A 57,671-nucleotide genomic window follows, 5' to 3' on the forward strand; every position below is an offset into this window, starting at 1 on the left:
AGATGTGTATAAGAGACAGGAGCGGGGATCGTGGCTTTCAAACAGGCTGAATCATGGGCGGTCTGCCCAATCCATGAGCAACATCTTTAGACGCCTAAAATTTATTCAAGTTACTTGACGGAATTGGTTCCCATCCGGCAGACTTCGAGCCCTGGCCACCGGATCGGTCGATGGGAAGGCTTGCGCGCCTGGCCATCGGTTTGGAGGGAAAATGCTGTTTAGCCGTCGTTTTGTCGCTGCCCTGGCCGTCTCGGCGCTGGGGTTCGGGTTCGCCCTTTCGGCCGCCGAGGCCAAGGAAAAGGTCGGCGTGGTCTTCATCGGGCCGCTGACCGGCGGTAACGCCGCCATCGGAGTGGGGGGCCGCAACGCGGCCGATCTGGCGGTGAAGCTGCGCAATGCCGATCCAAAGGCGAAATACACCTACGAGCTGACGGCGCTGGATGACGAATGCAAGCCCAATGTCGGCGTGCAGGTGGCGACCAAGGCTGCCACCGACAAATCGGTCGTCGCCGCCGTGCCGCATTTCTGTTCCGCCGTGGCGATGGGAACTGTCGACGTCTATCACCAGTTCGGCCTGCCGGTGGTGGTCTGGGGCGCCGTGCTGCCCGACATCACCTACGGCAACGACTACAAGGAAATCCATCGCGTCAACGGCACGATGCTCAATCAGAACGAGACCGCCGCCAAGTTCATGCTGGCCCAGGGCTATAAAAAGTGGGCGATCATTCACGACACCACCGACTATGGCAAAGGCCACAAGGAATATTTCTCCAAGTTCGTCACCGAGGGCGGCGGCACCATCCTGGGTGCGTTCGGCGTTACCGCCGACCAGCAGGACTTCACCGCCGAACTGACCCAGATCAAGGCCCTGAAGCCCGACGTCATCTATTTCGGCGGCCTGACCCCGCTGGGCGTGCGCATCCGGACCCAGATGGACAAGCTGGGCATGGGCGCGGTGCAGTTCGAGGGTACCTCGGGCGTCCTGTCCGACGCCTATATCGAGGGTGTCAGCCCGGCCGTGGCCGAAGGTACCGTGGCTTTCCGCGAAGGCGTGCCGATGGAGAAGCTGCCCGGCGGCAAGTTCTTCGCCGAGAAATATCAGACGGGCGGCTATAGCGAACCCGCCGAAGCCTATGGCCCCTTCGCCTTCGCCGCGATGAACCTGATCCTCGATACGGTCGAGGCGGTCGGGCCGGATCGCAAGAAGGTGCGCGACGCGCTGGGCAAGGTGGTCGATCACGACACCATCCTGGGGCCGGTGACCTTCGACGATCACGGGCAGAACGTTATCGCGGCGGTCAGCAAATATGTGGCTCAGGACGGCAAATGGGTCCTGTGGGAAGACAGCGACTATGCGAGCGGCAAGCGCGCCCTGAGGCATTGATCCCTGAGGCATTGATCATTGTCCGGCGCCGGGGGGCAATGACCTTCCCCGGCGCCGGGTCACCCATCCGCCCCGGCCGTCCGGCGATTATTTTCAGGGAGCTTTCGGAATCATGGATGTAGGCCTTCTCAGCCAATATCTCGCCAATGGCGTGATGCTGGGGCTGATGTATGCCTTGGTCGCCGTCGGTTTCACCTTGTTCTTCGGGGTGCTCGACGTCATCAAATTCTCCCATGGCGATGTGGCGATGGTCGGCGCCTTCGCTGGTTTCGCCACCTACGGCGGCCTGCAGGCCGCGGGCGTCCACAACCCGGTGATTCAGATGCTGGGGGTGGTGCTGGTGTCCGTCGCCGCCATGGCCATCCTTGGGGCGCTGATCGCCCGCTATCTGATCGTGCCGTTGCGTGGAGCTCCGGCGCTCAATACCCTGCTGATCACCCTGATGCTGGGAACCGCCCTGCGCGAATCGGTGCGGCTGTTCTTTCCCGACGGGGCCAATCCCAAACCCTTTCCGCGATTGCTGCCGGCGGGATCGTTGGAGTTCGGCCAGTTCACCTTGCGGGCCGATTCGGCCATCCTGCTTGCTGCGGGGATCGCCGTGATCGCCGCCGTCCATCTGCTGATCAATCGCACCAAGCTGGGCCTGGCCATCCGTGCCGTCGCCCAGGACGAGGAGACGGCGCGCTCGATGGGCATCAATTTCAGTCTGATCGTTCTGGTCACCTTTGCCCTGGGCTCGGGGGTCGGAGCCTTCGCCGGCGTGATGAACGGACTTTATTACAACGAGATCAATTTCGGCATGGGATTGCTGTTGGGCGTCTCCGGGTTCGCCGCCGCCATCGTCGGCGGCCTCGGCAATATCTATGGGGCGATCCTCGGTGGTTTCCTCTTCGCCGGATTGCAGACCATCGGGGCGGTGGCCATGCCTTTCGCCAGCGCCTACAAGGACGTTTTCGCCTTCGGTGCGGTGATCCTGATCATGGCCATCAGGCCGACCGGCCTGATTCCTGAAAAAAACAGCGAGAGGGTATGATGAACGGCTCATTCCCGCGCGCGCTGCTGCCCGGCTTGGCCGCCATCGTCCTCGGTGTGCTGTTTCTCGCCCTGTTGCTGACGTTCGAATCCCAATGGTCGGTCGGCGCCCTGCTGGCCGGTGGGGCGGCGGTGGTATTCATCGCCTCCCGCGCCGGATTGCTGTCACGGGCCGCAACCAGTTTCGACACGCACGAGCCGGTGATGGCCGGCGCCACCATCCTCGCGCTGCTCGTCCTGGCCGCATGGTTCGCCGAGGATCATTTCCCGCTGCTGATGCTCTCGACCGTGCTGCTGATGGTGACGAGCTGCCTGGGGCTGACCGTGCAGTTCGGCTTCGCCGGCATGGTCAATTTCGCCGGCGCCGCCTTTTTCGGCCTGGGCGCCTACACGGCGGCGGTCCTCGTTCGCTACACCCATCTGCCCCATCTCCTGTCGCTTCCGGCCGGCGGGCTGGCGGCGGGTATCCTGGGCTCGGTGCTGATCTGGCCGATGCTGCGGACCAAGGGACACTATTCGGCGGTGGTTACCATCGCCTTCGCCATCCTGTTCAAGACCTTCCTCGAGGTGAACGATACCCTGGGCGGCGCCCAGGGGATGAAGATCCGCAACATCGTGGTCTTCGGCTGGAAGCCCAACCAGGATATCGAGATCGGGTCCCTGGAGCTGTCGCACTATCTGATCTATTTCCTGGCCGCCCTGGCGCTGGCGGCCGTCGCCTTCGTTTTCTGCCGCCGGCTCGAACGCTCGTGGATCGGCTTGTCGATGGATGCCGTGCGCATCGATGAAACGGCCGCCGCCTGCTTCGGCCTCGACGTCCGACGCTGGAAAATCGTCGCCTTCACCTGGGGCAATGTGCTGGCCGGGATGGCGGGCGCCCTTTATGCCCTGATGGTCGGTTATGTGGCGCCCAACAACTTCACCTTCGGCGATTCGCTGATCCTGGTCTCCATCGTCCTCCTGGGCGGCATCGGCAATGTCTGGGGGGTGATGGTGGCCGCCGCGCTGATGATCCTGCTGCCCGAGAAATTGCAGGCCATCCAGGAATATCGGTTTCTCCTCTATGCCGTGCTGGTCATGCTGATCTTGTTGTTCCGGCCGCAAGGCCTGTTGCCGCGCCCCTTGCGGCGCTATCTGCCCGGCGGGGCCGGCCGATGAGCGGGTCCTTGCTCAAGGTGGCCGGCGTGACCCGGCGCTTCGGCGGGCTGACGGCCCTCGACGGCCTCGACCTCGACGTCGGCGCCGGCGAGATCCTGGGTTTGATCGGACCGAACGGGTCGGGCAAGACGACGTTCTTCAACGTCATTACCGGCGTCTTTCCACCCAACGCCGGGAGCATTCATTTTGGCGGCCACGACATCACCGGCTTCGCGCCGCCGGCCATCTACCGGGCGGGCATAGCCCGGACCTTCCAGCGCTCCCGGCTATGCCTCGAACTGTCGGTGCTCGACAACATCCTGATCGGCAATCAGCTGCGCCTGACGCGGGGGTTCATCTTCAATCTGCTGCGCCGCCGCCGGTTCGCCGATCAATATCGGGCCTTCCGCGCCGAGGCGGTGGATCTGCTGGCCACTTTCGACCCTCCGCTGGCCCGGCGCATCGAGGAGCCCGTCGCCGGGATGCCGATGATCCTGCGCCGCCGGATCGAGATCTGCCGGGCGCTGATAAGCCGTCCGCGTCTCTTGCTGCTCGACGAGCCTTCCGCCGGCATGACCCATGACGAAACCCGGCATCTGATGGACGATATCCTGGAGGTGAGGCGGCGTCTGGGCGGCGAATTGGCGATCATCATCATCGAACACGAAATGGGCGTCATCGAACGCATCACCGACCGGTGCGCCGTTTTGAACTTCGGCCAGAAGATCTGCGAGGGCAGCTACCGTGCCGTGGCCGCAGACCCATTGGTCCAGCAGGCTTATCTGGGGGTGGAATGAGCGGCTTCCTGTCCATCGAGGCTCTGGTCGCCGGCTATGACAAGGCCGATGTCCTGACGGGCGTCTCGCTTTCCGCGGAAGCGGGGCGCATCACCTGCCTGCTGGGGGCCAACGGCGCCGGCAAGACCACCCTGGTTCGGGCCATTCTGGGGCTGACGCCGCCGCGCGGCGGCAGCATCCGCCTGGACGGGAGGGAGTTGTCCGGTCTGCCCACTCACAAGATCGTCGCCGCCGGCATCGCCTGCATTCCGGAAGGACGCCGGTTGTTTCCCAAGCTGACGGTCGAGGAAAACCTGCGGCTGGGGTGCTATCTGGTGCCCGGCGAAGCCCTGCTGCGCCGGCGGCTGGAGGAAGTCTACGATCTGTTCCCCCGCCTGCGCGAGCGCCGGACGCAACTGGCCGGTACCATGTCGGGCGGCGAACAGGCGATGGTCTCCATCGGCCGCGGGCTGATGGGGCAACCCAAGATCCTTTTGATCGACGAGCCGTCGTTGGGATTGTCGCCGCTGTTCGTCAAAGAGAACTTCAACATCATCCGGCGGATCAACGAGGGGGGAACCACCGTTCTGCTCGTCGAGCAGAACGTTCACCAGACCCTGGCCATCGCCCATTATGGGTATGTGATGGCGCAAGGCCGCGTGGTGGCGGCTGGCACGCCTGCGGAACTCACCGGAAACGACGAGGTTCGCCAAGCCTATTTCGGCTGAACGCGATCTTCATTTCGAAGATGGAAACTTTCGGTAAACGGCGCCCTGGAGGGGCCTTATGACACTTTCTTCCGCCGCTCGGCTGACCCGGGAACTGGTTCGTCTGGACAGCATCAATCCGCCCGGCAACGAATCCCGCTGTACCGCCATTCTTGCCCGCCTCCTGGCCGATGCCGGCTTCGAGGTGACGGCACGTCCTTTCGGCGACGGGCGGGCCAGTCTGGTCGCCCGCATCGGGCAGGGACCGCGACCGCTAGCCTTCACCGGTCATGTCGATACGGTGCCGCTCGGCAAGCAGGCCTGGACGGTCGATCCTTTCGGCGGGGAGATCGCGGGCGATCGGCTTTATGGCCGGGGCTCCAGTGACATGAAAGCCGGTGTTGCCGCCTTCACCGAGGCTTGCGTGCGAAATGCCGCGATGTTGAGGGATGGGCCCGGCGCCCTGATCGTGGTGACGGCCGCCGAGGAAACCGGTTGCGAGGGGGCTTTCGCCTTGGCGCGCGACGGTGCGCTGCCGCCGGCCGGTGCCCTGGTGGTGGCGGAGCCGACGGCCAATCTGCCCTTTGTCGGACATAAGGGGGCGCTGTGGCTGCGTCTTCTCACCGAGGGCGTGACGGCGCACGGCTCGATGCCCGAATACGGTGTCAACGCCGTGCTCAAGGCCGCCCATGCCGTGGTTCGTCTGGGTGAGTTCGATTTCAATCACAAGCGACACGAGGTCCTGGGGGCACCCACCATGAATGTCGGGACCCTGCATGGCGGCCTCAACATCAATTCCGTTCCCGATCGTGCCGTCATCGAGGTGGATATCCGCACGGTGCCGGGTCAGTCCCACGAGCAGGTGCGCGGGGCGGTGTCCTCCTTTCTGGGACCGGATGTGGCGGCGGCCCCCTTGATGGATGTCGAGGCGGTCTGGACGGATCCCGCTCATCCCTGGATCGGCCGGATTTTCGAGATCATGGACGGCGTGCTGGGCGAACGCCCGGACGTCCGCGGCGCTTCCTATTTCACCGATGCCTCGGTGCTGGCGCCGGCTCTCGGGCATGTGCCGACGATCATCCTGGGACCGGGCCAGCCGGAAATGGCCCATCAGACGGATGAGTATTGTCTGGTATCGAGGATCGATCAGGCGGTGACGGCCTACGACCGTATCATCGCCGATTGGTGTTCGCGATGAGCCGGGCGATTCCGGGTGCCCTGGCGGCGGCCAGGGCCATCGTCGACGGCAGCCTTACCGCCGAAGCCCTGACCAGGGCCTGCCTGGAACGCATCGCGGCCCGCGAACCGGAGATTCATGCCTGGACTTACCTGGGGGGCGAGGCGGCGCTGGCCGAGGCCCGCGCCCTGGATCGTCAATCGGGGGGCGGGCCGCTTAAGGGGCTGCCCATCGCGGTAAAGGATCTGATCGACACGGGGGATATGCCGACCGCCTATGGATCGGCGCTCTATGCGAGGCACCGCCCGGCGCGGGATGCCTCCTGCGTGGCATTGGCGCGCAGCGCCGGGGCGATCGTTCTCGGCAAGACGGTGACCACGGAATTCGCCTATTTCGAACCCGGGCCGACGGGCAACCCCCACAATCCGCGTCATACGCCGGGCGGTTCCTCCTCGGGGTCGGCGGCGGCGGTGGCCGACGGCATGGTCCCCTTGGCCTTCGGCACGCAGACCGCCGGTTCGATCATTCGCCCCGCCGCCTTCTGCGGTTGCGTCGGTTACAAGCCGACCTTCGGGTTGCTCGACGTCACCGGCATCCGACCCTTCGCCGTTTCGTTGGATACCCTGGGGGTATTGGCCGCCGATGTCGCCGACGCGGCCTTTTTCGTCTCGGTTCTGGCCGGGCGGCCGACGCTTCGGGTCGATGATCGGGATTGGGATGTCCCTCGTATCGGCTGTTGCCGTACGCCGGAGTGGCCGGCGGCCGATGCCGCCATGCAGGGATGCCTGCTTGACGCCGCCGACCGGTTGGGTCGGGCGGGGGCCTCGGTGAGCGAAGTCGTATTGCCGGCGCCGTTCGACGCATTGGGACGGGCGCAATGGACGGTCATGGCCTATGAGGCGGCGCGATCCGTTCACCCCGAGATGCGCAGCGATCCGTCAGGCGTCTCGCCAAAAATGCGGGCCTTGGCCGAGGCCGGGGCCGTCATGCCGGCCGAGGACTACATGCAAGCGAAGGAACTGGCCGTTCAGGCCGCGCAGGGGCTGACCGCCGCCATGGCCGGTCTCGATCTGCTGATGGTCCCCGCCGCATGCGGAGAGGCGCCGGAGGGATTGGCTTCCACCGGCGATCCCCTGTTCAATCGGGGATGGACATTGCTTGGCAATCCGGCGGTGGCGGTGCCTTGCGGAACTGGTCCGAAGGGGCTGCCTTTGTCCGTGCAACTGATCGGACGACGGGGCGGCGATTGCCGACTGCTGGCCGCCGCGGCCTGGGTAGAGCGTGCTTTGCGCTCCACCGACGCCTGAGTCCGCCGAAGCCGCATATGCCCGTCGGTGTTGTGATCCCGCAGGATTGGTCACGACACCAGGACCGTGAATCATCCGAATGCTTCTCGGGGATTAGTGGAAGATGACGGGTTGCCGGCCGTGGCCGGGCGAATTTTCCTCGTAAAGCGTATTGCCGAGATCGGGTTCGCGCAGCTCGACATTATAAGCCACGGAGAAGAATTCGTTGGTCAACAGTTCGACGATGCGCTCCGCGTCACAACGTCCTTCGAGCAGGGACGAGGATTCGATCGTCGCCGTTACCGAAACTGTATATCTCGCCATGTCAGATCCTCTTCTCGATCCGGATTCAGTGACCGATCCAGCGGCCCTGGGCCACCGGTTCCACGTTATCGACATGGTGGCCGCACCGCCCGGCGTTCGATATCCTCAAATGAGGACAGCGACAGGATTTGCTTCAGGGGAGGTGGCGTATTGACGAGGTTCTTGTTTGCATAATATCGGAGGTTGAATACATATTTTACTATAATGAATATTTGTCTATTGTTTATTGTTCAAAGAAATAAAAACGATAATTTTTAGTTGAATAATTTTAGTTTCATCAATCATTTTAAATTTTGCGTAGATTATCTAATGTTAAAAAAATCTTATTGTTTTGTGAACGCGGTTTGGCGATAATCAACGCGCTGCGTAAGGGATTTGATTTTTCAAAGGAAACTTTCGGATTCGACGGTAAACTCCTGTTTGATCGGCTATTCCGTGGCTGGTGAAGCGAGGGCGGGGATTAAGGTGTCGGATGTAAAGCCGATGTCGCTTGAAAGGCGGCGCGGTGGGCGAAGTGACTTTCAGGGTGAGTTAAAAATGGCGATCTTCAAGCGCGAAGGTCCGTCGGTTCAGATCGGCGACCGTTTCATCAAGAGGGGTGATAGTCTCGGACAGGAATGGGTGATCATCCGTCTGTGGACCACTGTCGATGGATTGCCGCACGCGCGCATGGAAAGCAGTGGTCGGGGGCAGGAATCCCGGATTATTTCGGTTTCCGCCCTGACGGATCCTTATTTTTTCTCTCCCGTTTCGCATCCCTGACGGCGGGCCGTCCCGTCAGTCGGGCTGGCGCACCGCAGATGCCATTGGCAGCGTGCGCAATTCATCGAGGCGCCGCGCCAATTGTTCGGCGAATTTCGCTTCGGCGATAGGCAGGGCTCGGCCTTTCAATTGACCGAGGACGAGAGGTCCGTGGGCAAGGTCGGCATCATCAATCGGCCGAATGGCGATGCGCGGATCCTTGGCCCAACGCAAGACGCCGATTTCAATTTGAAAGGTGATCGCGTCGGTCTGACGGACGAAATTGCACAGCATATCGAACGAATTGGTTTCGAAGGCCACGTTGAGCCGGGTGCTGCTGCTGGACAAAAGATCGTCGATGATTTTCCGTCCGCCGAAATTGCGATCGGGCAGTGCCACGTTGTAAAGGGCGCAATCGCGGAGCCGCAGCGACGGTTGGGCGGCGAGGGGATGGTCGCTCGACATGACGGCGACCAGTCGCTGGCCGAGGCTCATGATCGGTTGCAACTCCGCGCTGCGCGGGGGGCCGAAGACCAGAACGATATCGGTTTCGTATTTGCTCAGGGCTTTGATCGCCCCACCATGGTCGAGGACGGTAACCGAAAAACTGACCAGCGGATGGCGGGTCCGAAAATCGACGATTTCGTCAAGGAGAAAGCTGTCGGCCACGGCTTGGCTGCAGGCAACCCGCACTTCGCCACGGCGTAATCCCGACAATTCTTCTATTTGCGAATAGACCCGACGCAGATCTGCATCCTGGCTACGGATCCATCTGACGAAAATTTCTCCGACGGCGGTTAGTTGGACCCCCGCCGCCGTGCGCTCGAAAAGCGTCGCGCCGAGATCTGTTTCCACATCCTGAATTCTGCGCAGTACGGCCGACGGTGTGACGTGCAGCCGTTCCGCGGCTTGCCGCACGGAACCGATACGAGCGACTTCGTCTATGTAACGCCAAATTCGCATGTTCCGTAGTGCCATGATCGCTCCTGAAGACTTTTCGGCAACACCAAAGGGAGAATTTAGCATCCCTTCAACGTTGGCGAATTGGGTATCGTTCAACGGAGAAATACACCGCCATGGGCGATGTACAATGTATGGCGAAAGTATATTTTTCATAAATTTATGTCAATATAATAATATACGTAGATAACGATTTGATGAATCGTGTTTTTTTGTGGTGTTGTATGAGCTAATCTCATAATTTATTCTTTATGATCAGTAATTATTTTTAAAAATGGGGTATGGTATGGATTTGTGCTTAAGGGGAAGGGTTTCGATTGTTTCTGGTCCCGCCAAAGGGATGGGGCCTGCAATTGTGAGTGCTTTCGGCGAGGAGGGGTGTCGCCTGGTTCTGGCCGGCAGGGATATGACCGCCATTGATGGCGTGGCCGAGACGCTTCATGGCTCCGGGGTGGAGGTCATCACGGTTCGCTGCGACGTCACGAAGTCCGGAGATTGCGAGGCTCTGGTTGACAAGGCCGTGGCGCATTTCGGCCGCCTGGACATTCTGGTCAATGTCGCCGGTGGTAGCGGGCCGATGGGAAAGACCACCTGGACGACGTCCAGCGAGGAGTTCAAGGACATCGTCGACGTCAATATGGCGGGATGTTTCAACACCATGCGGGCCGTTCTACCCCGCATGGTCGCCCAGCAGTACGGCAAGATCGTCAATGTCGGGGGCACGTTCGGCATGCGGGGCAGGGCCGGCCGCATGGCCTATTCCGCTTCGAAGTGGGGCTTGCGCGGCATTACCAAATCGGCGGCGCTGGAAGCGGGGCCCTACAACATCAATATCAATTCGGTCGCTCCGGGGATGGTCGACGGCGAGCGGTTCCGCGGCAAGGTCATTCCGGAAATGATGCGTAAGCTGGGAATTTCCGAGGACGAGGCGATTGAGCGTCACGCATCGGAGTATGCGATGCGGCGCATCAGTTCCGGCCGGGATGTCGCCAACGCATGTCTGTTTCTAGCCTCCGACGTGTCGCGGCAAATGACCGGCGTCGACCTTCCCGTCGATGGCGGCTGGGCGATGCTTTGATTATCGGAGGCGTCAAATGAGCAGCGAAGGAATGGCGGGGCTCGCCGATCTGGTGATCAACGGAGCGACCGTCGTCACCGACAGAGCCCAATTCTCGGCGTCGATCGCCATCAAGGATGGCAAAATCTGGAGTATCGGCGACGAGGCCGGCATGCCGGCCAGTCTGGAAAGCCTCGATGCGCGTGGACTCTATGTGCTTCCCGGGGCGATCGATGTGCATGTTCATTTCCGCGAGCCCGGGTTCACCCACAAGGAAACCTGGGAGACGGGGACGGCCAGCGCGGCGATGGGCGGGGTCACGACCGTCTTCGAAATGCCCAACACAAAGCCGCCGACCGGAACGCTGCCGGCTCTGCAGCTGAAGCTTCAGGCGGCGAAGAAAGCCTACGTCGATTTCGGCATCTACGGCCTGCTGGCGGAAGACAACATCGACCAGTTGGAGGCCTTGATCGATGGAGGCGTCGCCGCCTTCAAATGCTTCATGGGCAATACTTTCGGCAATCTTCCTTCGCCGCCCACCGGGGCCATGCTGGAAGGATTCGAGATCATCGCCCAGCACGGCTATCGGATCTCCCTGCATGCCGAGACCGCGTCCATCATGGCGCGGCGGGAGAAAAAACTCAAAGAGGCCGGTCGCCATGATCCCCTGGCGCATCTGGCCGCCAGGCCACCCGTCGTGGCGGTGGAGGCGGTCTCGCGGGCGGCTGTGCTGGCGGAGTGGACCGGGGCCAGGATTCATATTCTGCATGTTTCGTCCGCCGATGAGTTGCGGCCGTTGCGGGACGCCAAATTGCGCGGCGTCGACATCACGGCCGAGACGGCGCCGCACTATCTGCTGTTCGACGAGAAGGCCTACAGCGATCACGGTTCGGTCATCCGGGTCAATCCGCCGGTTCGCGAACTGCATCACCAGGAGGCCTTGTGGAGGGCGCTGGCCGATCGGACCATCGACATGATCGCCACCGATCACGCCCCCCATAGCGCGGCCGAGAAGCATGCCGACGATATTTGGTGCGCCGACTGCGGCTTTTCCGGCGTCGAGACGCAGATGCCGCTGATGCTGACGCAGGTGGCCAACGGCCGTCTCTCCATCCAGGACTATGTCAGGCTGACCTCGACCGCGCCGGCGCAGGCCTTCGGCCTCTATCCGCTGAAGGGCGCCCTGCTTCCCGGATCGGACGCCGATATCGTGGTCGTCGATTTGGCCCGCCAGGATGTTGTGCGCTCGGAGCGGTTGCAGTCCATAGGCTCGACCACGCCGTTCGAGGCGACGCCGGTCACCGGCTTGCCCGTTCATACCCTGGTGAGGGGGCGTTTCGTGATGAAAGACCGGACTTTGGTTACCGAAAGCAGAGGGCATGGCCGCTCGGTCCGAAGAATTCAGAATATGCCGCCGGCCTCGCCTCGCAATGTCGAACATACCATCGCGGCCGTCACGCGCTCGGTACCGGCGAAGTCGGGCTGACGCGGATGAACGGTTCCGACCCGCCGGTCCTGTTCGTCGAGCGGATGCTCGCTCAACCGGGGCATGCCCCGGCGTCGGGGCCGGTGGCGATCCGCTGGCGGAATGGGAGGATCGCCTCCATCGAGCCGGTGGGCGAGGTTCCCGCGGAGGCCGCCGGACTGATCGCGCTGCCGGCTCCCGTCAACGCGCACGATCATGGACGGGGGGTGCGGACGCTGTCGTTCGGAGCCGCCGACGAAATGCTCGAAAGCTGGCTGGTGCTTCTTGCGCGGGAACCGAAAGTCGATCCCTATCTGCGGGCTGCCGTGGCCTTCGCGCGCATGGTGGAAGGCGGTGTCTGCGCGGCCAATCATTGCCATAACACGCAAGTCTCGGCGGAGCTTCTGGCCGAGGCCGAAGGGGTGTCGCGCGCGGCCCGCGATGTCGGGCTGCGCGTCGCCTTTGCCGTTCCCTTCATCGGGCGCAATCAGGTCGTTTATGGGGATTGGCAGGCGCTGCTGGACAAGCTGGAACCTGCCGACCGCGAGATGGTGACGGCGCGCCTCGGGAAGGGGCGTTCGCTGGCGGAGGGGTTGGCTTTGACCGAGGCCATCGCCGCTTTCGAACATGAGTTTTTTCAGGTGCAGTACGGTCCCGTCGGGCCTCAATGGGTCGACGACGCCACATTGAGCGCCATCGCCCGGGCGTCGGCGAGGACCGGGCGCCGCGTTCATATGCATTTGCTGGAGACCCGCTACCAACGGGAATGGGCTGATCATGCCTATCCCGCCGGTTTGATAGCCCATCTCGACGCTCTGGGTTTGCTTTCGCCGCGTCTTACGCTTGCCCATGGCGTGTGGCTCACCCGCGACGAAAGCGCGGTGCTGGCCAGGCGCGGCGTCTGCCTGTCGGTCAACACGTCATCCAATTTGCGTCTGCGCTCGGGGAGGGCCCCGGTCGAGGATTTCTGCGGCGTCGGCTTGGATTTTGGTCTGGGGCTGGACGGGATGAGCTTTGACGACGACGAGGACATGCTGCGGGAGATGCGCCTGTTCTGGCATTTGCAGCAGGGTGTTTGCGATGCCGAGATACTCGATCCCGCCCATCTGTTCGACGCCGCCGCCGTCGTCGGACGCAGGTCGGTCGTCGGTCAGGACGGGGGCGGATATCTGGCCGAAGGCGCTCCGGCCGACCTCATCGTGCTGGACATGGCCGACATGGCCGGGGACAGCCTCGTCCGGGACGGCGACCCTCTGGCTTTTCTGCTGACCCGGATGAGCAAGCGCCACATTCGGCGACTGATCGTCGGTGGGCGGACCGTGGTGCGCGACGGGCGTTGCGTAAGCGTCGATCGAGCGCAACTCGAGCATGCCCTTCGTGCCTCCGCCTTGGAATCCACGGCCTTCGCCGAGGGCGGCCTGAGCAGGCTGCAGGAGGGGGTGCGGGCGTTTTATCGATGCGGATGTCACGGGGGTGTCGGAATGACGCCTTCTCCGTCGACGCGGTAATGGTCTGAAACGAAGGGAAAATCGCCATGATGACGACCCAGCAGAACACGCTGGTGACACGGACGGGCGCGGATACGCCGGCCGGAAAGATGATGCGGATGTATTGGCAGCCCGCCGCCTTGGCGGAAGAACTCGCCGATCGGCCGATCAAGGGACTGCGTCTCCTGGGGCAGGATCTGGTGCTCTTTCGCGACGCGGCGGGCAAGCTCGCCCTGCTTGACCGCCATTGCCGGCATCGGGGCGCCGATTTGGCTTTCGGGCGTCTGGAGGACGGCGGGCTGCGATGCCTTTTCCACGGCTGGCTGTTCGATGGAGAGGGGCGGTGTCTTGAGCGCCCGGCCGAACCGCCCGGAGACCGTCTGTGCGGCAAGGCCATTCAGAAATCATACCCCGTGATTGAACTCGGCGGAATCATCTTTGCCTATCTGGGCGAGGGGGAGCCGCCCGCTTTCCCCGCCTTCGACTGTTTCATCGCGCCCGACAGCCATACCTTCGCCTTCAAGGGACTTTTCGAGTGCAACTGGCTGCAGGCCTTGGAGGTGGGAATCGATCCCGCTCACGCCTCCTACCTGCATCGCTTTTTTCAAGATGAGGATCCGACCCTTTCCTATGGCCGGCAATTCCGCGGGACTTCGGCCGGAACCAACATCCCGATGACGAAAATCCTGCGGGAATTCGAGCGCCCGACGATCGAGGTCGAGGCGACGGATTATGGTCTGCGGATCGCCGCGTTGCGTGAAATAGACGACCGGCGCTCGCATGTGCGCGTGACCAATCTGGTTTTTCCCCAGGCCTTCGTCATTCCGATGAGCGCCGAAATGACCATCACGCAATGGCACGTCCCGGTGGATGACCACTCTTGTTACTGGTACGCGATCTTCACCAGCTTCGGCGAGGCTGTCGACCGGGAAGCGATGAGGCGGCAACGCCTGGAGCTTTATACCCTGCCTGACTACCGGTCGCGTCGGGGCAAAAGCAACGATTACGGCTATGACGCGGATGAGCAGCGCGATCAGACCTATACGGGGATGGGCTTCGACATCAACGTCCACGATCAATGGGCGGTCGAATCGCAAGGGGTGATCCAAGACCGCACGCGCGAATTGCTTGGGCGCTCGGACAAGGCGATCGTCGCCTATCGGCGTCTCCTGTTGGCCGAGATACAGCGGGCCGCCGAGGGACAACGCCCCCTGATGGCTTTAAGTCCCGAGGCATCGTTGGAGATGCGCGGACCTGCCACGGTCGACGGCATTGGAGAAACACTGCACTGGCGGGACTACTGGCAATCCGTCGACCGGGAGCGTCGCGCCCAGGCGGCATGGGGAGGATCCGTCCATGCCCGATGACGTTTCCCCGGCGGCGGACAGCTTCGTGGAGCGTCACGGGCTGAATACGCCCGAGCGCCGGGCCGCGATCGACGATATCGGGTTGCGGATGGAGCGCGACGGCATCGACGTCGTCCGCCTGGTCTTCGTCGACCAGCATGGCCTGTTGCGCGGCAAGACGGTGGTCGCCGCCGAATTGCCCCGCGTCTGCAGCGAGGGATGCGGTGCCCCGTCTTCCCTGTTGCTGAAGGACACCTCGAACAGAACGGTCTTCGCCACCTTTTCAGCCGGCGCCGGTATCGGCTTCGAGGAGATGCAGGGGGCGGCCGACATGCTGATGGTGCCGGACCCGCAAACCTTCAGAGTCCTGCCGTGGGCGCCGCACAGCGGATGGCTTCTGTGCGACCTTTGGTTCACCAACGGACGGCAGATTCCTTTTTCGACGCGAAGTCTATTCCGCGCGACCCTCGATCGCCTGGCCGAGCGCGGCTACGAATTCGTCGCGGGCGCGGAACTGGAATTTCATCTTTTTCGCCTGTCGGACGATCGGTTGCGTCCCGACGACGCCGGCCAGCCGGGAACCGCTCCCGAGGTGACGCTTACCACGCAAGGCTATCAGTATCTTTCCGAACTTCGGTACGACGAGTTGGACCCTCTTTATGAATCCTTGCGCAAAGGGTTGCAGGGATTGGGCTTGCCGCTTTGCTCCCTGGAAGTGGAATTCGGGCCCAGCCAATGCGAAATCACCTTCCGTCCGGCGGTCGGCGTCGATGCTGCCGATCTGGTGGTGTTGGCCCGTAGCGCGGTGAAGCAGATTGCCCGCCGGCTCGGCTATCATGCGACCTTCATGTGCCGGCCGCGCATTCCCAACGTCGTTTCCAGCGGTTGGCATCTCCATCAGTCGTTGCGTCACCGCGGCACGACGGCGAACGCCTTCCAATCGTCCGACCCTTCTGAAATCCTCTCGCCGCTCGGACGATCCTATCTCAGCGGTCTGCTCGACCATGCCCGCGCCGCCGCCGCGTTCAGCACGCCGACGATCAACGGCTACAAACGGTACCGACCCTACTCCCTGGCGCCCGATCGGGCTATTTGGGGGCGGGACAACCGGGGCGCCATGGTCCGGGTGGTCGGTGATTCCGGCAGTTCCGCGACGCGACTGGAGAACCGTATCGGCGAGCCGGCGGCCAACCCCTATCTCTATATGGCGAGCCAGATCGTCACGGGATTCGACGGTGTCGATCGCGAACTCGAGTTGGGGCCGTCGGCCGATACGCCTTACGAGACGCACGCGGCCCGATTGCCGGGCTCCCTGGAGGAGGCTCTGGCGGCGCTGGATGACGACATCTGTCTGCGGACGGGTTTCGGCCAGCCTTTCATCAGTTACTGGACCCACTTGAAACGCGCCGAATTGGCGCGGTTTCACGCTCAAGTCAGCGATTGGGAACAGCAGGAATATTTTTCGATGTTCTGAGCCGCCGAAACCGGTCCGGTCGGCGGCGAGGGGAGGGCTTCCTTGCCGTAGACTCTCCTGCAACATCCGGTCACGAAAAAAGCACCCCTGTTACAGCGTGATCATATGTAATGATTGTGAAATGGGAAGATGATTAAGGGGTGTATGGGCCATGGACGGTATAAAGTCAAAGAATAATCATAGTTATAATGGGGGTAATATTAAGAATTCCCCCATTTTCCGTGAAATTTTTTATAATAAAAAAGTTGCATTAGGGGGGTGTCGTCTTTCTTCTTCTTGTTTTTCGAGAGGGGGCGTGTCGATGCCGGTGGAATTCTGTGCGGGGACTCATAAAAGAGGAAAACTGATTTCGGCATTTGGTGCGCTGTTGATGGCGGGAACCGCCTTGACATCGCCTCTTCATGCGCAGGAAGCCGTTTCGACCACGAAGCAGCCCACGGACGTGGGCAATGTCGAGGCGACCGGCGGGGCCGGCGGTACCGACAATGGCCAGACGGCGCTGGGCGTCACGCGAACCGAAGTCGGCGGCGGTCTCATGGTCGATGAGGATGTGCCGAAGGCGAAGAGTTCGGTCACCAAGGATTTCATCCAGAAACAGGCGCCCGCCGCCGACGTTTTCCAGGTGTTGAAATTAGTCCCCGGCGCGAATACCGCCGCCGCCGACGCTTATGGCTTCAATCCCGGCATCATGGCCGTGCGCGGTCTCGACGCGACCCAAATGGGGTTCAATTTCGAAGGCATGCCGCTGAGTGACATGGCCAACTGGTCGGTCTATCCCGGCCAGTGGATCGATACCGAAAATATGGATGTGGTGACCCTCAATCAGGGGTCCGCCGATCTTGCCTCGCCGCAAATCAATGCGACGGGCGGTGTCGTCGATCTTTATCTGCATGACCCGGCGAAGACTCCGGGTGGCCTGATCGACTTGTCCTATGGAACGAACAACGCCATTCGCGAATTCGCCCGTTTGGAGACGGGGCAGATCGGCGATACCGGACTGCGCGCCTTCGCCTCTTTTTCGCACTTCACTGCCGACCACTTCCGTGGTCCGGGCGAGGACCAGAAAGATCACGTCGATTTGGCCGTGGTGAAGGATTTCAACGACGGAAGCAAGACGAAACTCGCGTTCACTTATTCGGAAATCGTGCGTGACACCTATAAGAATCCGACCCTGACCCAATGGAAAGTGGGCGGACTCAATGGTGCGGCAACGAACTATGACGCCACTTATTCCAAGGGCGATACGTCATATTACAAGTTGCTCGCCAATCCATGGCGTAATTTGCTTCTGTCGGCGCCGACCGACATAAAGATAAACACGGCTCTCGCGCTGAAGGTGACGCCGTACCTCTACTACGGTTATGGCGCTTCGGGCTCGGCGACGACGCTGAATGAACGCTCGGTGGGGTTCGGCGATACGGTCAACGCCGTCGATCTCAATCACAACGGGACGACGACCGACACCGGCGTCATGGTCTATAACCCGATCTTCGAAGACAATCTTCGGACGGGGGCCGTTAGCAAGCTCACCTACAACTATGAAAATCACACCCTGGTCGGCGGCTATTGGTTCCAATATTCCGACGACAAGCTGTATCGCCCCTACAGCACGGTGAATTCCAACGGTACCGCCACCGATCCGAAAGGCGTGTCGAATTACATCCGGCTGGCCAACGGCCAGGTCGTCATGGGGTGGAACCAGGACACTACCGATTACGTCAATGCCGTCTTCGCCGGCGATACCATTTCCCTGATGGATGATCGTCTGTCGATCGATCTCGGCGTCAAGCAGGTCTATGTGTCGCGTTTCGCCCACAATGGTGTTCCCTCGAGTGTCGAGGACACGCATGCCGACCGGCAGGCGACCTTGCCGACCGCTGCCGCGCGTTATTCTTTTGACGACCAGAACCAGGTGTTCGGCACCCTGGCCACCAGTTTCCGGACCTTGCCCGCCGGTTCGCTTTATCCGCGCTATTCCTCCTCGACGGGGGCGGTGACCACGGCGGCCAATCCCAATCAGCCCAACGAAACGTCGTTCATGCAGGAAATCGGCTATCGCTACCATGCGAAGCTGCTGAGCCTGTCGGTCTCGGCGTTCAATTACGATTTCCGCAATCGTCAGATTTCCTCGACCGTGTGCGATCCCGGCTGTCTTTCCTCGCCCATCAACGGCGGCAGTCAGAATGCCCGTGGCCTGGATTTCGAGGCGGGTCTGCGGCCCTATCACAATTTCCGGCCTTATATCTCGGGCGAATATCTGAATACGACCATCGAGAGCGATATCGCGGTGGCGGGCGTCTATCTTCCGACCAAGGGCAAGGACGCCGTGCGCAGCCCGCGCTGGCAGAGCGGTATCGGCGTCGATTACGACGACGGAACCTATTTCGGCAATCTGGGCGTCAAGCATGTCGCCTCCCAGTATTCGACCTTCATGAATGATCAGTCGATCCCCGCTTACACTACGGTGGACGCGACCATCGGCTTTCGCCTGCCGGATTTGAGCTATGCGAAAAAGCCCGAGATTCGCTTGAATCTTCTGAATCTTTTCGATCGTCACTATCTGTCGGGTGTGGCCAGTCCGACGGTCAACGCTCTGTCTACCAAGGGCGTGGCCGGTACTGCGCCAACCTACTATGTGGCCAACGGTTTGACGGCTTTTGTAACAATAACAACGGCGTTTTGAACCATGGAACTCTCTCATGATTTTCTTCACGGCCTTTCCATAGATCTTCTTTATGCCGGTGTGATTATACTCACCGTCGTCATAGTGGAGAGGTTGCTTTACTATAGCTATCTCGCTATTCGAAAACGCGGGATAGCGCGGGCGATCGAACGGGCCATCGCGATCGATCCGTTGCGTCCCTGGCCGATGATTCCGGTCGGCGGCGACGTGCTGAGCCGCTCGATGAGTGAATATGTCGAGGCGCAGAAGCAAGGCGATATCGCCCGGACGCGGATCGAGGATCTGTCCGCCGCCATGTTCCTGCGCGTCGACGGCCGTGTGAACGCCCGCCTATGGGTGTTGGACACCATCGTCACCGCCGCGCCGCTTCTTGGTTTGCTGGGCACGATCCTGGGCATCATGGACACCTTCAATGCCTTGTCGTCAGGGGGAATCTCCGATCCGGGGGCGGTCAGTCGCGGCATCGGCTCCGCCCTGTTCGCCACCGCCATCGGCATTGGCACCGCGCTCTACGGGTTGCTTGGGCACAATGTTCTCCATCGTTTCGGCGAACTGATCACCGAAGACTTCAAGAGCTTTCTTTTGGAAACCACCATGGAGTGTCCTCACTCCATGCCGGGCGGGCGATGCGCCATGGAAAATGTCGGAGCAGCCCAGAGCGTCGCCGCGATCCAAAGCGTCGGCGCGACCCGTCGCTGACGGATGAGCAGGAAGAGGAGAAGGACATGAGAAGCTGGCCTGATCGGCGCGAGAGGCGGGCGCGGATAGAAATCATCCCGATGATCGACGTGATGATGTTTCTTCTCGCATTTTTCGTGCTGATTAGCATGAACGTCCTGCCGGCCCTGGGTCTGAAGGTTCAGTTGCCCGAATCGGCGCAGACCGAGAAGGTGACGGACCTGAAGAAGGTGACGCTGACCATCGACAAGGACGGCCGGACCTTCCTGGACGGCCAGCCATATCCCGTCGATCAGTTGGCTCCCGAATTGCGCCGGCTGACGGCGGACAAGAAAACCACCGTCATCATCGCCGGTGACGGCGGAGGACATATCCAGACTCTCGTCGATGTTCTCGATACCTTGAAGGAGGCGGGAGTCTCCTCGGCCTCCATCATTGCCAAGGCCAAGTGAGATGGCGCATGTCGATCCGATGGAGCGTGTCTTCGGCGGCCTGGCCCTGCTGTCCACCATCGCCGTGGTGTTCGCGCTTCAGTTATCGCCGGTGAAAATGCAACCCCCGCCGCCCGATCCTCCACCGGCGTCGATCACGGTCACCCTGGAGGCGGCGGCGCCGGAGCCTCCTGCCCCCCCGGCGCCGCCGCCCAAGGCGGTGACGCCGCCTCCGCCTCCGCCCCCACCCCAGGTGAGGGAAACGCAACCGGCTCGGCCGGTGATCCCGGTGCCGCGAAAGGTGGCGCCCAAGCCCCCGACGCCTCAGCCGGAAAAGGTCGCCGAGGCGCCGGCGGAAACTCCGCCGCCGGTTCCTCAGCCGGTCGCGGCTCCGCCGAAACCGGCCGCGCCCGCCGCCAACGTGGCAAGCGAAGAGGCCGGCTATGTGGGGCGCCTGCGAGCCTATATCCGCTCGATCACCCAATATCCCACGTCCGGGCAGGCTCGCCGTGAGCGGCCGGAAGGGTCGACCGAGGTCCGCTTCGTCTTGAATCGCGCGGGGCAGGTCCAGGATGCGTCGATAGAGCAGGGCTCGGGCTCGCCCATTCTCGACAAACAGGCCCTCTCCATCGTCAAGGGGGGGACTTATCCGGCGATGCCCCATGAGGTCTGGTCCGACGCGCCGGAGCACGTCTTTACCGTCACCGTCGTCTTTACGGCGCCGTGACCGCGGTGGAACGGAGACTTCGATGAAAAGCGATTTCATCTCGCCGGGGATATCCCCGGCCGGCGGCCGGGATCCGGATCTTGCCGAACCCGCCGCGGTTCGCCGGGCGATCCGGCGTGGGGACTTCCGTTCTTTCACCAATCACGCGGCTCCCGGCTTCGCCCAGGGCAACCTGGTGATCGTGCCCGCTCCCTTCGCCGACGATTTCGCCCAATTCTGTGAGCTCAACAGCCGGGCCCTGCCGGTGATGGGGCGGTCGGCCGCGGGTGTTCCGCATCTTCCGGAGCTTGCCTCCGATCTCGATCTGCGGACCGATGTCGGGGGCTATATGGTCTTCGAAAATGGCGTCCTGACGGGAACGCCCCGCGATATCCGCGATCTGTGGCGAGATGACCTGGTCGCCTTCGTGCTGGGATGTTCCTTTTCTTTCGAAAGCGTCTTGCAAAGCCATGGCGTGCGTCTGCGGCATCTGGACGAGGGCAATGTCTCGGCCATGTATGTGACCAATCGCGCGACCGTCCCCGTCGGGCCCTTCGGAGGCGACATGGTCGTTTCCATGCGTCCGATGACGCCGCAGGACGCCATCCGGGCCGCGCTCATTTGCCAGCATTATCCGGAATATCACGGCGCGCCGGTCCATATCGGCCTGCCGCATCTCCTCGGTATCGATGATTTGACGCGCTCCTATGGCGGCCATGGCCTGACCGCCTTGCGCGAAGACGAACTGCCGGTTTTCTGGGCCTGCGCCGCCACGGCGCAGATCGCGGCGGTCGCCGCGGGGCTGCCCTTATGCATTACCCATTACAAGGCTCACATGGTCCTGACGGACGTTCCGGTGCTGTCGAAAAGTGCCGGGGAACCCACGTTCGGCGGCCGCGACGCCTGACCAGCCATTATCGTGAAAGGATTGAAATGATGTCCATGGACGAGGTTGTCGATCATTATCAACGGGATGGTTATGCCGTCATGCCGGGGCTGTTGAGCGGCCCGGTTCTCGCCCAACTGCGGGAGGTGACGGATCGGGTGGCCGACCAGGCTCGCGGTCTGGTCGAGGAGACCGGCGTTTTCGATTTCGAAGATGGTCACCGGCCCGAGGCTCCGCAGATTCAGCGGATCAAGAAGCCGCATCGCGTCGACCCCTTCTATTTCGAGCTGGCCAGGCACCCGGCCATCCTGGCGGTGATCGCCAAGCTGATCGGCACCCGGGACATCCGGCTCAATCACAGCAAGATCAATATGAAGGCGGCCAAGACCGGTTCGGCCCTGGAATGGCACCAGGATTGGGCCTTCGCGCCCCATACCAACATGTCGACCTGCGTCGCCTCGGTGATGATCGACGACTGTTCCGTCGAGAACGGCGCCATGCGGGTCCTTGCCGGCAGCCATGGCGGTCCGCTGCTCGATCATCATGACGAGGAGCAATATTTCGTCGGGGCGGTCGCGCCGGATACGCCCGGGCTGGATTTTTCCAAGGCGGCTCCCCTGGCCGGGCCGGCCGGCACGGTGGCATTCCACCATCCTCTGGCCATTCACGGTTCGGGGGCCAATCGTTCGGGCGCGTCGCGGCGTATTCTTTTTCTCGAATATGCCGCGACCGACGCCTGGCCGCTTTTCTATCATGTCGACTGGGACGACTATAATCGCCGGATCGTCTCCGGCCCCCAGACATCATTCGTCCGTTTCGAACCGACGGTCGTCAAGCTGCCCTTCCCGGCACGGACCACCGGGTCGATCTATAAGACCCAGTCGACGCTCGAAAAGCGCTATTTCGAACAGGCGGTATGATCGATGGAGTCCTCGAAACTGGAGAGACGACCCGCGGCCTTCGTCACCGGGGCGAGCAGTGGCACCGGCCGCGAGGCGTCGCTGGCTTTGGCCAAGGCCGGCTACGATGTCGCGCTGCTCGGCCGGCGGCCGGCGGCGTTGGAGGACGTGGCCGCCGATATCCGCGGCGCGGCCGGCGAGGCGAGGACGATCTGCTTGCGAACGGACGTCACCGACCCGGCGAACGTTGCGCGATCGGTGGCGGCGTTCCTCGAGTGGTCCGGCGGTCGGGTCGAGGTGCTGCTCAATGCAGCGGGTATTCCGGGCCCGCTCGGCGCGGCGATCGGGGACATCGCCGTCGAGGATTTCGATGCCGTGGTGTCGACCAATCTGCGGGGGCCGTTCCTGACGATGACGCATCTGTTGCCGGTGATGTATCGGCAAGGCGGCGGGCGCGTGGTGAATATCGGCGGCAATCACGGCCTGCGGGGCCGGGCCGGGCGTTCGACCTATTCCCTGTCGAAGTGGGGGCTGCGCGGCTTGACGCGCAGCGCCGCGCTCGAAGCCGGACCCCACGGGGTGACGGTCAATTACGTGGCGCCGGGGGCGATCGCCGTCGATCGGATGCGGTTGCGCTGGAAGGCGCAGGCTGCCGAAGAAGGGGTTTCCGAACAGGTTGTCATCGAGCGTTATGTCGCGCAGATGGGAATCGCTCTCGGACGGCCGAACGAACCGGCCGACGTGGTGGCGATGATCATGTTCCTGGTCGGCGAGGGAGGTCGCAATATCACCGGGCAGGAGTTGGTGATCGACGGCGGAGTCATCGTGTGAAGCCGGGGCCCGACTGCCGGCATCCCGCCGAGTCGGGCCTGCGTTCCGGACCGGCGGGGCATGGCCGGTCCGTTCCCCTTTCAGCTTTTCCCGAGGGCGGCCTTGATAATCGATTGGGTGACGATCCGGGAGATATCGATCGATTGCGTCGAGGCGACGGTTCCCGCGTCTTGCGCGAGTTTCAGGGCATTTTCGAAGACCTCCGGTTTGATCCACAGAAGTCCCTGAGTGAGCGCGTCGCCATGCAGGACGTAGGATTTCATCTCCTCCGCCTCGGTTGTCTGGCGCGCCAGATCCGTCCCCGGCTGGGCATATTTCTCGACGACGATTTTGGCGGTTTCCGCCGGATGGTCGACCATCCAGCGCCATCCCTTGATCAGGGCGCGGGTATAACGGACGAAGGTGTCGCCGTTTTGCTCGATGCTGTCGCGCCGGGCGATCAGGACTTGTCCATAATCCGCGATGCCGAGATCGGACGTATAGAGGATGTAAGGGTCGAGTCCGGCCAGGCGCAGGGCTGTCGCGGCGGTGGTCGCCCATCCCCAATAGGCGTCGACCTGCTTGGCCATCAGCATGCCGGGATCTGTGCCGACGGGCACGAACTTGATCTTGCGGGCATCGATGTCGGCGCGCTTCAGCAGCACCTGGACTTGAGCCCGAATGTTGTTCGGCAGCCCGATTGTTTTGCCGACCATATCCTGCAGCGAGGTGATGGGGGCGGAGGCCGGACTGAGAAAACAGCCGGGATCGCGTTGCATGACCGCGGCGAAGGCGACGATCGGCTGGCCTTGCCGGGCCCCTTCGATGATGCCGAGCGCGTTGCTTTCGCTGACCAGGGTGCGTCCGCTGGCGACCAGGGTGCGGTAATCGGTGCCGGGCCCTCCGGCGTTGTAGTGAACATCGAGTTTTTCCTCGGCGAAATAGCCTTGTTCCTGGGCCATGAAATCGCCGCCGAACTGAACGCCTTTCAGCCAGCCGAGCTGATGGCTGACCGGTGTCGGCGTTTCGGCGGCGGCGGGACCCGCGGCGAAGCGGAGGAAGCCGCCGAGGGAGACGGCGCCGATACCCAGCCGCCCGAGGTGTCCGAGAGCGGATCGCCTGTCGATGGAAAGACCGGCGGATGGCGAAAGGGCGGGGCGGTTGCGCGAGGTCATCTGATCTCCTTGCTGGCTATCTCGATGGTGATGGCGTCATCACTGACTGTTCCTCTCCTTCCTATCAAATAACAAATGATACAGTCTAGAATTATTTTAATAATTTTCATAAAAACAAATTTTAAAATGAGAAAATATCTATAATTAAGCAGGATGAAAAAATTAATTAGCACATATTATTTATATTTTTTGTATTTTTTGCAATTTTTTGTTTCTGATTGGCGTTCCGTAGACTTTTCGGCATCGCCGCTGAACGGAAAAGGCATCTCACGGAAATGGGATTACACGCTATTCCTTGATCCGGACGATGCCGTCGTCCGGTTTTCCGGCGTGGGGGCGTCTTCCGCGTATTTCAGGGATCGTCGTGCCGAAAACCCGTCAGCCAGCTTCAATGAGGAGGTCCGGAGATGAGTCGTAGCGAAAAAGGACTGGACGACGTCTTGGTGGCCAAGGCCGTCGAGATATCGGAAATTCCCGTGATCGATTTCTCTCCGTTTCTTCAAGGCAACGCGGCCGATCGGCAAGCCGTGGCGGCGGCGTTGGCCGAGGCTTGCGAGCGCATAGGGTTCTTCTATCTGGTCGGCCACGGGGTGCCGGAAAGTCTGCGCAGCGCCATTTTCGAGCAGTCCGCGGCTTTCTTTCATTTGCCTCTGGAGCGGCGACGGCAGGCCGCGGCGACGCCGGACTGGTATCGGGGATGGATCGCTTCGCAACCCGGCGAGACGCTGAGCCGCGACAGCCGCGTCTTCGAGCAATATCGCATTCAGGCGGATCTGCCGGCCGACGATCCCGATGTCGCCTCGGGCAGCGTTTTCTACAAGCCCAATCGCTGGCCGGCCGATCTGCCCGATTTCGGGACGGTCTGCAACCGCTATTACCGGGCCATGCTGGAGCTGTCCCGGCAGTTGCTGCACGCCTTCGCCCTCGGCATCGGCCTGCCGGAAGACCGCTTCGACGCCTATTTCGACAAGCCCTTGTGCCAATTGAGCATGATGTATTACCCCAGCCTTCCCGGCGATGCCGATCCCGAAGTGACCAACACCGTCTCCCATACCGACGAGGGGCCGCTGACCATCCTGGCGCAAGGCGAGGTCAGCGGTCTTGAGGTGAAGCGTCGGGACGGCACCTGGATCGCCGCTCCGCCGATCCCCGGGGCCTACACCATCAATGTCGGCGACATGATGATGTGGTGGTCGAACGGCCGTTATTTGTCCAATTATCATCGCGTGCGCAACAAATCGCGAACCGAGCGTTTCTCGGTTCCGTTCTTCCTCAATCCCGACCACGACGCGACTATCGCGCCCCTGCCGGAATTCGTGCGCGAGGACGGCGGCGCGCATTACCCGCCGGTGCATGTGGCGACCCATTTGTCGCGTTTCTACGCGACCTTCAAATATGAGCCGTCCGGCACGGATGCGCCGGCCTGATCTTTCAGACCACTTCCTGCCGCCGATAACCGAGGAGACCGCAGACGTGACGAAGGGTGGCGCATTAGCCCGTATTGGAGCCGATATCGGAGGGACTTTCACCGACGTGGTGCTGGAAACGCCTGATCGACGCCACACCACGAAGGTTTTGACCACCCATGACGCGCCCGAGCGAGCCTTGCTCGACGGCATCGCGATCCTGCTGGCCCAGGCGAACCTGCGGCCCGAGGATGTCGGCTTGATCGTCCATGGGACGACTCTCGCCACCAACGCCCTGATCGAACGCCGGGGCGTGCGGACCGGTCTGCTGACCACCGAAGGCTTTCGCGACGTGCTCGATCTGGGGAGCGAAAGCCGCTTCGATCAATACGACATCACCATGGACAAGCCGTCACCGCTGGTATCGCGGGGCCTGCGGCGGACGGTTCCCGAACGCATCGCCGCCGACGGCGGCGTCCTGTTGCCGCTCGATCCGTCGGCGGTTCGTTCCGCCGCCGATTTTTTTGCCGCCGAAGGTGTGGAAAGCGTCGCCATCGCCTTCCTGCACAGCTATGTCAATCCTGGGCACGAGCGGATGGCGGCCGACATTCTGCGCGAGAAAATGCCGGATCTCAGCATTTCCCTGTCCTGCGAGGTTTCGCCGGAAATGCGGGAATATGAGAGATTCTCGACGACCGCCGCCAATGCCTATGTGCAGCCGATCGTCGCCCGCTATCTGGCCAGGCTCGATGATGCGCTGCATGACCTGGGCTTTCGCTGCCCGCTTTACCTGATGCTGTCCTCGGGTGGTTTGACCACCGTCGATACCGCGGTACGCTTTCCCGTACGGCTGGTCGAATCGGGCCCGGCCGGCGGGGCGATCTTCGCCGCCGCCATCGCCGCCGAACGGCAGATCGACAAGATGCTCGCCTTCGACATGGGAGGGACCACGGCGAAAATCTGTTTCATCGATCACGGCAAGCCGCAAACCTCCCATAGTTTCGAGGTCGCGCGCATGCACCGCTTTCGCAAGGGAAGCGGTCTGCCGTTGCGCATTCCGGTGGTCGAGATGGTGGAAATCGGCGCTGGCGGGGGATCGATCGCCCGGCGCGACGCTCTCGGGCGGATCGTCGTCGGTCCGCGCAGCGCGGGATCCGAGCCGGGGCCGGCCTGTTACGGCCGTGGCGGCGGCAATCCGACGGTGACCGATGCCGATCTGCTTTTGGGCCGGATCGATCCGACGGCCTTTGCCGGGGGCTTGATGACGCTGGATCGCTCGCGGGCCGAAACCGTCGTCGGCGGCTTGGGGAATGCCGGGGCCGACAGCCGCATCCCGGCTTTGGGGATCAGCGAGATCGTCGACGAGACGATGGCCAGCGCGGCGCGGGTGCATGCGGTGGAACAGGGGACGGCCGTCGATCAGCGCACGATGGTGGCCTTTGGTGGCGCGGCGCCCTTGCATGCGGCGCGCGTCGCCGAAAAGCTGGGTATTTCGCAGGTCATCATTCCACGGAGCGCCGGTGTGGGCTCCGCGGTCGGCTTCCTGCTGGCCCCCATCGCCTATGAGGTGGCCCGGAGCTTTCATCAATGCGTCGGACAGATCGAAATCGACGCCTTGAACGGATTGCTCGCCGCCATGTCGGAGGAGGCGCACGACCTGGTGAGCCGTGGGGCGCCCGGCGTGCCGCGGTCGGAAACACGGATCGCCTACGCGCGTTATCGGGGCCAAGGTTACGAAATTCCGATCGCCGTTCCGGCGCGGCCTTTGGACAGGGCGGACGAAGTCGTGCTTCGGGACCGCTTCGAAGCGACCTATCGCGCTCAATACGGTTCCGTCATCGCCGGGTTGGATATTGAAATTCTTACCTGGCGCGTTTCGGTTTCGGCACGGCGGACCACGGCCCGTTCCAGCGCCGCTCCCGTCGAGCCGAGGGCTTTCGAGGTAACGCTCCGCCATTCCGTCCTCGATCCGGCGAGCGGGCGCACCATGGCGTTCGCCGTGGTGCGGCGGGACGACTTGCACCCGGGCGATCATTTGGCCGGGCCGGCGCTCGTCGTCGAGGACGAGACCACCACCGTCGTTTCGCCGGCTTTCGATCTCGACGTCGACGGTCACGGTTGTCTGGTGCTGAGCCTTCGGGCCGGTGGGAAGGGAGAAGAACCATGACCTCGGCGCTTTCCGACGTCCGTATGCAGGTGATGTGGGCAAGGCTGGTCTCGATCGTCGAGGAACAGGCGCAGACGCTCATGCGGACGGCTTTTTCGACGACGGTGCGCGACGCCGGCGATCTGTCGGCGGCGGTGTTCGATGTCCGGGGGCGTCTGGTCGCCGAGGCCGTCACCGGCACCCCCGGACATCTGAACTCCATGGCCGAGGGCGTCCGGCATTTTCTGGCGAAATTTCCCGCCGACGGCATGGAGGATGGGGATCATTACATCACCAATGATCCCTGGCTGACCGCCGGCCATCTGCACGACATCACCGTCGTCAGTCCGGTGTTTCATCGGGGGCGCGTGGCGGCGCTGCTCGGCTGCTGCTGCCATCAGCTCGATATCGGAGGGCTGGGGCAGGGGCCGGACGGACGTTCCATCTACGAGGAGGGATTGCAGATCCCGATCCTCAAGCTGGCTTCGCGGGGAAAGATCAATGACGTCCTGATGGAACTCGTGCGTCAGAACGTCCGTACGCCGCTGCAGGTCGAGGGCGATGTGCTTTCCTACATCGCCAGCAACGATTCGGGGGCGCGGCGCCTGCGGGCGATGCTGGACGAATTCCACCTGGAGACGCTGAGCGATATCGCGGACTACGTGATTACCCGTTCACAGGCGGCGACCGAGGCGGAAATCGCCAAATTGCCCCGGGGCACATGGCATAATGAAATGGTCGTCGACGGTTACGACCGGCCGATCACCCTGCGGGCGGCACTGACCATCGGCGAGGGGGATATCCTGGTCGATTACCAGGGAACCGACGCCGCCGTCCGGCACGGCATCAATGTGGTGCTGAATTACTGCAAGGCCTACACCTTTTTCGGCCTGAAATGCATCGTCTCGCCCGAGATTCCCAACAATGCCGGTGCCTTGGCTCCGTTCAAGGTGAGGGCGCCGGTGGGATCCATTCTCAATGTCGAGCGGCCCTGGCCCGTGGCGGCCCGCCATGTCATCGGCCAGATGTTGCCCGACGTCGTCTTCGGCTGCTTGAGCCAGGCGTTGCCGGGTCGGGTTCCGGCCGAAGGATCATCCTGTCTGTGGAGCGTGCAGCTTCGCGCCAAGGCCGTGCCGGGAATGGAAGACCGCAACGGCCGGGCGTTCGAGACGGTTTTCTTCAACAGTGGGGGATCGGGAGCCCGGCAGTCGCAGGACGGCTTGTCGGCCACGGCTTTTCCGAGCGGTGTCCGCGCCATGCCGGTCGAGGTGACGGAAGCCGGCGCGCCCATCGTCATCTGGCGCAAGGAACTGCGGCCGGACAGCGGTGGGGCGGGGCGGACGCGGGGCGGCCTGGGGCAGATCGTCGAGGTCGGGTCCCGGTTGCAGCAGCCTTTCGAGGTTTTGGCGATGTTCGAGCGCGTCCGTTTCGCCGCCCGGGGGCGGGACGGCGGCGGCGGCGGGGCGCCGGGCGTGGTGCGCCTGGCCTCCGGAACTCCCTTGCGGGCCAAGGGATTGCAGGAAATTCCGGCCGGTGACCGGCTGGTTCTGGAATTGCCGGGCGGCGCCGGACTGGGGGCTCCCGGCGAGCGCGAGCGGGCGGCCGTCGACGAGGATATCAGGCAGGGTCTTCTTTCTCCGCAGACGGCGGAACGGGACTATGGCTGGAAAGCCGATGAGGGGGGCCCCCTTCGGACGGGAACGGCGGGGGACATGTCGAATGGATCGTGATGACATCGCGGATGAAGGGCCGGGGCTGACTCGTCGGGATTTCGTTGCGGCCGGCGGCGCGGCCGTCGCCTGGAGCCTGCTCGGCAAGGCCGGCGGCGCGGCCGCCGCTTCCATGCCCGCCCCGGGCGCCTCAGCCGGGCCGGCACCGAATCCGGTGAGCTTCGGCGACATCCCGGTGACGTTGCGGGAAGGCACCAATGTCTCCATCGCCCTGTCTCCGGATGGCAAAACCATCGCCATGGATTTGCAGGGGATTCTTTGGCTCATGCCGGCAGAGGGGGGAGAAGCGCGGCAATTGACCGGCTATCTGGACGATATCGCCCGTCCCGACTGGTCGCCGGATGGCGGGATGATCGCCTTCCAATCCTACCGAGACGGCAATTTCCACATCTGGACGATCAATTCCGACGGCAGCGGTCTCCTGCAGCGGACGAGCGGACTGTTCGACTGTCGCGAGCCCCGCTACGCCCCGGATGGCCGGCGCATTCTGTTTGCCTCGGATTGCGGCGGGAATTACGGGATTTATGTCCTCGATCTGAGGAGCGGCGACGTAACGGTGGTCGTCGATACGCCGCATGAGGACAGCGAGCCGGTTTTTTCGCCGGACGGACGGCGCGTGGCCTTCGTCAGCGGCGGACAGTTGATCGTGCTCGACGAGCAGGGCGCCCAGACGGTGGTTGCGCAAGGGGCTGTCAATGCGCCGGCCTGGACCCCGGATGGGCGCGGGCTGGTCTATCGGGTGGCGTCGGGAACGCCGCGGGACATGCGGTCGAGCCGGCTTTACCGGTCCGGCGTGCCGATCACCGGAGAGGACGAGGACGTATTTCCCTTTCCGGTGTCCTGGCTGTCCGCCGACGAGATTTTTTATACCGCGGATGGCCGGATCAAGCGGCGCCATTTGGCCGGCGGCGATGCGGCCCCGGTGCCTTTCACCGCGCGGGTGACCGTGGCCCACGCCGGCGACTATCCCCGCCGTCGCCGCGATTTCGATTCGGAAGCGCCCCGTCCGGTCAAGGGGATCTCATTCCCGGTGTTGTCGCCGGACGGCGGAAAAATCGCTTTCACCGCGCTGGGGCAGTTGTGGTGCCTCGACGTCGGGACGGCGCGACCGCGGCAGTTGACCGACGATTCCTACGCCAAGACCTATCCGGCGTGGTCGCCCGACGGCAAATGGCTTGCTTACTCCTGCGACCGTGGCGGCAAGCTGGATATCTGGCTGCGGGACCTCGCCTCCGGCGAAGAGCGCCAGTTGAGCCGTTCGCCCAGCGCCATGAAGCAAAGCAGTTGGTCCCCCGATTCCACCCGGATCGCCTGCGCCAGCCAGGACGGCTATCTCTATGTGCTGGATGTCGCCAGCGGCGCCATGACGCGGCTTCTGCACCAGACGGTGTGGTCCGGGCGGGCCTCCTGGTCGAAGGCCGGCGACGTGATCGCCCTTGCCGCGGTGCAGCCCTATTCATCGCGCTATCGCGAAGGGGTGAACGCCATCCTGACCTGCGAACTGTCCAACGGCGAGACCGCATATCATTTACCCGGTCCGGGATTGTCGCTCGACGTCCGCAATGTGAACGGGCCGATCTGGTCGCCGGACGGCACCGCCATGGCCTTCACCATGAAGGGCACATTGTGGTCGATGCCTGTCGACCCCCGGGGGCGTCCCACCGGCGCGCCGCGACCGCTCAACGACGAGACGACGGACTCCATCAGTTGGAGCGGGGACGGCGGCAAGATCCTCTATCTGTCGAACGGCAGCTTGCGTCTGTTGACGATGGCCGACGGTTCGATCGAAACCCTACCCCTGTCTTTCACCTGGGCGCTGGCCAAGCCGTCCGGCCTGCAGGTCGTTCATGCCGGGCGCATGTGGGATGGACGCGCCGAGGAAATGCGCAGCGATGTCGATATCCTGATCGAGGGCAACCGCATCGCCGCCGTCGAACCGCATCGGCCGGACCGGGGGGATGCGGCCTGGATCGACGCCGGTCGGCGCACCGTGATGCCGGGGCTGATCGACATGCACACCCATCGCGAAATGGGCAATCAGTTCGGCGACCGGGAGCCTCGCATTTTTTTGGCCTTCGGCGTGACGGCGACCCGCGGCCTGAGCGACAATCCCTATCTGGCCATCGAAAACAGGGAATCCGTCGATGCCGGCCGCCGCGTCGGCCCCAGGCATTTCGCCACCGGCGACGCCCTCGACGGGTCGCGTGTCTTCTGGGACGGCATGCGGCCGATTTCCGACGACGGACAATTGGAACGGGAGCTTTCGAAAGCGGAAGCCCTCGAATACGATCTCTTGAAATGCTATGTCCGCTTGCCCCTTCGGCTCCAGAGGCGAGTCGTCGCCTTCGGCCATTCCATCGGTATCCCCGTCACCTCCCATTATCTGTTTCCCGCCGTCGCCTTCGGCGCCGACGGTCACGAGCATATGGGCGGCACCAGCCGGTTCGGGTTCTCGCGGACGGGGAGCAGTCTCGGGCGGATCTATCAGGACGTCCTGGCGATCGCCTCGGGCTGCAAAGGATTCCGCACGCCGACCCTGTTCGGGCTGGAGGGGATGCTGGGCGACTGGCCGGGACTGCTCGACGATCCCCGCCTGTCGGTGTTGTTTCCCGCCTGGGAACAGGCACCGCTGCGCAAGGCCGCCGCGGCCGGTCCCAGCAAGCCGGTGCCGATGGTCGCCCATCAGGTGGAGGGCGTGATGAGTTTGATGCGCGAGGGCGTCAAGATCGTCACCGGGACCGACTATCCGATCGTCGCCCCGGCCCTGTCCATGCATCTCAATCTACGCGCCATGGTCCGCTACGGGATGAGGCCGGTCGATGCCCTGCGGAGCGCGACCAGCGTGTCGGGCGATGTCCTGGGGCAGGGTATCGGGGCCATCGAGGCTGGAAAGCTCGCCGATATCATCGTCGTCGACGGCGATCCCTTGCGGGTCATCGATGACGCGGCGCGGGTGGAACAGGTGATGGTCAACGGCTTTCTGCACGATGTCGAGGGTCTGATCGCGCCGTTCCGCGGCAAGGATGCCGGGGCGGCGACGGAGACGCCGCAGCACGCCACCGCCGGACCGGCCGCTCAGGGCCCCTTGCGTTTGGCCTCGAAAAGCCGCCATTGGTGGCATGACGAACGATGGGTCGAGGAAGTCCGTCGATCCTGCTGTCTGCCGACGTGACGAAAGGCATCGCGGCCATGAGGGTTCATCTCATTTTCGGCTTTCTGGGGGCGGGCAAGACGACGCTTCTGCTCAATCTTCTGCGCAATCCCGATCCGAATGGTCCGACGGCCGTCATCGTCAATGAATTCGGCGAGGCGGGAGTCGACGGCGCCATCCTGCGCGGCACCCATGTCGATGTGCTGGAATATGCCTCGGGTTGCTTTTGCTGTTCGCTGAAGGGGGCGTTGCTGGACGGATTGCGGGAGTTGCGTCAGGGGCGGCTGATCGTCCGCGTGTTCGTCGAGGCCAGCGGTGTCGCCCAGGCCGAGGAACTGATCGCTCCGCTGGCCGACGGCGCCGGGGCGCTGTCCTTCGCCGTCGGCCCGTCGATCGCCGTCTTCGATGCGGCGCGTTACGATCATCTTTCCGACATGCTGGGCGAATTCCTTGATGGGCAGATCCGCCATGCCGACGTCGCTCTGCTCAACAAGATCGATCTCGTGCCGGCGGACGCGGCCGAGGAGATCCGGCGGAAGATCGCCGGGAAAATGTCGGGACGCCCGGTTTTCTGCGCGGTGCGGGGGGATGTCGATGCCGCTTTTCTGCTGGAGGCGGCGGCCGGCCGGGCGGCAGCCGGGGAAAAGCCCGGGCATGGCGTGCCCGCCGGGCTGGATGGCGTCTCCTCCGCCGTTCTTGCCGCCGGCTCCGATCTGAAGCGGCGGGCGGTGGAGGGGTTCTTCCGGCGTCTGCCGCCGTCGGTCTGGCGCGCCAAGGGGTTCCTGACCATCGAAGGGATCCCCATGCTGGCTCAATATGTGCCCGGGCAGCTGGAACTGACCCCCGCCGCCGCGCCCGATCATCGTCAATTGATCCTGATCGGGCGGGGAATGGATCAGGCGGCCATCGCCGGAAACTTCGCCGAGACCGCCCGTTCTTTCAGCCGCTTTTGATCCACAGGCTCTTGACGTTCAGATATTCGTCCAGATGCTCGCGGCCGGATTCCCGCCCGTAGCCGCTCATTTTGTAGCCTCCGAACGGTACTGCCGGGTCCATGACGTTGTAGCAATTGACCCAGACTGATCCGGATCTCAGGCCTTTGGCCAGGAGGTGGGCGCGGCCGATGTCGCGTGTCCAGACGCCGGCTCCCAGTCCGAAAGGCGAGTCGTTGGCGCGGCGGAGCACGTCGGCGACATCGTCGAAAGGAATGGCCGAGACGACCGGTCCGAAGATTTCCTCCCGGGCGATGCGCATGCCGTCGGCGACATCGGCGAAAACGGTCGGAGACACGAAATATCCGGCGGCGAAAGCGCCATCGGTCCTGCGCCGGCCACCGGAGAGGACACGGGCGCCCTCCGCCTTGCCGATGTCCAGATATCCGGTGACCCGGTCGAGCTGCTGGCGGGAGACCAGGGGACCCAATTCGGTTTCCGGGTCGATGCCCTCGCCCATGCGCAATGCGGATCCGCAGGCGGCGACGCGGGCGACGAATTCCTCATAGACCGGACGTTCCACGTAAAGGCGGGTGCCGGCCGTGCAGATCTGCCCGGCATTGGCGAAGACGGCCATGGCCGCGGCCGGGGCGGCGGCATCGAGATCGGCGTCCGCGAAGACGATGTTGGGGGATTTTCCCCCCAATTCGAGAGAGACGCGCTTCAGATTGCCGGCCGAGGCCTGGACGATCTTCTGTCCGGTGACATGCGAACCGGTGAAAGACAGTTTGTCGACGTCGGGATGGGCGGCCAAGGCGGCGCCGGCCGTTTCGCCGAAGCCGGTGATGATATTGAAGACGCCAGGGGGGACACCCGCCTCCAAGGCCAATTCGGCGAAGCGGAGCGGGGTGAGGGGAGCTTCTTCCGCCGGTTTGAGCACCAGCGTGCATCCGGTGGCCAGAACGGGCCCCAGTTTCCAGATCGCCGCCATCAGAGGGCCGTTCCAGGGAATGATCGCGCCGACCACGCCGAGCGGTTCCTTCACCGTGCAGGAAAAGACGTCGCCGGCCACCGAATTGCCGATGGTCTCGCCATGCAGCCCGGTGGCCATGCTGGCGTAGTAATGCAGAAGGCCGATCATCAATCCCTTGCTGCCCAGGGTGTGGCGAATGGGGGCGCCCATGTCGAGAGTGTCGAGTGCGGCCAGTTCATCGAAGTGTCGTTCGACCAGATCGGCCAGACGCAACAGGATGCGTTGGCGTTCGAACGGTTTCACCCGGCTCCACGGGCCTTCGAAGGCCCGGCGGGCGGCCGCGACGGCGCGCTCGACGTCCTGCCGATCGCCTTCGGCGACCATGGCCAGCAGCGTGCCGGTGGCCGGGTTCCGGCTCTCGAAGGTCTTGCCGGAGATCGCTTCGACCCAGGCGCCGTCCACCAGCATGCGTTTGGTTTTGCCGTCCAGGAAGGGGTGTGAGGTCATGGGGGCCGCTTTTCCTTTTTTCAATTTACGCCGCATCGCCCAGGCGCGCGAAGCCCGCCTCAAGATCGCGGATCAGATCTTCCGGATCCTCAAGACCGGCATGCAGCCGCAAAGCCGGGCCCGGTTCCGTCCAGGGACTGGCCGAGCGCAAGGTCGCCGGATAGGTCGGCACCGCCAGGCTTTCGAAACCGCCCCAGGAATAGCCGAGCTTGAACAAATCCATGTGGTCGAGCATGGCTGCCAGTTGTGCGGCGGAACACTCCTTCAGGACGACGCCGAAAAGACCTGAAGCCCCCTTGAAGTCGCGTTTCCAGATGGCGTGGCCCGGATCGTCGGGCAGGGCCGGATACATCACGCGGGCGACCTCGGGCCGCTGTTGCAGCCATCGGGCGATGCGCGTCGCCGATTCCTGATGGCGTTTCATGCGCAGGGCGAGAGTGCGCAAGCCCCGCAATGCCATGTAGACGTCGTCGGGACCGCCGCAATAGCCGGAGGCGGAGGCCGTCTTTTTCACCGGAATGAAGGCGTCCTCGCGGCAGACGGCGATGCCCAGCATCAGATCGGAATGGCCGGAGATATATTTCGTCGCCGCATGCAAGGACACGTCGACTCCCAGCGCCAGGGGCTTGAAACACAATGGCGAGGCCCAGGTGTTATCGATGATGGTGACGATGCCGCGCGGCCGGCAGGCGGCGACCACGGCCGGCACATCGACCATTTCGAACGTCAGGGAACAGGGCGATTCCATATAGACGACCTTGGTGTTCCCACGGAACAGCCCGGCGATCTCCCCGCCGATCAGGGGGTCGAAGAAAGTGACCTCGACTCCGAAGCGGGACAGGAAATCCTCGCAGAAGTGGCGGGCCGGCCCATAGACGCTGTCGACGATCAGCAGATGGTCTCCGGCGTTCAGGAATGCGGTCAGCGATGCCGCGATGGCGCCCAATCCGCAGGACGTCACGACGGCGCGGTAACCGCCTTCGAGGGCGGTGACGGCGTCTTCCAGAGCCCGCGTCGTCGGCGTTCCCTCCCGGCCATAGGTGAATTTTTCGAACGCTCCGCTGGCACGGTCGACCCGCGTTTCCAATAACTCCTCCACGGAGCGGAAAAGAACGGTGGAGGTGTGATAGACGGGAGGATTGACGATCCCGTAATTGTCTTCGGGATGGCGTCCGGCATGCAAAAGAACGGTTTCTTCGGCGAATTTCCTGGGGGTGTTCATCATGATCTTACCATCAAAGCCATTCCGACAGGTCGTTAGAGGATGGTGCCGCCATCGATGACGATGTCCTGGCCCGTCACCATGCGTCCCCCATCGGAAGCCAGGAACAGCACGGCATTGGCGATATCCGTGCCGGTGCTCAGCCGGCCGAGGGCCGATTGGGAGACGAAGCGGTGGAACACGTCATCGTAGGAAAGCCCCTGGCGCGCCGCCGAGTCTTCGAATTGACGGGTGAGTTTTTCGCCTTCGATGCCGCCGGGAGAGATCAGGTTGACGGTGACATTGCCGGCGGCGACTTCCAGCGCGGTGGACTTGGTGAGGCCGCGCAACGCCCATTTGGCGGCCGCGTACAGGGAAAACCCCGCCACTCCCTTATGGCCGTAGGTGCCGCCGATGTTGATGATTCGGCCCGACCCCTGCGCCTTCATGATGGGAAGAACGGCTTTCATCGACAAAAGGACGCCCAGGACATTGCCGTCGAAGCAGGCGCGATAATCCGCCGTGCCGCAGTCCCAGACGGCTTTGCGCGGGGGGCTGCCGCCGGCCGCGCAGACCAGGATGTCGATGCGTCCGAAATGTTGGCGGGCCAATTCGGCGGCGTGGGCCATTTGACCTTCGTCCGTGACGTCGGCGAGGCAAACCAAACCGTCCCTGCCCAATTTCCCGATCGCCCCCGCGGTTTCCCGCGCCCGTTCCGCGTCGCGGCCGACGATGGCGACATCGGCGCCGTTTTCGGCCAGGGCCAGGGCGATCTGCCGTCCCAGGCCGCTGGTCGCTCCGGTAACGCAGGCAATTTTTCCGGCGAGCGCGCTCATGTCTCAGCGTGTCCTGTCGAGGACCAGGCCTTCTGCGGCGACGGTCAGGGTGAAGAAAAGATAGGCCGCCGTGGTGCCCACCAGAACCGTCGCCCACATCAGGGAAAAGTCCTGCTGGGAATAGGCGTCCAGTGTCAGGGACCCCAGGCCGGCCGCTCCGGAAAGCCATTCGGCGAACATGGCGCACAGAATGGCCGAACCGGACGCGATGCGCAGTCCGGTGAAAATATAGGGAATGGCTGCGGGAATGCGTAGTTTCAGAAGGACCTGGCACATGCCGGCGCCGTAGACATGCATCATTTCGATGGCGTTGGCGGATGGCGACAACAGGCCTTTTTTGGCGGCCAGCATGATCTGGAAAAAGCTCAGCAGGGCGACGATGGCGATACTGTTCCACTGTTCGCGTCCGAACACGGAAATCATCAGGGGCGCCACAGCGATCACCGGGATGGTCCGGACGACGATGATGAGGGGCATGAGGGCCCGGCTCAAAAGGCCGGAGAGAACGAATGCGACGGCCAGCGTCATGGCGGCGACGATGCTGACGGTCATTCCGGCCAGGGTGCAGAAGACCGTGAAGACGGCGTCCGATCCGATCAGGGAGGCGTTATCGGCCAACGATGCGAGGACCGCCGCCGGAGCGGGCATCAGATAGCCCGGAATTTGAAAAACCGTGACGGCCGCCTGCCAGATCGCCAGCAGGCACGCCATGACGAGCCCGTAGGCGCCCATCCGGCGGCCGACGATGGCGATCGCGGGGGCCGCGGCGCGGTTCACGGCGCAATCCCGTCAGCCGTGCGGTCGGCGGTGAGAACTACGCGTTCGATGAGGGAAAGTGCCCCGTAGCTGCCCGCCGAAAGGATGCAGACGATCAGGACCGATGCCCAAAGCCGTTCCATTTGGAAATTGAACATGGCGTTGATCATCAGAACGCCGAGGCCGGTTTCGGTGCCGGTCCATTCGGCCACCAATGCGCCGAGAACGGCCAATGGCGCAGCGATCTTCAGGCCGAGAAAAATGTAGGGAAGCGCGCTGGGAAGCGCCAGTTTCCAGAATCGCTGCGCGGGCGTCGCCGCCAGCACCAGAAACAGTTCCCCGGCATTCCTTTCGGTCGCGCCGAGGCCCTGAATCATTCCGACGAAGATCGGAAAGAAGCACAGGAACGCTGTCAGCGTGATGCGCATCGGCCAGGAAACCCCCATCCAGATGATCAGGATCGGGGCGACCGCGATGATGGGGATGCTGTTGAGGACCGTTCCGATGGTCAGCGCCGCCGTTTCCAGGGCTTTGTGTTGATGGACGAGGAATCCCGCCGAAAAAGCGGCGCCGATCGCCATGGCGTAACCACAGGCGGCGGTCAGAACGGTGGATCGGCAATGAAGCCACAGGACGGCGCCGTCGCCGACCATGTTTTCCACTACTTTGACCGGGCGCGGAATGGTGGGGGGGAGAAGCCCGGCCAAGCCGGCCAATTCGAAGGCGAGCGTCAGCAGCAGGAAGACCGATCCCGGCAACGCCACGTTGGAAATGCGGCTAGACATCGATTGCCGCCATCGCTTGTTGGTCGAAAAGACATTGGCGGACGCGATCGACCGCGCCCGTGAAGGCGGGATCGCTCATCTGCGCGAAGCTGCGCGGACGGTCGAGGCCGACCTCGACGACGTCGGCGATTCGCCCCGGCCGGGCGGCCAGAACGAAGATCCTGTCGGCCATGAAAACCGCTTCCTGGATCGAATGGGTGACCATCAGTGCCGTGATCTTCGTCTCCGCCCTGATCCTCAGCAATTCGAGATTCATCCGGCTGCGGGTGATGTCGTCCAGGGCCCCGAACGGTTCGTCGAGCAGAAGGACGCGGGGCGACAGGACGAGGGAACGGGCGATGGCGGCCCTTTGCTGCATGCCCCCCGACAATTGCGAGGGTTTGGCTTTTTCGAAACCGCTCAGTCCGACCAGTTCGATCAATTCCCGCGGCAGCTTTTCGCGGTCGGGATCGCGCTCGGCGACGATTTCGAGAGGAAGGCGGATGTTTTCCAGAACCGTGCGCCAGGGCAGCAGGGTGGCGTCCTGGAAGACGAAGCCGATCCGATGGTCCTTGCGCGCTTGGCTGGGGTGCGCGCCATCGATCGAAATGCTTCCGCTGGTGGGGGGCAGGATGTCGGCGACCATGCGGAGCAGGGTGGATTTTCCGCATCCCGACGGGCCGATGAGCGCGCCGAATTGCCCGTCTTCCAGTTCGAGGCTGATCTCCTTGAGCGCCTGGACCTGTCGGCCATCGATATCGAATACCTTGGATACCCGGTCGATCGACAGGCGGCCCATTACGTCCTCGTCATGGTCGAAGGGGGAAAGGCGAGTCCGGGCGATCGCCCGGCCAGGCGATGCGGACGGCGGGCCTCGCCTCGGCGCCTCCGGAACGGCCAATGGCAGGTGGTGGAAATCGGCCGGTTTGGCAAAGCGTATTCTCCTGTCTGCGATAGGGAGCCGATTGCGTCATCGGGGGGCGGACGGTTTCCCATCGGGCCGGTCTGTGGCCGCCGCAGAAGCAGGGTTACATTCCTGATGGTGTTTTGTGATGTGCCAATTTTTCGCCAAGGTGGTGTCGAAAAGTCTATGCCCCTTTGTCGCATGACGATGCGACAAAGGGGCGCCGGATGGGCGCCTTTCATTTTCCGGGCGAAGGATGATCAATTGGTGGTTTTTTTCCGAAACGCCGGATCGCCGGGGAACGGGATCGGTTCACCCTGATCGAGATCGGGCAGTTTCATTCGGCCGGCCCGCCAGTCGGCCTTGGCTTGTTCGATCCGCTCCTTCGAGGAGGAGACGAAATTCCAGTCGATGAAGCGCGGTCCCGGCGAGTCGCCGCCCAGCAGCATGATGGTGGCGGGTTGCGTGGCCTTGAGGACCGCCGCCGCGCCGGGGGTGAAGACCAGCATGCGTCCCGCGTCGTAACGGCGTCCGGAGACTTCGACGGCGCCGGTGACGACATAGGCGGCCCGTTCCGGATAATCGTCCGGAAGGCGCGCCCGGGCGTCCGTCTCCAGATCGCAGTGCAGATAAAACATCGGAGACAGGGTCTCGACGCCTGCCCTGGCGCCGAACGCCTCGCCGGCGATCAGCCGTCCCGAGAGGCCGGCCTCCTGAAAGGCCGGCAAATCACCCGAACCGTGATGGGAAAAGGAGGGGGAAATTTCTTCCGACGCCTCGGGAAGGGCCACCCAGGCTTGGATTCCATGCATGCCGTCACCTTCGCGCCGGGCTTTTTCGAAACGTTCGGAATGGGTGACTCCGCGTCCGGCGATCATCCAATTGACTTCGCCGGGGCGAATCGGCTGTTCGGAGCCGACGCTGTCGCGATGCATGATCTCGCCTTCGAACAGATAGGTGACGGTGGCCAGCCCGATATGCGGATGCGGCCGGACGTCGACATCGGAGGAGAGGCCCGCCGGCCAGCGCACCGGTCCCATATGGTCGAAGAAAACGAAGGGCCCGACGGCCCGGCGCTGGGCGATGGGCAGGACGCGTCCCACTTCGAAGCCGCCCAGGTCGCGCCGCCGCTGATCGATCACCAGATCCAACATCCCCGGTACTCCCTTTTGTCATCCCGGGGATATGGGGACGACAAAGGTGATTGTCCCCTCGCGCGTGGCCGATGAGTAAGGCCTTATCTCATCTCCGCCCCCAAGCCGGCACCGGGGATGCCGGAAAGGCCTTTGCTGTGACCGCCAACGAGGTTAAAAGTCTCGCCAATCGGATTGTCGAGGCGACTGTCGGGATTTCCGGACGGATCCGCCCGGGGCTGGACGGTGGTGGTCCTTGAAACAGGTATTGGTGAAGAGAAGTCATGATCGGAAATGACGGAAAGCCGATGACCCGCGAGATGGTGCGGGCCGCCATTGCGGTCTATAATGAGCAATCCCGTGGTTCCGGGGCTTTTTCCACCATTCCGCGAGCCTTGGTGACCATTCTCGATCAGCTTGCGGTCGGCAAGACCACTTATGTCAAAGGGGCGGACGGACAAATGCAAATCACACGGCGCAAAGACAAGACGATTGCCGCCGGCTGATCCCATGTCTCTCGAAAAAGATCTCGCGAAAATGCCTTCTCCCTGGTCGTCGTCCTCGCAGCCGGCATCGGTCATTCATCGCGTCCTGCGGGCGGTGACGGGGGGCTTCGCCGCTTTCCTGCTGGGCCTCAATGTGCTCGTCGTCTTTTTGGCGATGACGCCCATGGCTCTGCTCAAACTGACCATTTCGACGCCGATGGTGCGCCGGGTGTGCAACCGTCTGTTGAACGCCCTGGCCGATCTCTGGGTATGTTTCAACAATGCCTGGATCGTTCTGGTCGGCAATCGTCCGGTGCTGACCGATGCTTTGCCGGCCCTGCAGCGGAAGGGATCCTATCTGGTGATCTGCAATCACCAGAGCTGGGTCGATATTTTCGTCTTGCAGCGGGTCTTCTTTCGCCGGATTCCACTACTGAAATTCTTCCTGAAACGCGAACTGCTTTATGTGCCGGTGATCGGCTTGGCCTGGTGGGCGCTCGATTTCCCGTTTCTGCGCCGTCAGAGCGATGCCAAGGGCATGGAGAACGACCTCCGCGCCTCCCGCAGGGCCTGCGAACGCTTCAAGGATCTGCCGATTTCCCTGGTCTCCTTCATCGAGGGAACCCGTTTCAGCCGGGACAAGCACACGGCGCAACGTTCGCCCTATCAACATCTGCTGAAGCCGAAGCTGGGCGCGTTCGGCATGTCCGTGGCGACGCTTGGCGACCGTGTCGATCTGATGATCGATGTGACCATCGCCTATCCGAACGGGGTGCCCAGTTTGTGGGATCTCTTAAGCGGAAATGTCGAGGGCGTGCAGGTCTTCGTCCGGACGATGGAGATTCCGGAAACCCTGAGCGATCCGGCCTTTATCGGCAAGCGCGAGTGGCATGTGGCTCTGGGCCGCTGGATCCAGTCCCTGTGGCGCGAGAAGGATGAAACCCTGGCCAAGGTCGTCGAGGCTCAAGGCGCCGGAGCGAAATAGCCGCCCGGGCTTCAGGGCCTGACCGCGGGGCTTTCCATGGGCATGCCGTTGGCCCGCCACATCAGATAAAGCTCCAGATCGACGAAGGCCTCGGCACCGAAGGCATAGGGCGCGGCCCGCATGCCGCTCATGCAGTTGCGCAGGCGGCGTTGCAGCGATCCCACGCCCTGCCATTCCAGGCGATAGAGCGGGTAACCGGTCGGATGAGCTTGCGGAATGGTTGCCCCGCCCAGGCTGCGGCCGGCGTTATCGTCGTGACACTGGGCGCAGGACAGGTTGAGCTGTCCCTGCCGTTCGTGAAAAAGGCTGCGTCCCATGGCGAGAAAAGGGTGCAGCGCCTTGCTGTTCTCGATGGCGATCGGCAGGCCGCGCGATTGCCGCGCCACATGGGTGGAGAGCGCCAGCAGATCGTGGCTTTCGAAGGCGAGGGGACCGGCCTTCTGATAGGCCGTGCGGCAGTGATTGATGCGCTGCTCCAGATCGATCGGCCGGTTCATCGTCCTGTCGAAGGCCGGATAGCGCGCCGCCACGCCCCGCATGGAACTGGCGGCATCGCCGTGACAGTCGGCGCAGGACCGGCCTGCCTCGCCGATCGGTTCCGCCCATAACGTCTCACCGTCCCGCTGCCACAGGCTGGCCGGATTGGTCATGTCGTCGTCCTGCATGGCGCGCAGCGGCGGCCCCATGAAGGCGTACCCCGAACGCCGGTTGTCCGTGAGATTGGCGGCCTGCGCCGGAGAGAGGGCGAGGAGGGCGGTCGAGAGAATGATCGTCAGCGCAAGTGGGTGCCGCGTTGATGTTCGGGACTTTTCGTACGTTGTTGACGCGGATGGGCGTGGCATAGGCATTTTTCGAGCCACCAAGACACCAAGGCACCAAGGGGGCGGATTGCGCCGCAGGCATGCAAACTTTCCGGTATCGGTGAGATGACGGACAAGGTGAAGAATGCCTGCGGCGCGCAGGATTTTACCTGTCGCCAGACTTATCCCGAGATGCCTTGGTGCCTTGGCGCCTTGGTGGTTCATGACCTCAAGCCCGATCCTGCGGAAACGCCGGGGGGAGGCGGTTCGATGAGGCGATGACGGCTCATGACACGCTGATCTCGACGGTTTCGCTGACCGAAAAGCCGTTGTCCCCCGTCCATTGGAAGGTGATGCTGCCGCTTTTCTCGATCCTGGTGAAAAAGGACAGGAACGGATTGGCCGCTATCGCCGGAGAAAAATCGGCCGAGAAGATTTCCTCGCCGTCAAGGGAGCAGACGAATCGCCGGATGATGTCCCGGGGCAGGGTGGCGCCGTTCAGCCCGGCCCGGTAGCCGGTTTCCATCGGATGCGCGATCAGCGTCTTGATTTCGATGATCTCTCCCTTTTTCGCCGTCGGGGGCACCTTGATCAGGGGCTTGGCCATCAGTTGACGTCCTCGACGCAGGCGGCGATGGTGACGATCACCTTGGCGCCGCCCTGCCAGAAGGAACCGTCGCTCATCTGCGCTATGGCGATCACCTGCTGGCTGTCGGCCAGCTTGATGCGGGTCGAAACCTGCGCCCTGCCGGCCCGGGGACCGAGATGAAAGCTGGCGACATAGGGCTGCGGATTCTTTTCGTTGAACAGATGGATCGCCACGACATGGTCCTGCCCGGTCATCGGGCTGTCGACGGTCACCGTCAGCGGCACGGCATTGCCGTTTTCCACCAATGGCGGAAGATCCAGCAGGACGCGGCCGTCGTGCGGCGCTGCCGGGCCGATGGTCTGGCGGATGGCCGCCCGCATCTCCTCCGGCGTGGCTCGGGCCGGACGGATGGCGAGCAGCAGCGTGACGGCGGCGCCGGCCGCACACTCCGCCGTCTGGCGAAGGAAGCGGCGCCGTTCAACGGCGCAAGGTGGCGAGATAGGCGACGACATCTTCAATCTGCTCGGCAGTGAGAATGGGGCGGCCGACGAAGGCCGGGGCGACCTGGACCAACCCTTGCGTCCGGTAGTAGGAGGGCATGATGGTGCCCGGTGAAACACGCCGGGCGTCCACGATCCTCAAGCGCAGTTGCCCGCTCGACCAGCGCTCGCCCGCGCCGTCCAGGGCGGGTGCCAGATCGCCTTGCAGCGGCTGCTCGGGAAAGGGGCCGCTGTGGCAAAGCAGGCAAAGCCCCTCCTGGCGATCGGCGACGATGCGGCGTCCGGCATCCGGATCCCCCGGCTGTCCGGTCAGCGGGCGGGGGATGCTGTCGCCCACCACCGCATAGGGCTGGAGCGGCGGCTCCGCGAGGGCGACCGTGCCCGCCAACGCCATGGGCAGAAGAACGAAAGCCTCAACCGAAAACCTCCGCCGTGATCGTCTTGAACCAGCCTTCGGCATAATGGGCTTCCTGCTCGCGAAACGGTCTTGTCGCATCCAGGGGACTGATTCCCCCCGCACCGGCGACTTCCACCAATTGACCGCCGGCCGGATGGTAGACTCCGGCGATGCTGATGCCGTAGTCGGGGGCGACCAGGCTGTAACAGGTGTTGATCAGCTTGGGTTCCCGCGGCTCTTCCCCGACCAGAAGCTTTTCCACGGTTTGCGCGCAGGCCTTGGCCTGGGCATTGGCGGCGAAGGCCGACTTGGGCATGGCCCCGGCGATGGCGGCATCCCCGATCACATGAATATGGGGTTGCAGGATCGATTCGAAAGTCTCCGGGTCGATCGGGCACCAGCCGGTATGGTCGGCGACGCCGGCGATCTGCGCGATCCGTCCGGCCCGCTGCGGCGGAATGACATTGGCGACGGCGGCTTTGTGGGTGTCGAAGTCGGTGGTGAGCGTCATCGCCGCCGGATCGACCGAGGTCACCTTGCCGCCGGCGGAAAGCCCCACCCATTCGATCATGCCGGGATAAAGCTCCTTCCAGGCGTTTTCGAACAGCCTTTGTTTCGAGAAGGCGTCCTTGGCGTCGAGAATGAGCAGTTTGGATTTCGGCTTCTTCCGCTTCAGGTAATAGGCGATCAGGCTGGCCCGCTCGTAAGGGCCGGGTGGGCAGCGGAAGGGATTGGCCGGAGCCGCGATCACTACCGTTCCGCCGTCGGGCATGGCGGAAAGCTGCCGGGCCAGAAGCTCGGTCTGCGCGCCGGCTTCCCAGGCGTGAGGCATATGCTCGGCCGCCGCCTGATCATAGCCGGGCAGGGCGTCCCAGCGCAGATCGATGCCGGGTGCGACCACCAGACGGTCGTAGGTCAGCCGCGATCCGTCGCTCAAGGTCACCACATGGGTCTCGGGATTGACCGCCGTGGCGGCGGCGAGATGCACCTCGACGCCGCTTTGGGCGATCTTTTCATAGCCGAACTGTTGCTGGGACAGCGTGCGCAATCCGGCGATCACCGCATTGCTGAAAGGGCAGGAGACGAAGATCTGGCGTTGTTCGACCAGGCTGACCCGCACTTTCGGGGAAAGCCGTTTCAGGGCCCTGGCACAGGTCGCGCCGGCGAACCCGCCGCCGATGACCACCACATGCTGCGCGGCACCTTGCGCCAAGGCGGGCCGGGGCAGCAGGGCGACGGCGCCGATGGCGGCGGAGCGCTTGAGGAACGTCCGCCGGTTTGTGGGCTGATCGGCCGTCATGGTTGTTTCTCTCCGTACCATTCGGCGATGGCGCGGATTTCCGCGTCGGTGAATCCCTTGGCGATGCGGTCCATCACCGTGGCTGGACGCTGGCCGCTGCGGAAGGCGGCCAGTGCCGCGACGATCTCGTCGGGTTTGCGGCCGACGAGACGGGGCGCCGGCGTGGCCACCGAGGGATCGGTCGCGTGGCAGCCCGAACAGGCGCTGGCCCCGGGCGGCGGTTCGGTCACGGCCGCGGATTGCGCCGCGCCGAAGGACGTCAGGCAAAGGGCAACACCGATGAACAGGGATGAACAGGGATGGGCGAGGATGCGCCGCCGGCCATCGGTCTCGCTCCCCGGCACATTCTTATCTGTGTTCATCGGTGTTCATCCGTGTTGTTCAAGGCTTTTCCGTGCCCCAAGGATGTCCGTGTCGTCTCGCCATCAGGCCGATTTCAGATCATGCTGGGCCAGGGGGATCGCGCGGATGCGCTTGCCGGTTGCCTGGAAGACGGCGTTCAGCACCGACGGCGCCGCCACCGCGATGGTCGGTTCGCCGACGCCGCCCCAGAAGCCGCCCGTGGGCAGGATCAGGGCTTCGACCTCCGGCATCTCGTCCATGTGCAGCACGGTGTAGGTGTCGAAATTGGTCTGTTCGATGGCACCGTCCTTCACCGTGCATTGGCCGTAGAGCATGGCCGAGAGGCCATAGACGAAGGAACCGGCGACCTGGCGTTCGATCTGCGCCGGGTTCACCGCGTAGCCGGGATTGGTGGCGGCGACGATCTTATGGATCGTCACTTTGCCGTCCGGGCCGACCGACACCTCGGAACAGGCGGCGACATAAGAGCCGAATCCCATGATCTGGGCCAGGCCGTGATGGCGGCCGGGCGGGGCCTTGCCATAGCCGGCCCGCTCGGCCACCGCGTTCAGCACCTCGAGATGCCGGGGCTTCAGCATCTTGCGGCGGAACTCCAGGGGATCCTGACCGCTGGCGTGAGCCAGTTCGTCGATGAAGCATTCCACATAGATGGCGTTGTGATTGGTGTTCACGCCCCGCCAGAAACCTGCCGTGATGTGGGTGTTGCGCATGGCATGGTCGATCAGCAGGTTGGGGATCTCGTAGCCGAAGGCGCTTTCGGCGCCACCGGCGTTCAGTCCCTGGAAGACCACCGGATCCATGCCGTTCTGCAGGCTCTGCGGGGCCAGCGAGGCGAGAATCGACTGGCCCGACAGACGCATTTTCAACGCCACCAGCCTGCCCTCGGCGTCGAGGCCGCCGGTCAGCTTGCATTGACTGATGGGATGATAGGCGTCGTGCGTCATGTCCTGTTCGCGGGTCCAGATCAGCTTGATCGGCGTCCCCGGCATCTGCTTGGCGATCAGCACCACCTGGCGGACGTAGTCGGAGCGCCCGCGCCGTCCGAACCCTCCCCCCAGCAGCATCTTGTAGACGTCGCATTTGGAAACCGGCAGTTCCGCCGCTTCGGCCGCCGTCGCCAGTGCCGCCTCGCCGTTCTGCGTGGGGGCCCACACCTCGCATTTGTCGGGCGTGTAGAGCGCCGTGGCGTTCATCGGCTCCATGGTCGCGTGGCTCTGATAGGGATAGCTGTAAACCGCCTCGACGGTCTTGGCCGCGCCGGCGATGGCCGCGGCGGCATCGCCGGCCTTGTTGCCGACATAGGCCTCTTGCGCGGTCAGTCCCTCGGCCAGCAGGGTGGCGATGGAGGCGCTGGAGACCGTGGCCCCAGGGCCTTCGTCCCAGACGACGGGCAGCGCGTCGATGGCGGTCTTGGCGTGCCAGAAGGTATCGGCGATCACCGCGACGCCCGAATCGTCCACCGGCACCACGCGTTTAACGCCCGGCATGCCGGCGATCTTGGTGGCGTCGAAGCTTTTGATCTTTCCGCCGATGACCGGGCAGTCGCGGATGGCTGCGACCAGCATGCCGGGCAAGGCCAGGTCGATGCCGTAGATCTGCTTGCCGGTGACTTTGGGGGCGGTGTCCAGACGCTTCAACCCCTGGCCGGCGATCGTCCAATCCTTGGGGTCCTTGAGCGCCACCTCCTTGGGCGGTTGGAGCTTGGCCGCAGCCGCCGCCACCTTGCCGTAGGTGGTCTTGCGTCCGGTCGGCTGGTGGGTGATCACCCCCTTCGAGACGCGACATTCCGTCACGGGGGCCTTCCAGCCTTCGGCCGCGGCCCGCACCAGCATTTCCCGGGCGGCGGCTCCGCCTTGCCGGACATAGAGATGGGATTCACGGATGCCGCGGCTGCCGCCGGTCGAAAAATTACCCCAGACCCGGTCCCGGGCGACGTTCTGGCCGGGGGTCGGATATTCGGTGGTCACCTTCGACCAGTCGCATTCCAGTTCCTCGGCCACCAGTTGGGCGAGGCCGGTCAGGGTTCCCTGTCCCATTTCCGAGCGCGCGATGCGGACCACCACGGTCTCGTCGGGACGAACCACCACCCAGGCGTCGATTTCCACGCCGGCGGCTGTTTCGGCGGCCCGCTCCCTGCCGGCGGCGAAGGCAAGGGGGAAGCCCACGGACAAGCCGCCGCTCACGGCGGCCGATGTCACCAGAAAGGCGCGGCGGCTGAGTCCCGGCATGACGATGTTCTCCTGTTCAAGCCTTGGCAGCGGCGTGTATCGCCTGGCGCACCTGCTGAAAGGTGCCGCAACGGCAGATGTTGGTGATCTCGCTGTTGATCTCGGCGTCGGTCGGTTGCGGCTTGTCCTTCAACAGGGCCGCAACCGCCATGATCATTCCGCTCTGGCAATAGCCGCACTGGGGCACGTCATGTTCGATCCACGCCTTCTGCACCTTGTGCAGGACGTCGCCCTTGGCCAGGCCTTCGATGGTGACGATCTTCTGGCCTTCGATCGATCCCACGGGAACCGAGCAGGAACGGGTTGCCACCCCATCGATATGGACGGTGCAGGAACCGCATTGGCCGATGCCGCATCCATATTTCGTGCCGGTCAGGCCGAGATTGTCGCGCAGTACCCACAACAGCGGCGTGTCGGGTTCGACGTCGATCGTATAGGCTTTTCCGTTGACGGTAAGAGACGCCATCCGTTCCTCCCGGCCGCGGCCGCAGGCTTTTGCTGAAGGATTTTTTAACGAAGAAAGCGATACCTCAAGGGTGCTCCCGCGATGGTGCCACGGTTCCGGGAGCGAAAAAACCTGAAGTTATAAGTGGGGATTGTCTTTCTTATATTTCAATTTTTAGTTGTCAATAGGGGCTGGTCGCCGGATCGTCACTGGACAGAACGCATCGCCCTGTCCGACAGTGCCCGGGCGTCGATCATCGTCCGCCCGCATAAGGAACGCCGTTCTTGTCCTTCGAGCATCGCTCCGCCGCCGCCAAAGTCTTGATCTGGGGTTTCGCCTGTGCGGTTCTTGTCGGTTTTTCGATCGCCTTTCTGGATCGCGGCATCGCCACCTGGACGCATGGGCATTTCCATGGCGTGCGCTTTTTCGTATGGCTGACCTGGCTCGTCGAACCGGTTCCCTATCTCGCCGCCGGCACGCTGGCCGGCCTGGCCGTGGCCATGCTGTGCGGCTGGCGGCCCGACGCGCGGGGGCGCCAGATCCTGGCCTGTTGTCTGGCGACGCTGGTGGCCCTGGCCTTCAAGGAGCAGCTCAAATATTGTTTCGGACGCACCTGGCCGGAAACCTGGGTCGATGGCAATCCCTCGTGGATCGGGCAAGGCGTCTTCTCCTTTCTGCCGTTCCACGGCGGCCGGGGATGGGCCTCGTTTCCGTCCGGCCATACGACGGCGGCGGCGGCGCCGATGAGCGTGCTGTGGATGGCTTTTCCCCGGTTGCGCTGGATTTGGGCGGGATTCGTCCTGCTGGTGGCGGCAGGCCTTCTGGGTGCCGACTACCATTGGTTAAGCGACATCATCGCCGGAGCATTCCTGGGGACGGCCTGCGGAGCGGGCATGTCCGCTTTGATGCGGGGGGCTAAACCAATGGGTATCCGGGAGCATGACTGAAAAACCGGCGGGCCAATCTTTTGGCGCCGCGCCAGCCGGTATCCGCGCGTTGTAGTGTTTCTCTCCATATCCGATTGCAATGGGAGGGATGCCATGAATGCACCGAGATGCGCCTGGTGCGGAGGGATGCTCGACCAGAATCACGACCGGACGAGTTTCTGCGGCCCGGCTTGCCGGCGCGCCCATGAGGATTGGTGCGCGCTGCGTGCCGCGATACGGGGGCAGGCGGTATCGCGGTGGCGCGATCTGCAACCGCGCTCCCAGGGGGCGTGGGCATCCGGTTTGTCTCATGACGCGGCCGCAGGGGCATTCCCGCCGCGCTGAATGATCGTTGCCCCGGCGTCCCTGCCCGGAGGCTAAGCCCTCTCCCACGAGGGGAGAGGGGCTTTCGCCCCTACCCGCCGAACTTCGCCTTGGCTTCGATGCGTCTTTTATGCAGGAGCGGTTCGGTGTAGCCGCTGGGCTGCTCTCGGCCCAGAAAGATCAGATCGCGGGCGGCCTGGAAGGCGACGGATGCGTCGAAGTCGGCGGCCATCGGGCGATAGGCCGGATCGCCTTCGTTCTGCTTGTCGACCACGGCGGCCATGCGTTTCAGGGTTTCCATGACCTGATCGGCCGTACAGACGCCGTGATGCAGCCAGTTGGCGATATGCTGGCTGGAGATGCGCAAGGTGGCGCGGTCCTCCATCAGGCCGACGTCATGGATGTCGGGCACCTTCGAACAGCCGATGCCCTGATCGATCCAGCGCACGACGTAGCCCAGGATGCCTTGCGCGTTGTTGTCGAGCTCCTGGGCGATTTCCTCGGCCGACCAGTTGGGGCGATCGGCCACCGGAATGGTCAGGATGTCGTCGAGGCTGGCGCGTGGCCGGGACTTCAGGGCTTCCTGGCGGGCGGCCACATCGATCTTGTGATAGTGGGTGGCGTGCAGCGTCGCGGCGGTGGGCGAGGGGACCCAGGCGGTGTTGGCGCCGGCGGTGGGATGGACGATCTTGGCGGCCAGCATGTCGGCCATCTTGTCGGGCATCGCCCACATGCCCTTGCCGATCTGGGCGCGTCCCCGCAGGCCGGCGGCCAGGCCGTTGTCGACGTTCCAATCCTCATAGGCCTTGATCCAGGCCGAGCTTTTCATGTCGCCCTTGCGGATCATCGGCCCGGCCTCCATCGAGGTATGCATCTCGTCGCCGGTGCGGTCGAGGAAGCCGGTGTTGATGAAGACCACCCGGTTGCGCGCCGCGCGGATGCATTCCTTGAGATTGACCGTGGTCCGCCGTTCCTCGTCCATGATGCCCATCTTGATGGTGTTGAGGGGCAGGCCCAGCACCGTCTCGACGCGGGCGAACAGGTCGCAGGCGAACGCCACCTCCTCTGGCCCGTGCATCTTCGGCTTGACGATATAGATGGATCCGGCCCGGCTGTTCTTCCTGGGCCCCTTGATATCGTGCAGCGCGATCAGCGAGGTGAACAGCGCATCCAGGATGCCCTCGGGCGCCGGACTGCCGTCGGCCAGCCGCACGGCGTCGATGGTCATCAGGTGGCCGACGTTGCGGATCAGCATCAGGCTGCGTCCGGGAAGCGTCAGGGCTCCGCCCCGGGCGCTGGTATAGATCCGGTCGTCGTTCAGCGCCCGGTGCACGGTCTTGCCGCCCTTCGGAAAGGCGGCGGTCAGGCTTCCCGTCATCAGGCCCAGCCAGTTCCGATAGGCCAGGACTTTGTCCTCGGCATCGACGGCGGCGATGGAATCCTCCATGTCCTGAATGGTGGTGACCGCGGATTCGAGGACGACATCGCTGATGCCGGCCGGATCGTCCTTGCCGATCGGATGGGCGGCATCGAAATGGATTTCGATTCTGAGGCCATGATTGCTCAGCAGCACCAGGGATGGTTGTTCGGCCTGTCCTTGATAGCCCAGGAATTTTCCGGGTTCGGCCAACCCGGAAACGCCGCCGTCGGCGAGGCCGACCTCAAGGCGGCCCCCGGCGATCCGATAGACCTTGGCCTGGTGGTGCGAGCCCGAGGCCAATGGCGCCGCCATATCCAGGAAATCCCGGGCGGCGGCGATCACCTTGGCGCCGCGTTTCGGATTGTAGCCTCGTCCGGGTTCCGCGCCGCCGTCGGCGGAAATGGCGTCGGTCCCGTAAAGCGCGTCATAAAGACTGCCCCAGCGGGCGTTGGCGGCATTCAGCGCATAGCGGGCGTTCATCACCGGCACCACCAGTTGCGGTCCGGCGATCAGGGCGATCTCGGGGTCGATCTGGGTAGTGCCGATGGAGAAATCCGGCCCCTCCGGCAGCAGATAGCCGATCTCCGTCAGGAAGGCCTGATAGGCCGCCGGATCGAAGACCTTGCCCCGGCGTTCGCGATGCCAGGCGTCGATGGCGCTTTGTAAGTCGTCGCGACGGGCAAGCAGGGCGCGGTTGCGCGGCGTCAGATCGGTCAGGATGGACTCGAGCCCCGCCCACAGGGCGTCGGGCGCGACGCCGGTTCCGGGAAGAACCTCGTTGGAAATGAAGTCGTGGAGAACCTTGGCGATCGAAAGACGGCCGGATGGGATCCAGTTGCTCACGGTGACGTTCCTTTTCCCTTGTCGACGGGTAATTCCGGCGAGCCGTTGATCTGACTTGTTCGCCGGTATGACTATCCGGCGATCTTGACGGCCGATGCCACCCTCCGTCAACGAAGCCTAATGTTTAACCCGCATTTCCCGACCGCGGACATTGAGCGGTCCGGCCAGCTTGTTCAACGCGGGGAAATCGAGTTGGCGGGCGGCGGTATGGACCCGGTCGGCGAAAATCGCGCAGCGCGGCTCCCTGATTTTCAGGCGTGCGGCCCATGTCATGATGTCGCTCACCTGTCCCGCTTCGATCATTGCCCGCAAAATTTCCATGTCGGTCTCGTTCGGGGGATATTCGTCCGGGATCTCCGTCGCGGGCGATTCGCCTGTCTCCTCGGGGGGTTCCTCCCATTCAAGGTCGAGCAGGTCGCCGATGTGGCGCAGCAAAACCTCGTGATCGATCGGCTTCAGGAGATGCCGGGTGAAATCCAGGCCTTGCGGAAAGTCTTCCGGCCGGGCGGCCGGGGCCGCCGACATCAATAACACAGGCGCTTCCGGCAGAAGTTCCGACAGGGTGCGCAACACCATCCAGCCGTCCCCGTTGGCCATGAACTGGTCGGTGAGGACGATGTCGGCCTTTGTGAAGGAACGGCAAAGGTCGACCGCGGCCTGCCCGCTACGCGCCTCGACGACGGCGAAGCCGTGGTCGTGAAGCAGACGGGCGAGGACGTGGCGATTGGCGTCCTCATCGTCGATCAGCAAGACGGTTCGTCTCGTTCCCCGATAATTGGAAAGAGCCGATCCCGCCGTCGGAGACGGTTCCACGGCATCCAGATCCGCCGGTTCGGCGAAGATGTAAAAGCTGAAGCAGGCGCCTTCGCCCGGCCGGCTCTCCACCGTAAGCGTTCCCCCCATCATTTCGACCAATTGGCGGGAAATCGCCAATCCCATTCCCGCGCCCTTGCCTCCGTTGCCGGCTGTTCCGCCACCGCGCTCGAAAGGCCGGAAGATGCGTTCCTGATCGCTCAACGGGATGCCTTCCCCGGAATCGGTGACGGCGAAATCAAGGCGCAGCTTGTTTCCGGCCCTTTCTCCGCCGATACGGCAATCCAGCCGGATCCATCCGTTTTTCGTATGGCGCGCCGCATTGACCAGAAGATTGTCGAGCACTTGGCGGACCCGGTTCTCGTCGAGCAAGACCCCGTGCCGATTGGCGCCGATCATCCGCAGGGAAACCTGATTGCCGTTGCGCGCGGCCAGTATTTTCGCGTTCTGCACGACGCCGTGCAAAAATGTATGCGGATTGACGGTTCTCGGGGTCAGCGAGAGTTTACCGGCGATGCAGCGGGTGTGATCGAGAATGTCGTCGATCATGCGCAGCAGATGCCAGCCGCTTTCACGGATAATCGCCAGCCCCTCGGTCAACAGCGACTGGTTGGATGAGCGCGATAGCAGTTGCGCGTTGCCGAGGATGGCATCCAGGGGCGTTCGCAACTCATGGCTCATCCGCGCCAGGAACTCCACCTGGGAGGCGCTTTCCGCCCGGGCGGATTCCAGGGAATAGACCATGATGTCCTTATGAACGGCGAGGCCGATCAGGCCTGTGGGCAAGGTCAGCAGATATTCCCACGAATAGCCGAGGGATAGTTCGCGGCTGCCGCTTCCACCCATGAAGGCGTCGAAAATCCGATGGGCCAGGATGAGCACGGCGGAGGAATAGGCGAACAGCAGATACCCCGATGCCGGCAGCCGGTCGCGCCACCCCAGCCAAAACAGTACGGCGGCGTTGACCATGATGGCCAGGGCCAGGATCGCCAGAAGGCGAATCGCCATCCCATGGTTGATTCCCGTACCGCTCCAGGCCGTCGCGACGACGACGGCGGCCAGCATCATCAGCAGCAGGCGGTCCCAGTTCGGATATCTTTGCCGGCTGCCGACGAACTGGCGGACGAACAGGATGAAAAAGGATAGGGCGGCCCCCAGCCAGCCGGTCTGGACGCGGATATCGAAGGCTTGGTCGGCCGGAAGTATGTAAGTCGGCAGCAAACCGGTGAAACAGCTGTCAAAAATGGCCTTGGTGAACTGAGAGGCGCTGAAATAGAGATAGGCGCGGTCTTTCCACTGCAGATAGATCATCAGCGGGAAGATGGCGGCCATCAGCAGGCCTCCGATGGCGACCGCCTGCAGGAATTCCACCCTGCGGTGCTCACCGGCATAGGTTTTGGGATCCCATAGGGTTGGGCTCAGATTGATCGAGGATTGCGAGGCGACGCGGACCAGAACGGTCCTGGTTTCACCGGCCGCCAGTTTTATCGGCAATGCCGGATCGGTCGAAAGAGCGGGCCGGGTGGCGGGGGCGGTCGCTGTTCCTGCCTCTCTGCGTCGCCACCCGCCAGCGGAGACGGATTCGAAAAAGCTGACCCGTTGCAGGCGTGAATGGCCAAGCACCAGCAAACGTTCCTCGTCTTCCGGACCCGGGTTGGTGAGGGATAGGCGCAGCCAGAACGCCCGATCGGAATATCCCCTTTCCAAGCTCTGCGATGTCGCGGGCACCAGCCGGCAGGCATCGGACGGGATATCGGCGACGTCCAGATCGGGATCGCTTTCGCACCAGTCCACCTTGTCCGACAAATCGATCCGCGGCGACGGGGTCAACTCGACGGGCTCGGCCGCGTCGAGGCGGCCGGCAAAGATCATGACCATGAGGAAACCGATGATCGGGAAGGCCAACCGTCGTCCATGACGTCCTGCCGGCCCGGGGCAAAATGTCGTCATGGCGTGGCTGGTCAAGGCGCCTCCGCCGTTGCCGGGGCATCCGGGATCGGCCGCCGCGTTTTCCGCCGCAGGTCGCGGGGCGGAAAACCAAACCGTTCGTGGAACGCCTTGGTGAAGTTCGCCGGCGTGGAATATCCGAGATGGTCGCCGATCAGCGAAACCGGAGTATCGGTGTGGCAGATCAGGTGGTGAGCCCGCCGCAACCGCTCCTCGCGCAGCCAGCCGAAAACGGGAAGGCCGCAGCACGCCTGAAAGGCCTTGTTGATACGGCGTCGGTTGGTTCCCAACAGGCGGGCCAGGTCGTCCAGCGACGGCGGATTGGTAATCGTCTCGTTGAGGAGTTTCTGCGCCCCCTGTACCAGGACCGCATCCGTGGAGGTTTCTTCCGGTGGAAAAGCGCCGGGGTCAGGGAGCGGGAGCAGGCTGTCCTTGGGCGCAAGGCGCAGGTGCACCCCGACGCGGGCCAGCACCTCATCCTCGTTGAACGGTTTGCCGATGTAATCCACCGCCCCCAGGGCAAATCCCTCAAGCCGTTCGTCCAGGTCGTTCGCCGCGGTCAGAAAAATGACGGGGATCACCTGGGTGGCCGGATTGGCCTTGAGGCGCCTGCAAGTGGCGAATCCGTCCATTCCCGGCATGCGGACATCCAACAGAATGAGCGAGGGCTGCTGTAAAACGGCCTGCTGATATCCCTTTTCGCCATCCAAGGCCACGCTGACCCGTAACTGCCGCGCCGTCATCATGTCCATCAATAGGCGCAGATCGGTGAGGGAATCGTCGATCAGAAGCAGATCTGTCGGCACTGTTCGTCCATTTGGAGATCGTGAAGACACGCCACAAAACCTTTACCAGGGATGGTGTCGTCGGCCTCGCCCAAACTGTTTTCTCTTGGGAAAAAGTTCCGCGAGGAAAAGTGTTCGTCCCTTAGAGAGTACCCAGATTATCCATAAAAGCCATATAGCTATTCTGTATTTCGCGCGAATCCCGCTTTAAGGGTTCAATCAAAACCGGATGCGCCGGGGCGGACCGTCGCCCAGGCTGCCGGTTCAATGGTTTTGGGGGCCGGACGGTCATGTTCAACAACTTGAAGATCCAGTACAAACTTGCCCTGGTTTGTTCATCGTTCCTCATTCCGATTGTTTTGCTGCTTTATCTTTTCGTCGGCCAGACGCAGAAGGACGTCGTCTTCGCCGCGAAAGAACAGTTGGGAAGCCAATATTTTTCCGCGCTGAGAAGCGAACTTTCGGTGCTGCTCGCCGCCTCCTGGGGGGAGGCTTCGGGAGCGGAGCTCAAAACGGCAAGGAACGATGTCCTCAAGTTGGACAGCGCCATCGGCGGCGAGATGAGCCTGGGCGATTCGGCCGTGAAGGCCGGCGAATTGACCGGGACGGCGGTCGACCTGCCCAAGGGGAGCCCGACGGCCGCCTTCGACGCGGCCGTCGAGGCGGTGGCCGATCATATGGCCAGGGTCGAGGACGGATCCAACCTCACGCTCGATCCCGATCTCGACAGTTATTACATGCAGGACTTCGTCACGGTGAAAATGCCGGCGGCGATGATCGCCGCCAGCCGGGCTCTGGCGGCGACCGTTCCGATGATTTCCTCGGCCGATCCCTCTCCGGAAACGATCGTCGCCTTTCTCACGCAGAAGGGGGCGCTGGTCGGCGCCCTGGCGGGACTGGACGGCGATTACGTCTCCGGGCAACGGGGCAATCCCGACGGCAGCGTGAAAGCGGCGCTTGACGGTCCCTATGCCCAATTCGTCGCGAAGGCGTCGCAATTGACCAGGCGGATCGATCTCGCCGCCTCCCGGGATGCCGCCAAGCCATCCGAGGGCGAGTTGCGGGAAGCCCATGTCCAGATGCAAAAGGCCGCCGATCATTTGGGCAAGGCGGCGTTGGGCGAACTCGACCACCTGCTCCAGGCGCGGGTCGACGGACTTAACCGGAAGATGTTCCTCAATCTGGCGATCACCCTGCTGGTTTTCGTGGGCTCTTGCGCCCTTGCCTGGATGATCGCCTTGTCCATCGCCCAGCCCTTGCGGCAATTGACCGATGGATTGTCCCGGGTGACGAAAGGCGAGCTCGATGACGCCTTTCACGGTCAGGAACGCAAGGACGAGGTCGGCAATATCGCGCGGACCGCCGACATTTTGCGGTGCAACGAAATCCAGCGGCGAACCCTGGAGCAGGCGGCGGAACAGGAACGCCTGCGCAAGGAAAGGCGCACCGCGATCATCAATC

Annotated in this window: 50 protein-coding genes (1 of these 50 running past the window's edge); 29 read left to right on the forward strand and 21 right to left on the reverse strand. The window is 63.2% G+C overall.

What is annotated here, in order from left to right; genetic code table 11:
- The first annotated feature begins 211 nt into the window (after positions 1–211).
- From CWS72_RS21560 to CWS72_RS21590, 7 genes are all read left to right on the forward strand, one after another.
- Entirely contained in the window at positions 212–1,384 is a 1,173-nt protein-coding gene (locus CWS72_RS21560) for a branched-chain amino acid ABC transporter substrate-binding protein (protein ID WP_101252719.1), read from the forward strand.
- A 112-nt stretch (positions 1,385–1,496) separates the two neighbouring features.
- Positions 1,497–2,417, forward strand: coding sequence for a branched-chain amino acid ABC transporter permease (locus tag CWS72_RS21565; RefSeq protein ID WP_101252720.1), 921 nt, complete (start codon positions 1,497–1,499; stop codon positions 2,415–2,417).
- Positions 2,414–3,574 carry a branched-chain amino acid ABC transporter permease gene (locus tag CWS72_RS21570; protein WP_199175865.1) on the forward strand — a complete coding sequence of 387 codons (1,161 nt, stop codon included), beginning with the start codon at positions 2,414–2,416 and terminating at the stop codon, positions 3,572–3,574. The genes CWS72_RS21565 and CWS72_RS21570 overlap by 4 nt, the downstream gene beginning before the upstream one ends.
- Positions 3,571–4,350: an ABC transporter ATP-binding protein gene (locus CWS72_RS21575; protein WP_101252721.1), complete on the forward strand. Its 780-nt coding sequence runs from the start codon at positions 3,571–3,573 to the stop codon at positions 4,348–4,350. Before CWS72_RS21570 ends, CWS72_RS21575 begins: the two co-directional genes overlap by 4 nt.
- Positions 4,347–5,057, forward strand: a complete 711-nt coding sequence (locus CWS72_RS21580) for an ABC transporter ATP-binding protein (protein ID WP_101252722.1) — start codon at positions 4,347–4,349, stop codon at positions 5,055–5,057. Before CWS72_RS21575 ends, CWS72_RS21580 begins: the two co-directional genes overlap by 4 nt.
- Positions 5,058–5,115: 58 nt before the next feature.
- Positions 5,116–6,234 carry a M20 family metallopeptidase gene (locus CWS72_RS21585; RefSeq protein ID WP_101252723.1) on the forward strand — a complete coding sequence of 373 codons (1,119 nt, stop codon included), beginning with the start codon at positions 5,116–5,118 and terminating at the stop codon, positions 6,232–6,234.
- Entirely contained in the window at positions 6,231–7,520 is a 1,290-nt protein-coding gene (locus CWS72_RS21590; protein ID WP_101252724.1) for an amidase, read from the forward strand. Before CWS72_RS21585 ends, CWS72_RS21590 begins: the two co-directional genes overlap by 4 nt.
- 93 nt (positions 7,521–7,613) lie before the next feature.
- Here CWS72_RS21590 and CWS72_RS21595 read toward each other — a convergent pair whose 3' ends face one another.
- Positions 7,614–7,823, reverse strand: a complete 210-nt coding sequence (locus CWS72_RS21595) for a hypothetical protein (RefSeq protein WP_101252725.1) — start codon at positions 7,821–7,823, stop codon at positions 7,614–7,616.
- A gap of 420 nt (positions 7,824–8,243) precedes the next feature.
- On the opposite strand from CWS72_RS21595, the gene CWS72_RS21600 reads away from it, so the two are divergent.
- Positions 8,244–8,585 carry a hypothetical protein gene (locus tag CWS72_RS21600; protein ID WP_241911841.1) on the forward strand — a complete coding sequence of 114 codons (342 nt, stop codon included), beginning with the start codon at positions 8,244–8,246 and terminating at the stop codon, positions 8,583–8,585.
- A 15-nt stretch (positions 8,586–8,600) separates the two neighbouring features.
- On the opposite strand, the gene CWS72_RS21605 is transcribed toward CWS72_RS21600, so the two are convergent.
- Entirely contained in the window at positions 8,601–9,542 is a 942-nt protein-coding gene (locus CWS72_RS21605) for a LysR family transcriptional regulator (RefSeq protein WP_101252727.1), read from the reverse strand.
- Between the two features lie 268 nt (positions 9,543–9,810).
- Between CWS72_RS21605 and CWS72_RS21610 the strand changes: the two genes are divergently transcribed.
- From CWS72_RS21610 to CWS72_RS21670, 12 genes are all read left to right on the forward strand, one after another.
- Entirely contained in the window at positions 9,811–10,602 is a 792-nt protein-coding gene (locus CWS72_RS21610; protein WP_101252728.1) for an SDR family NAD(P)-dependent oxidoreductase, read from the forward strand.
- A 16-nt stretch (positions 10,603–10,618) separates the two neighbouring features.
- Positions 10,619–12,067, forward strand: a complete 1,449-nt coding sequence (gene allB / locus CWS72_RS21615; protein ID WP_101252729.1) for an allantoinase AllB — start codon at positions 10,619–10,621, stop codon at positions 12,065–12,067.
- A 5-nt stretch (positions 12,068–12,072) separates the two neighbouring features.
- Positions 12,073–13,554: an amidohydrolase family protein gene (locus tag CWS72_RS21620; RefSeq protein WP_101252730.1), complete on the forward strand. Its 1,482-nt coding sequence runs from the start codon at positions 12,073–12,075 to the stop codon at positions 13,552–13,554.
- Positions 13,555–13,580: 26 nt separating this feature from the next.
- Positions 13,581–14,900: an aromatic ring-hydroxylating dioxygenase subunit alpha gene (locus CWS72_RS21625; protein ID WP_101252731.1), complete on the forward strand. Its 1,320-nt coding sequence runs from the start codon at positions 13,581–13,583 to the stop codon at positions 14,898–14,900.
- A complete protein-coding gene (locus CWS72_RS21630) occupies positions 14,890–16,353 on the forward strand; it encodes a glutamine synthetase family protein (protein WP_101252732.1) in 1,464 nt (487 codons plus the stop codon). Before CWS72_RS21625 ends, CWS72_RS21630 begins: the two co-directional genes overlap by 11 nt.
- 385 nt (positions 16,354–16,738) lie before the next feature.
- Positions 16,739–19,036: a TonB-dependent receptor gene (locus tag CWS72_RS21635; RefSeq protein ID WP_158240767.1), complete on the forward strand. Its 2,298-nt coding sequence runs from the start codon at positions 16,739–16,741 to the stop codon at positions 19,034–19,036.
- 3 nt (positions 19,037–19,039) lie between these two features.
- On the forward strand, positions 19,040–19,735 hold the full coding sequence (locus CWS72_RS21640; protein WP_101252734.1) for a MotA/TolQ/ExbB proton channel family protein: 696 nt from the start codon (positions 19,040–19,042) through the stop codon (positions 19,733–19,735).
- Positions 19,736–19,761: 26 nt separating this feature from the next.
- Positions 19,762–20,166 carry an ExbD/TolR family protein gene (locus CWS72_RS21645; protein ID WP_101252735.1) on the forward strand — a complete coding sequence of 135 codons (405 nt, stop codon included), beginning with the start codon at positions 19,762–19,764 and terminating at the stop codon, positions 20,164–20,166.
- A gap of 1 nt (position 20,167) precedes the next feature.
- Positions 20,168–20,872 carry an energy transducer TonB gene (locus CWS72_RS21655; RefSeq protein ID WP_158240768.1) on the forward strand — a complete coding sequence of 235 codons (705 nt, stop codon included), beginning with the start codon at positions 20,168–20,170 and terminating at the stop codon, positions 20,870–20,872.
- A 22-nt stretch (positions 20,873–20,894) separates the two neighbouring features.
- Positions 20,895–21,758: a D-glutamate cyclase family protein gene (locus CWS72_RS21660; protein WP_101252737.1), complete on the forward strand. Its 864-nt coding sequence runs from the start codon at positions 20,895–20,897 to the stop codon at positions 21,756–21,758.
- A 26-nt stretch (positions 21,759–21,784) separates the two neighbouring features.
- Positions 21,785–22,657, forward strand: a complete 873-nt coding sequence (locus tag CWS72_RS21665) for a phytanoyl-CoA dioxygenase family protein (protein ID WP_199175867.1) — start codon at positions 21,785–21,787, stop codon at positions 22,655–22,657.
- A gap of 3 nt (positions 22,658–22,660) precedes the next feature.
- The gene (locus CWS72_RS21670) at positions 22,661–23,467 is read left to right on the forward strand and encodes an SDR family NAD(P)-dependent oxidoreductase (protein WP_101252738.1); all 807 of its coding nucleotides are present in this window, start codon (positions 22,661–22,663) and stop codon (positions 23,465–23,467) included.
- An 80-nt stretch (positions 23,468–23,547) separates the two neighbouring features.
- Here CWS72_RS21670 and CWS72_RS21675 read toward each other — a convergent pair whose 3' ends face one another.
- Positions 23,548–24,621, reverse strand: a complete 1,074-nt coding sequence (locus CWS72_RS21675; protein WP_101252739.1) for an ABC transporter substrate-binding protein — start codon at positions 24,619–24,621, stop codon at positions 23,548–23,550.
- A 407-nt stretch (positions 24,622–25,028) separates the two neighbouring features.
- Between CWS72_RS21675 and CWS72_RS21680 the strand changes: the two genes are divergently transcribed.
- The 5 genes from CWS72_RS21680 to CWS72_RS21700 are packed head-to-tail and all read left to right on the forward strand — an operon-like array spanning position 25,029 to position 34,007.
- Positions 25,029–26,048: an isopenicillin N synthase family dioxygenase gene (locus CWS72_RS21680; protein ID WP_101252740.1), complete on the forward strand. Its 1,020-nt coding sequence runs from the start codon at positions 25,029–25,031 to the stop codon at positions 26,046–26,048.
- Positions 26,049–26,094: 46 nt separating this feature from the next.
- Complete coding sequence (locus tag CWS72_RS21685) at positions 26,095–28,194, forward strand: hydantoinase/oxoprolinase family protein (protein ID WP_241911843.1); 2,100 nt, start codon at positions 26,095–26,097, stop codon at positions 28,192–28,194.
- Positions 28,191–29,903 (forward strand): hydantoinase B/oxoprolinase family protein, encoded by a 1,713-nt coding sequence (locus tag CWS72_RS21690; protein WP_101252742.1) that lies wholly within the window; start codon positions 28,191–28,193, stop codon positions 29,901–29,903. Before CWS72_RS21685 ends, CWS72_RS21690 begins: the two co-directional genes overlap by 4 nt.
- The gene (locus CWS72_RS21695; protein WP_158240769.1) at positions 29,893–33,075 is read left to right on the forward strand and encodes an amidohydrolase family protein; all 3,183 of its coding nucleotides are present in this window, start codon (positions 29,893–29,895) and stop codon (positions 33,073–33,075) included. Before CWS72_RS21690 ends, CWS72_RS21695 begins: the two co-directional genes overlap by 11 nt.
- Before the next feature lie 17 nt (positions 33,076–33,092).
- Positions 33,093–34,007 (forward strand): CobW family GTP-binding protein, encoded by a 915-nt coding sequence (locus CWS72_RS21700; RefSeq protein WP_158240770.1) that lies wholly within the window; start codon positions 33,093–33,095, stop codon positions 34,005–34,007.
- Here the strand turns inward: CWS72_RS21700 and CWS72_RS21705 are convergent.
- The 7 genes from CWS72_RS21705 to CWS72_RS21735 all read right to left on the reverse strand — a co-directional run bounded on the left by CWS72_RS21705 (position 33,994) and on the right by CWS72_RS21735 (position 41,081).
- Positions 33,994–35,466, reverse strand: a complete 1,473-nt coding sequence (locus CWS72_RS21705) for an aldehyde dehydrogenase family protein (RefSeq protein WP_199175869.1) — start codon at positions 35,464–35,466, stop codon at positions 33,994–33,996. The genes CWS72_RS21700 and CWS72_RS21705 overlap by 14 nt on opposite strands.
- A 25-nt stretch (positions 35,467–35,491) precedes the next feature.
- On the reverse strand, positions 35,492–36,691 hold the full coding sequence (metC, locus tag CWS72_RS21710) for a cystathionine beta-lyase (protein ID WP_241911844.1): 1,200 nt from the start codon (positions 36,689–36,691) through the stop codon (positions 35,492–35,494).
- Positions 36,692–36,723: 32 nt separating this feature from the next.
- Positions 36,724–37,503, reverse strand: coding sequence for an SDR family NAD(P)-dependent oxidoreductase (locus CWS72_RS21715; protein WP_101252746.1), 780 nt, complete (start codon positions 37,501–37,503; stop codon positions 36,724–36,726).
- 3 nt (positions 37,504–37,506) lie between these two features.
- Complete coding sequence (locus CWS72_RS21720; protein ID WP_101252747.1) at positions 37,507–38,280, reverse strand: ABC transporter permease; 774 nt, start codon at positions 38,278–38,280, stop codon at positions 37,507–37,509.
- Positions 38,277–39,044 carry an ABC transporter permease gene (locus tag CWS72_RS21725; RefSeq protein ID WP_101252748.1) on the reverse strand — a complete coding sequence of 256 codons (768 nt, stop codon included), beginning with the start codon at positions 39,042–39,044 and terminating at the stop codon, positions 38,277–38,279. Before CWS72_RS21725 ends, CWS72_RS21720 begins: the two co-directional genes overlap by 4 nt.
- Positions 39,037–39,822 (reverse strand): ABC transporter ATP-binding protein, encoded by a 786-nt coding sequence (locus CWS72_RS21730; protein WP_101252749.1) that lies wholly within the window; start codon positions 39,820–39,822, stop codon positions 39,037–39,039. The genes CWS72_RS21725 and CWS72_RS21730 overlap by 8 nt, the downstream gene beginning before the upstream one ends.
- A 365-nt stretch (positions 39,823–40,187) precedes the next feature.
- Positions 40,188–41,081, reverse strand: coding sequence for a pirin family protein (locus tag CWS72_RS21735; protein WP_101252750.1), 894 nt, complete (start codon positions 41,079–41,081; stop codon positions 40,188–40,190).
- Positions 41,082–41,344: 263 nt separating this feature from the next.
- Between CWS72_RS21735 and CWS72_RS21740 the strand changes: the two genes are divergently transcribed.
- Both CWS72_RS21740 and CWS72_RS21745 read left to right on the forward strand, forming a co-directional pair.
- Positions 41,345–41,566 carry a hypothetical protein gene (locus CWS72_RS21740; protein WP_101252751.1) on the forward strand — a complete coding sequence of 74 codons (222 nt, stop codon included), beginning with the start codon at positions 41,345–41,347 and terminating at the stop codon, positions 41,564–41,566.
- Positions 41,567–41,597: 31 nt separating this feature from the next.
- Positions 41,598–42,530 carry an acetyltransferase gene (locus tag CWS72_RS21745; protein WP_158240771.1) on the forward strand — a complete coding sequence of 311 codons (933 nt, stop codon included), beginning with the start codon at positions 41,598–41,600 and terminating at the stop codon, positions 42,528–42,530.
- An 11-nt stretch (positions 42,531–42,541) separates the two neighbouring features.
- Here the strand turns inward: CWS72_RS21745 and soxA are convergent, their stop codons facing one another.
- The 8 genes from soxA to CWS72_RS21785 all read right to left on the reverse strand — a co-directional run bounded on the left by soxA (position 42,542) and on the right by CWS72_RS21785 (position 49,173).
- On the reverse strand, positions 42,542–43,216 hold the full coding sequence (gene soxA, locus CWS72_RS21750) for a sulfur oxidation c-type cytochrome SoxA (RefSeq protein WP_241911845.1): 675 nt from the start codon (positions 43,214–43,216) through the stop codon (positions 42,542–42,544).
- A gap of 400 nt (positions 43,217–43,616) precedes the next feature.
- Positions 43,617–43,937 carry a thiosulfate oxidation carrier complex protein SoxZ gene (soxZ, locus tag CWS72_RS21755; protein WP_101252754.1) on the reverse strand — a complete coding sequence of 107 codons (321 nt, stop codon included), beginning with the start codon at positions 43,935–43,937 and terminating at the stop codon, positions 43,617–43,619.
- Positions 43,937–44,431, reverse strand: coding sequence for a SoxY-related AACIE arm protein (locus CWS72_RS21760; protein WP_101252755.1), 495 nt, complete (start codon positions 44,429–44,431; stop codon positions 43,937–43,939). Before CWS72_RS21760 ends, soxZ begins: the two co-directional genes overlap by 1 nt.
- Entirely contained in the window at positions 44,397–44,813 is a 417-nt protein-coding gene (soxX, locus tag CWS72_RS21765) for a sulfur oxidation c-type cytochrome SoxX (RefSeq protein ID WP_101252756.1), read from the reverse strand. The genes CWS72_RS21760 and soxX overlap by 35 nt, the downstream gene beginning before the upstream one ends.
- A gap of 19 nt (positions 44,814–44,832) precedes the next feature.
- Positions 44,833–46,116, reverse strand: coding sequence for an NAD(P)/FAD-dependent oxidoreductase (locus CWS72_RS21770; RefSeq protein ID WP_101252757.1), 1,284 nt, complete (start codon positions 46,114–46,116; stop codon positions 44,833–44,835).
- Positions 46,113–46,478 carry a c-type cytochrome gene (locus CWS72_RS21775; RefSeq protein ID WP_199175871.1) on the reverse strand — a complete coding sequence of 122 codons (366 nt, stop codon included), beginning with the start codon at positions 46,476–46,478 and terminating at the stop codon, positions 46,113–46,115. Before CWS72_RS21775 ends, CWS72_RS21770 begins: the two co-directional genes overlap by 4 nt.
- 63 nt (positions 46,479–46,541) lie before the next feature.
- Positions 46,542–48,707, reverse strand: coding sequence for a xanthine dehydrogenase family protein molybdopterin-binding subunit (locus CWS72_RS21780; protein ID WP_101252758.1), 2,166 nt, complete (start codon positions 48,705–48,707; stop codon positions 46,542–46,544).
- A 16-nt stretch (positions 48,708–48,723) separates the two neighbouring features.
- Positions 48,724–49,173: a (2Fe-2S)-binding protein gene (locus tag CWS72_RS21785; protein ID WP_101252759.1), complete on the reverse strand. Its 450-nt coding sequence runs from the start codon at positions 49,171–49,173 to the stop codon at positions 48,724–48,726.
- A gap of 263 nt (positions 49,174–49,436) precedes the next feature.
- Between CWS72_RS21785 and CWS72_RS21790 the strand changes: the two genes are divergently transcribed.
- The gene (locus tag CWS72_RS21790) at positions 49,437–50,099 is read left to right on the forward strand and encodes a phosphatase PAP2 family protein (RefSeq protein ID WP_101252760.1); all 663 of its coding nucleotides are present in this window, start codon (positions 49,437–49,439) and stop codon (positions 50,097–50,099) included.
- 394 nt (positions 50,100–50,493) lie between these two features.
- On the opposite strand, the gene CWS72_RS21795 is transcribed toward CWS72_RS21790, so the two are convergent.
- The 3 genes from CWS72_RS21795 to CWS72_RS21805 all read right to left on the reverse strand — a co-directional run bounded on the left by CWS72_RS21795 (position 50,494) and on the right by CWS72_RS21805 (position 56,231).
- The gene (locus CWS72_RS21795) at positions 50,494–52,665 is read right to left on the reverse strand and encodes a malate synthase G (RefSeq protein WP_101252761.1); all 2,172 of its coding nucleotides are present in this window, start codon (positions 52,663–52,665) and stop codon (positions 50,494–50,496) included.
- Between the two features lie 117 nt (positions 52,666–52,782).
- The gene (locus CWS72_RS21800; RefSeq protein WP_158240772.1) at positions 52,783–55,383 is read right to left on the reverse strand and encodes a hybrid sensor histidine kinase/response regulator; all 2,601 of its coding nucleotides are present in this window, start codon (positions 55,381–55,383) and stop codon (positions 52,783–52,785) included.
- 56 nt (positions 55,384–55,439) lie between these two features.
- A complete protein-coding gene (locus tag CWS72_RS21805; protein ID WP_101252763.1) occupies positions 55,440–56,231 on the reverse strand; it encodes a response regulator transcription factor in 792 nt (263 codons plus the stop codon).
- Between the two features lie 269 nt (positions 56,232–56,500).
- Here CWS72_RS21805 and CWS72_RS21810 point away from each other — a divergent pair, with 269 nt between their 5' ends.
- Positions 56,501–57,671: the 5' portion of a methyl-accepting chemotaxis protein gene (locus tag CWS72_RS21810; protein WP_101252764.1), read on the forward strand. It continues 842 nt past the right edge of the window; only the first 1,171 of its 2,013 coding nucleotides appear in the window; the start codon lies at positions 56,501–56,503; the stop codon falls past the right edge of the window.

This window comes from Telmatospirillum siberiense, assembly GCF_002845745.1.
Classification (GTDB): Bacteria; Pseudomonadota; Alphaproteobacteria; order Rhodospirillales; family Magnetospirillaceae; genus Telmatospirillum; species Telmatospirillum siberiense.

Bases quoted from the DNA above. Each gene is read 5' to 3' on its own strand.
- CWS72_RS21780 (WP_101252758.1), bottom strand. From the start codon at position 48,707: ATGCCGGGACTCAGCCGCCGCGCCTTTCTGGTGACATCGGCCGCCGTG.
- soxZ (WP_101252754.1), bottom strand. From the start codon at position 43,937: ATGGCCAAGCCCCTGATCAAGGTGCCCCCGACGGCGAAAAAGGGAGAG.
- CWS72_RS21770 (WP_101252757.1), bottom strand. From the start codon at position 46,116: ATGACGGCCGATCAGCCCACAAACCGGCGGACGTTCCTCAAGCGCTCC.
- CWS72_RS21695 (WP_158240769.1), top strand. From the start codon at position 29,893: ATGGATCGTGATGACATCGCGGATGAAGGGCCGGGGCTGACTCGTCGG.
- CWS72_RS21595 (WP_101252725.1), bottom strand. From the start codon at position 7,823: ATGGCGAGATATACAGTTTCGGTAACGGCGACGATCGAATCCTCGTCC.
- CWS72_RS21675 (WP_101252739.1), bottom strand. From the start codon at position 24,621: ATGACCTCGCGCAACCGCCCCGCCCTTTCGCCATCCGCCGGTCTTTCC.
- CWS72_RS21645 (WP_101252735.1), top strand. From the start codon at position 19,762: ATGAGAAGCTGGCCTGATCGGCGCGAGAGGCGGGCGCGGATAGAAATC.
- CWS72_RS21605 (WP_101252727.1), bottom strand. From the start codon at position 9,542: ATGGCACTACGGAACATGCGAATTTGGCGTTACATAGACGAAGTCGCT.
- CWS72_RS21745 (WP_158240771.1), top strand. From the start codon at position 41,598: ATGCCTTCTCCCTGGTCGTCGTCCTCGCAGCCGGCATCGGTCATTCAT.
- CWS72_RS21590 (WP_101252724.1), top strand. From the start codon at position 6,231: ATGAGCCGGGCGATTCCGGGTGCCCTGGCGGCGGCCAGGGCCATCGTC.
- CWS72_RS21565 (WP_101252720.1), top strand. From the start codon at position 1,497: ATGGATGTAGGCCTTCTCAGCCAATATCTCGCCAATGGCGTGATGCTG.
- CWS72_RS21610 (WP_101252728.1), top strand. From the start codon at position 9,811: ATGGATTTGTGCTTAAGGGGAAGGGTTTCGATTGTTTCTGGTCCCGCC.
- allB (WP_101252729.1), top strand. From the start codon at position 10,619: ATGAGCAGCGAAGGAATGGCGGGGCTCGCCGATCTGGTGATCAACGGA.
- CWS72_RS21660 (WP_101252737.1), top strand. From the start codon at position 20,895: ATGAAAAGCGATTTCATCTCGCCGGGGATATCCCCGGCCGGCGGCCGG.
- metC (WP_241911844.1), bottom strand. From the start codon at position 36,691: ATGATGAACACCCCCAGGAAATTCGCCGAAGAAACCGTTCTTTTGCAT.
- CWS72_RS21580 (WP_101252722.1), top strand. From the start codon at position 4,347: ATGAGCGGCTTCCTGTCCATCGAGGCTCTGGTCGCCGGCTATGACAAG.
- CWS72_RS21560 (WP_101252719.1), top strand. From the start codon at position 212: ATGCTGTTTAGCCGTCGTTTTGTCGCTGCCCTGGCCGTCTCGGCGCTG.
- CWS72_RS21630 (WP_101252732.1), top strand. From the start codon at position 14,890: ATGCCCGATGACGTTTCCCCGGCGGCGGACAGCTTCGTGGAGCGTCAC.
- CWS72_RS21575 (WP_101252721.1), top strand. From the start codon at position 3,571: ATGAGCGGGTCCTTGCTCAAGGTGGCCGGCGTGACCCGGCGCTTCGGC.
- CWS72_RS21775 (WP_199175871.1), bottom strand. From the start codon at position 46,478: ATGAACACAGATAAGAATGTGCCGGGGAGCGAGACCGATGGCCGGCGG.
- CWS72_RS21760 (WP_101252755.1), bottom strand. From the start codon at position 44,431: ATGTCGTCGCCTATCTCGCCACCTTGCGCCGTTGAACGGCGCCGCTTC.
- CWS72_RS21730 (WP_101252749.1), bottom strand. From the start codon at position 39,822: ATGGGCCGCCTGTCGATCGACCGGGTATCCAAGGTATTCGATATCGAT.
- CWS72_RS21680 (WP_101252740.1), top strand. From the start codon at position 25,029: ATGAGTCGTAGCGAAAAAGGACTGGACGACGTCTTGGTGGCCAAGGCC.
- CWS72_RS21655 (WP_158240768.1), top strand. From the start codon at position 20,168: ATGGCGCATGTCGATCCGATGGAGCGTGTCTTCGGCGGCCTGGCCCTG.
- CWS72_RS21725 (WP_101252748.1), bottom strand. From the start codon at position 39,044: ATGTCTAGCCGCATTTCCAACGTGGCGTTGCCGGGATCGGTCTTCCTG.
- CWS72_RS21625 (WP_101252731.1), top strand. From the start codon at position 13,581: ATGATGACGACCCAGCAGAACACGCTGGTGACACGGACGGGCGCGGAT.
- CWS72_RS21785 (WP_101252759.1), bottom strand. From the start codon at position 49,173: ATGGCGTCTCTTACCGTCAACGGAAAAGCCTATACGATCGACGTCGAA.
- CWS72_RS21670 (WP_101252738.1), top strand. From the start codon at position 22,661: ATGGAGTCCTCGAAACTGGAGAGACGACCCGCGGCCTTCGTCACCGGG.
- CWS72_RS21705 (WP_199175869.1), bottom strand. From the start codon at position 35,466: ATGACCTCACACCCCTTCCTGGACGGCAAAACCAAACGCATGCTGGTG.
- CWS72_RS21585 (WP_101252723.1), top strand. From the start codon at position 5,116: ATGACACTTTCTTCCGCCGCTCGGCTGACCCGGGAACTGGTTCGTCTG.
- soxA (WP_241911845.1), bottom strand. From the start codon at position 43,216: ATGGGGCCGCCGCTGCGCGCCATGCAGGACGACGACATGACCAATCCG.
- CWS72_RS21735 (WP_101252750.1), bottom strand. From the start codon at position 41,081: ATGTTGGATCTGGTGATCGATCAGCGGCGGCGCGACCTGGGCGGCTTC.
- CWS72_RS21640 (WP_101252734.1), top strand. From the start codon at position 19,040: ATGGAACTCTCTCATGATTTTCTTCACGGCCTTTCCATAGATCTTCTT.
- CWS72_RS21690 (WP_101252742.1), top strand. From the start codon at position 28,191: ATGACCTCGGCGCTTTCCGACGTCCGTATGCAGGTGATGTGGGCAAGG.
- CWS72_RS21570 (WP_199175865.1), top strand. From the start codon at position 2,414: ATGATGAACGGCTCATTCCCGCGCGCGCTGCTGCCCGGCTTGGCCGCC.
- CWS72_RS21700 (WP_158240770.1), top strand. From the start codon at position 33,093: ATGAGGGTTCATCTCATTTTCGGCTTTCTGGGGGCGGGCAAGACGACG.
- CWS72_RS21740 (WP_101252751.1), top strand. From the start codon at position 41,345: ATGATCGGAAATGACGGAAAGCCGATGACCCGCGAGATGGTGCGGGCC.
- CWS72_RS21665 (WP_199175867.1), top strand. From the start codon at position 21,785: ATGATGTCCATGGACGAGGTTGTCGATCATTATCAACGGGATGGTTAT.
- CWS72_RS21620 (WP_101252730.1), top strand. From the start codon at position 12,073: ATGAACGGTTCCGACCCGCCGGTCCTGTTCGTCGAGCGGATGCTCGCT.
- CWS72_RS21715 (WP_101252746.1), bottom strand. From the start codon at position 37,503: ATGAGCGCGCTCGCCGGAAAAATTGCCTGCGTTACCGGAGCGACCAGC.
- soxX (WP_101252756.1), bottom strand. From the start codon at position 44,813: ATGGCGTTGGCGGGCACGGTCGCCCTCGCGGAGCCGCCGCTCCAGCCC.